Source organism: Enterobacter cloacae complex sp. I1M (assembly GCF_014982425.1).
GTDB classification, from domain to species: Bacteria; Pseudomonadota; Gammaproteobacteria; order Enterobacterales; family Enterobacteriaceae; genus Enterobacter; species Enterobacter intestinihominis.
In genome coordinates this window covers 1-56,417 of sequence record NZ_JADCLG010000020.1, presented here as the reverse complement: position 1 = coordinate 56,417, position 56,417 = coordinate 1, and the positions used below count along the sequence as shown (strand labels likewise).

General features: G+C 56.3%; 52 protein-coding genes, 1 tRNA gene, 1 pseudogene and 1 riboswitch (1 of these 55 running past the window's edge). Of the genes and pseudogenes, 24 read left to right on the top strand and 30 right to left on the bottom strand.

The window, feature by feature from the left end; genetic code table 11:
- Positions 1-746, bottom strand: the 5' portion of a protein-coding gene (ygjG, locus tag INF86_RS13010) for a putrescine aminotransferase (protein ID WP_193543595.1). Its footprint begins 634 nt before the window's first position; only the first 746 of its 1,380 coding nucleotides appear in the window; its start codon is at positions 744-746; its stop codon lies beyond the left edge, outside the window.
- A 422-nt stretch (positions 747-1,168) separates the two neighbouring features.
- Here ygjG and INF86_RS13005 point away from each other — a divergent pair, with 422 nt between their 5' ends.
- Entirely contained in the window at positions 1,169-2,689 is a 1,521-nt protein-coding gene (locus tag INF86_RS13005) for a PAS domain-containing methyl-accepting chemotaxis protein (RefSeq protein ID WP_063146541.1), read from the top strand.
- A 239-nt stretch (positions 2,690-2,928) separates the two neighbouring features.
- The gene (locus INF86_RS13000) at positions 2,929-4,488 is read left to right on the top strand and encodes a methyl-accepting chemotaxis protein (RefSeq protein ID WP_045622958.1); all 1,560 of its coding nucleotides are present in this window, start codon (positions 2,929-2,931) and stop codon (positions 4,486-4,488) included.
- Here INF86_RS13000 and INF86_RS12995 read toward each other — a convergent pair.
- On the bottom strand, positions 4,485-4,979 hold the full coding sequence (locus INF86_RS12995; protein WP_017382401.1) for a PadR family transcriptional regulator: 495 nt from the start codon (positions 4,977-4,979) through the stop codon (positions 4,485-4,487). The two genes, INF86_RS13000 and INF86_RS12995, sit on opposite strands and share 4 nt — an antisense overlap.
- Positions 4,980-5,124: 145 nt before the next feature.
- Between INF86_RS12995 and INF86_RS12990 the strand changes: the two genes are divergently transcribed.
- Positions 5,125-5,889: a siderophore-interacting protein gene (locus INF86_RS12990; protein WP_193543594.1), complete on the top strand. Its 765-nt coding sequence runs from the start codon at positions 5,125-5,127 to the stop codon at positions 5,887-5,889.
- Here the strand turns inward: INF86_RS12990 and INF86_RS12985 are convergent, their stop codons facing one another.
- Positions 5,890-7,059 (bottom strand): DNA repair protein, encoded by a 1,170-nt coding sequence (locus INF86_RS12985; protein WP_046620830.1) that lies wholly within the window; start codon positions 7,057-7,059, stop codon positions 5,890-5,892. It lies immediately after the preceding gene.
- A gap of 478 nt (positions 7,060-7,537) precedes the next feature.
- On the opposite strand from INF86_RS12985, the pseudogene INF86_RS12980 reads away from it, so the two are divergent.
- Positions 7,538-7,666, top strand: a pseudogene (locus INF86_RS12980) (porin family protein); the annotation flags it as partial.
- Positions 7,667-7,941: 275 nt separating this feature from the next.
- Here the strand turns inward: INF86_RS12980 and INF86_RS22465 are convergent.
- On the bottom strand, positions 7,942-8,388 hold the full coding sequence (locus INF86_RS22465) for a hypothetical protein (RefSeq protein WP_227414788.1): 447 nt from the start codon (positions 8,386-8,388) through the stop codon (positions 7,942-7,944).
- Between the two features lie 335 nt (positions 8,389-8,723).
- Between INF86_RS22465 and INF86_RS12970 the strand changes: the two genes are divergently transcribed.
- Positions 8,724-8,978 (top strand): hypothetical protein, encoded by a 255-nt coding sequence (locus tag INF86_RS12970; RefSeq protein WP_022649451.1) that lies wholly within the window; start codon positions 8,724-8,726, stop codon positions 8,976-8,978.
- A 192-nt stretch (positions 8,979-9,170) separates the two neighbouring features.
- On the opposite strand, the gene INF86_RS12965 is transcribed toward INF86_RS12970, so the two are convergent.
- Positions 9,171-9,246 (bottom strand) — tRNA-Ile (locus INF86_RS12965).
- Positions 9,247-9,370: 124 nt separating this feature from the next.
- Between INF86_RS12965 and mug the strand changes: the two genes are divergently transcribed.
- Positions 9,371-9,877: a G/U mismatch-specific DNA glycosylase gene (mug, locus tag INF86_RS12960; protein ID WP_023298636.1), complete on the top strand. Its 507-nt coding sequence runs from the start codon at positions 9,371-9,373 to the stop codon at positions 9,875-9,877.
- A gap of 101 nt (positions 9,878-9,978) precedes the next feature.
- Here mug and rpoD read toward each other — a convergent pair whose 3' ends face one another.
- The 3 genes from rpoD to rpsU all read right to left on the bottom strand — a co-directional run bounded on the left by rpoD (position 9,979) and on the right by rpsU (position 14,053).
- Positions 9,979-11,823 carry an RNA polymerase sigma factor RpoD gene (gene rpoD, locus INF86_RS12955; RefSeq protein ID WP_006812010.1) on the bottom strand — a complete coding sequence of 615 codons (1,845 nt, stop codon included), beginning with the start codon at positions 11,821-11,823 and terminating at the stop codon, positions 9,979-9,981.
- 153 nt (positions 11,824-11,976) lie between these two features.
- Positions 11,977-13,722 carry a DNA primase gene (dnaG, locus tag INF86_RS12950; RefSeq protein WP_003862574.1) on the bottom strand — a complete coding sequence of 582 codons (1,746 nt, stop codon included), beginning with the start codon at positions 13,720-13,722 and terminating at the stop codon, positions 11,977-11,979.
- A 115-nt stretch (positions 13,723-13,837) separates the two neighbouring features.
- Positions 13,838-14,053, bottom strand: coding sequence for a 30S ribosomal protein S21 (rpsU, locus tag INF86_RS12945; RefSeq protein ID WP_001144069.1), 216 nt, complete (start codon positions 14,051-14,053; stop codon positions 13,838-13,840).
- Between the two features lie 236 nt (positions 14,054-14,289).
- Between rpsU and tsaD the strand changes: the two genes are divergently transcribed.
- Positions 14,290-15,303, top strand: coding sequence for a tRNA (adenosine(37)-N6)-threonylcarbamoyltransferase complex transferase subunit TsaD (tsaD, locus tag INF86_RS12940; RefSeq protein WP_193543593.1), 1,014 nt, complete (start codon positions 14,290-14,292; stop codon positions 15,301-15,303).
- An 87-nt stretch (positions 15,304-15,390) separates the two neighbouring features.
- On the opposite strand, the gene ureG is transcribed toward tsaD, so the two are convergent.
- The 10 genes from ureG to plsY form a co-directional block, all read right to left on the bottom strand.
- Positions 15,391-16,008: an urease accessory protein UreG gene (gene ureG, locus INF86_RS12935; RefSeq protein ID WP_023298635.1), complete on the bottom strand. Its 618-nt coding sequence runs from the start codon at positions 16,006-16,008 to the stop codon at positions 15,391-15,393.
- A 9-nt stretch (positions 16,009-16,017) separates the two neighbouring features.
- Positions 16,018-16,692: an urease accessory protein UreF gene (locus INF86_RS12930; RefSeq protein WP_032626324.1), complete on the bottom strand. Its 675-nt coding sequence runs from the start codon at positions 16,690-16,692 to the stop codon at positions 16,018-16,020.
- Positions 16,692-17,231, bottom strand: a complete 540-nt coding sequence (locus tag INF86_RS12925) for a HupE/UreJ family protein (RefSeq protein WP_193543592.1) — start codon at positions 17,229-17,231, stop codon at positions 16,692-16,694. Before INF86_RS12925 ends, INF86_RS12930 begins: the two co-directional genes overlap by 1 nt.
- A 9-nt stretch (positions 17,232-17,240) precedes the next feature.
- Entirely contained in the window at positions 17,241-17,705 is a 465-nt protein-coding gene (ureE, locus tag INF86_RS12920) for an urease accessory protein UreE (RefSeq protein WP_045622949.1), read from the bottom strand.
- Between the two features lie 9 nt (positions 17,706-17,714).
- Positions 17,715-19,418, bottom strand: coding sequence for an urease subunit alpha (ureC, locus tag INF86_RS12915; protein WP_058646839.1), 1,704 nt, complete (start codon positions 19,416-19,418; stop codon positions 17,715-17,717).
- Positions 19,411-19,725, bottom strand: coding sequence for an urease subunit beta (locus INF86_RS12910; protein ID WP_015571906.1), 315 nt, complete (start codon positions 19,723-19,725; stop codon positions 19,411-19,413). The genes ureC and INF86_RS12910 overlap by 8 nt, the downstream gene beginning before the upstream one ends.
- Before the next feature lie 10 nt (positions 19,726-19,735).
- Positions 19,736-20,038 carry an urease subunit gamma gene (locus INF86_RS12905; RefSeq protein ID WP_003862556.1) on the bottom strand — a complete coding sequence of 101 codons (303 nt, stop codon included), beginning with the start codon at positions 20,036-20,038 and terminating at the stop codon, positions 19,736-19,738.
- A 10-nt stretch (positions 20,039-20,048) separates the two neighbouring features.
- Positions 20,049-20,876 (bottom strand): urease accessory protein UreD, encoded by an 828-nt coding sequence (locus tag INF86_RS12900; RefSeq protein ID WP_126490506.1) that lies wholly within the window; start codon positions 20,874-20,876, stop codon positions 20,049-20,051.
- A 156-nt stretch (positions 20,877-21,032) separates the two neighbouring features.
- Positions 21,033-22,499: an MFS transporter gene (locus INF86_RS12895; RefSeq protein WP_193543591.1), complete on the bottom strand. Its 1,467-nt coding sequence runs from the start codon at positions 22,497-22,499 to the stop codon at positions 21,033-21,035.
- Between the two features lie 91 nt (positions 22,500-22,590).
- The gene (gene plsY, locus INF86_RS12890; RefSeq protein ID WP_022649440.1) at positions 22,591-23,205 is read right to left on the bottom strand and encodes a glycerol-3-phosphate 1-O-acyltransferase PlsY; all 615 of its coding nucleotides are present in this window, start codon (positions 23,203-23,205) and stop codon (positions 22,591-22,593) included.
- A gap of 107 nt (positions 23,206-23,312) precedes the next feature.
- Here plsY and folB point away from each other — a divergent pair, with 107 nt between their 5' ends.
- On the top strand, positions 23,313-23,690 hold the full coding sequence (folB, locus tag INF86_RS12885; protein ID WP_023306975.1) for a bifunctional dihydroneopterin aldolase/7,8-dihydroneopterin epimerase: 378 nt from the start codon (positions 23,313-23,315) through the stop codon (positions 23,688-23,690).
- 98 nt (positions 23,691-23,788) lie between these two features.
- Positions 23,789-24,610: an undecaprenyl-diphosphate phosphatase gene (gene bacA, locus INF86_RS12880; RefSeq protein ID WP_003862545.1), complete on the top strand. Its 822-nt coding sequence runs from the start codon at positions 23,789-23,791 to the stop codon at positions 24,608-24,610.
- 13 nt (positions 24,611-24,623) lie between these two features.
- On the opposite strand, the gene INF86_RS12875 is transcribed toward bacA, so the two are convergent.
- Together INF86_RS12875 and INF86_RS12870 are read right to left on the bottom strand one after the other, a co-directional pair.
- Positions 24,624-25,865, bottom strand: coding sequence for a multifunctional CCA addition/repair protein (locus INF86_RS12875; RefSeq protein WP_023298627.1), 1,242 nt, complete (start codon positions 25,863-25,865; stop codon positions 24,624-24,626).
- A 60-nt stretch (positions 25,866-25,925) separates the two neighbouring features.
- Positions 25,926-26,546 (bottom strand): TIGR04211 family SH3 domain-containing protein, encoded by a 621-nt coding sequence (locus INF86_RS12870; RefSeq protein ID WP_001303390.1) that lies wholly within the window; start codon positions 26,544-26,546, stop codon positions 25,926-25,928.
- Positions 26,547-26,783: 237 nt separating this feature from the next.
- Between INF86_RS12870 and INF86_RS12865 the strand changes: the two genes are divergently transcribed.
- Genes INF86_RS12865 through hldE form a run of 3 tightly spaced genes read left to right on the top strand, consistent with a single transcriptional unit; the run spans position 26,784 to position 32,433 of the window.
- Positions 26,784-28,085 carry an inorganic triphosphatase gene (locus INF86_RS12865; protein WP_193543590.1) on the top strand — a complete coding sequence of 434 codons (1,302 nt, stop codon included), beginning with the start codon at positions 26,784-26,786 and terminating at the stop codon, positions 28,083-28,085.
- A 21-nt stretch (positions 28,086-28,106) separates the two neighbouring features.
- Positions 28,107-30,962 (top strand): bifunctional [glutamate--ammonia ligase]-adenylyl-L-tyrosine phosphorylase/[glutamate--ammonia-ligase] adenylyltransferase, encoded by a 2,856-nt coding sequence (gene glnE, locus INF86_RS12860; RefSeq protein WP_193543589.1) that lies wholly within the window; start codon positions 28,107-28,109, stop codon positions 30,960-30,962.
- 40 nt (positions 30,963-31,002) lie between these two features.
- On the top strand, positions 31,003-32,433 hold the full coding sequence (gene hldE, locus INF86_RS12855) for a bifunctional D-glycero-beta-D-manno-heptose-7-phosphate kinase/D-glycero-beta-D-manno-heptose 1-phosphate adenylyltransferase HldE (RefSeq protein ID WP_015571898.1): 1,431 nt from the start codon (positions 31,003-31,005) through the stop codon (positions 32,431-32,433).
- Between the two features lie 114 nt (positions 32,434-32,547).
- Here hldE and ubiK read toward each other — a convergent pair whose 3' ends face one another.
- On the bottom strand, positions 32,548-32,844 hold the full coding sequence (ubiK, locus tag INF86_RS12850; RefSeq protein WP_000566823.1) for a ubiquinone biosynthesis accessory factor UbiK: 297 nt from the start codon (positions 32,842-32,844) through the stop codon (positions 32,548-32,550).
- A gap of 120 nt (positions 32,845-32,964) precedes the next feature.
- Positions 32,965-33,115: riboswitch (FMN riboswitch) on the top strand.
- A 105-nt stretch (positions 33,116-33,220) separates the two neighbouring features.
- Here ubiK and ribB point away from each other — a divergent pair.
- Positions 33,221-33,874 (top strand): 3,4-dihydroxy-2-butanone-4-phosphate synthase, encoded by a 654-nt coding sequence (gene ribB / locus INF86_RS12845; RefSeq protein WP_003862538.1) that lies wholly within the window; start codon positions 33,221-33,223, stop codon positions 33,872-33,874.
- A gap of 44 nt (positions 33,875-33,918) precedes the next feature.
- On the opposite strand, the gene INF86_RS12840 is transcribed toward ribB, so the two are convergent.
- From INF86_RS12840 to zupT, 5 genes are all read right to left on the bottom strand, one after another.
- Positions 33,919-34,980: a type 1 fimbrial protein gene (locus tag INF86_RS12840; RefSeq protein ID WP_063149088.1), complete on the bottom strand. Its 1,062-nt coding sequence runs from the start codon at positions 34,978-34,980 to the stop codon at positions 33,919-33,921.
- A complete protein-coding gene (locus INF86_RS12835) occupies positions 34,964-35,725 on the bottom strand; it encodes a molecular chaperone (protein ID WP_022649433.1) in 762 nt (253 codons plus the stop codon). The genes INF86_RS12840 and INF86_RS12835 overlap by 17 nt, the downstream gene beginning before the upstream one ends.
- Before the next feature lie 9 nt (positions 35,726-35,734).
- Positions 35,735-38,182 (bottom strand): fimbria/pilus outer membrane usher protein, encoded by a 2,448-nt coding sequence (locus INF86_RS12830; protein ID WP_370552873.1) that lies wholly within the window; start codon positions 38,180-38,182, stop codon positions 35,735-35,737.
- Between the two features lie 73 nt (positions 38,183-38,255).
- Positions 38,256-38,816, bottom strand: coding sequence for a fimbrial protein (locus INF86_RS12825; protein ID WP_022649431.1), 561 nt, complete (start codon positions 38,814-38,816; stop codon positions 38,256-38,258).
- A 266-nt stretch (positions 38,817-39,082) separates the two neighbouring features.
- Positions 39,083-39,856, bottom strand: coding sequence for a zinc transporter ZupT (zupT, locus tag INF86_RS12820; RefSeq protein WP_022649430.1), 774 nt, complete (start codon positions 39,854-39,856; stop codon positions 39,083-39,085).
- 130 nt (positions 39,857-39,986) lie between these two features.
- On the opposite strand from zupT, the gene ygiD reads away from it, so the two are divergent.
- A complete protein-coding gene (gene ygiD, locus INF86_RS12815) occupies positions 39,987-40,775 on the top strand; it encodes a 4,5-DOPA dioxygenase extradiol (RefSeq protein WP_045307992.1) in 789 nt (262 codons plus the stop codon).
- Between the two features lie 81 nt (positions 40,776-40,856).
- On the opposite strand, the gene INF86_RS12810 is transcribed toward ygiD, so the two are convergent.
- The 3 genes from INF86_RS12810 to tolC all read right to left on the bottom strand — a co-directional run bounded on the left by INF86_RS12810 (position 40,857) and on the right by tolC (position 44,354).
- Positions 40,857-42,017, bottom strand: coding sequence for a glutathionylspermidine synthase family protein (locus INF86_RS12810; protein ID WP_193543587.1), 1,161 nt, complete (start codon positions 42,015-42,017; stop codon positions 40,857-40,859).
- A 2-nt stretch (positions 42,018-42,019) separates the two neighbouring features.
- Positions 42,020-42,685 carry a DUF1190 family protein gene (locus tag INF86_RS12805; protein WP_193543586.1) on the bottom strand — a complete coding sequence of 222 codons (666 nt, stop codon included), beginning with the start codon at positions 42,683-42,685 and terminating at the stop codon, positions 42,020-42,022.
- Between the two features lie 190 nt (positions 42,686-42,875).
- The gene (gene tolC / locus INF86_RS12800; protein ID WP_022649426.1) at positions 42,876-44,354 is read right to left on the bottom strand and encodes an outer membrane channel protein TolC; all 1,479 of its coding nucleotides are present in this window, start codon (positions 44,352-44,354) and stop codon (positions 42,876-42,878) included.
- Between the two features lie 203 nt (positions 44,355-44,557).
- Between tolC and nudF the strand changes: the two genes are divergently transcribed.
- From nudF to parE, 5 genes are read left to right on the top strand one after another with little or no spacing between them, the layout of a single operon-like run.
- A complete protein-coding gene (nudF, locus tag INF86_RS12795) occupies positions 44,558-45,190 on the top strand; it encodes an ADP-ribose diphosphatase (protein WP_022649425.1) in 633 nt (210 codons plus the stop codon).
- Positions 45,187-45,609: a DUF1249 family protein gene (locus tag INF86_RS12790; RefSeq protein ID WP_003862516.1), complete on the top strand. Its 423-nt coding sequence runs from the start codon at positions 45,187-45,189 to the stop codon at positions 45,607-45,609. Before nudF ends, INF86_RS12790 begins: the two co-directional genes overlap by 4 nt.
- Before the next feature lie 27 nt (positions 45,610-45,636).
- On the top strand, positions 45,637-46,464 hold the full coding sequence (gene cpdA / locus INF86_RS12785; RefSeq protein ID WP_023298619.1) for a 3',5'-cyclic-AMP phosphodiesterase: 828 nt from the start codon (positions 45,637-45,639) through the stop codon (positions 46,462-46,464).
- Entirely contained in the window at positions 46,464-47,045 is a 582-nt protein-coding gene (yqiA, locus tag INF86_RS12780; protein ID WP_023306967.1) for an esterase YqiA, read from the top strand. The genes cpdA and yqiA overlap by 1 nt, the downstream gene beginning before the upstream one ends.
- 28 nt (positions 47,046-47,073) lie before the next feature.
- A complete protein-coding gene (parE, locus tag INF86_RS12775) occupies positions 47,074-48,966 on the top strand; it encodes a DNA topoisomerase IV subunit B (RefSeq protein WP_022649422.1) in 1,893 nt (630 codons plus the stop codon).
- A gap of 126 nt (positions 48,967-49,092) precedes the next feature.
- Here the strand turns inward: parE and INF86_RS12770 are convergent, their stop codons facing one another.
- A complete protein-coding gene (locus tag INF86_RS12770; RefSeq protein WP_032671488.1) occupies positions 49,093-51,222 on the bottom strand; it encodes a TonB-dependent siderophore receptor in 2,130 nt (709 codons plus the stop codon).
- 384 nt (positions 51,223-51,606) lie between these two features.
- Between INF86_RS12770 and INF86_RS12765 the strand changes: the two genes are divergently transcribed.
- From INF86_RS12765 to INF86_RS12745, 5 genes are read left to right on the top strand one after another with little or no spacing between them, the layout of a single operon-like run.
- Entirely contained in the window at positions 51,607-52,419 is an 813-nt protein-coding gene (locus tag INF86_RS12765; RefSeq protein ID WP_023306964.1) for an ABC transporter ATP-binding protein, read from the top strand.
- A complete protein-coding gene (locus INF86_RS12760; RefSeq protein ID WP_193543585.1) occupies positions 52,416-53,399 on the top strand; it encodes an iron ABC transporter permease in 984 nt (327 codons plus the stop codon). Before INF86_RS12765 ends, INF86_RS12760 begins: the two co-directional genes overlap by 4 nt.
- Positions 53,396-54,436, top strand: a complete 1,041-nt coding sequence (locus INF86_RS12755) for an iron ABC transporter permease (protein WP_058646826.1) — start codon at positions 53,396-53,398, stop codon at positions 54,434-54,436. Before INF86_RS12760 ends, INF86_RS12755 begins: the two co-directional genes overlap by 4 nt.
- Positions 54,437-54,445: 9 nt before the next feature.
- Entirely contained in the window at positions 54,446-55,396 is a 951-nt protein-coding gene (locus tag INF86_RS12750; protein ID WP_023306962.1) for an iron-siderophore ABC transporter substrate-binding protein, read from the top strand.
- Complete coding sequence (locus tag INF86_RS12745; RefSeq protein WP_015571883.1) at positions 55,393-56,268, top strand: MurR/RpiR family transcriptional regulator; 876 nt, start codon at positions 55,393-55,395, stop codon at positions 56,266-56,268. The genes INF86_RS12750 and INF86_RS12745 overlap by 4 nt, the downstream gene beginning before the upstream one ends.
- Positions 56,269-56,417: the final 149 nt, after the last annotated feature.

The window sequence follows — 56,417 nt, the reverse complement described above, 5'->3', positions numbered from 1 at the left end:
GGGAGGATCACGCCTCCTTCGCCCTGAATCGGCTCCAGGATCACCGCCGCCACGTCGTCGCCGGTTTTACGGCATTCACTCAGCATGGTGCGCATGGCGTTGATGTCGCCGAACGGTACGTGGCGGAAGCCCGGCAGCAGCGGCATAAACGGTTTGCGGAAGGTGGATTTGGCGGTCGCCGACAGTGCGCCCAGGGATTTCCCGTGGAACGCGCCGCTGGTGGCGATAAAGGTGAATTTCCCGCGCGGCGACTGGTACGCTTTGGCGAGTTTAATCGCCGCTTCGACCGATTCGGTGCCGCTGTTGCTGAAGAAGCTGTATTTCAGCTTACCGGGCGTTAAGGCTGCCAGCGTTTTCGCGAGCATGGCGCGAAGCGGATCGAGCAGTTCCTGGCTATGGAGAGGTTGTTTCGCAAGTTGATTCTGTACGGCGGAAACCACAACTGGATTACGGTGCCCCACGTTGAAAATACCAAAACCACCCAGGCAATCGATAAACTCCTGTCCCTGGGTGTCGACAAGCGTATTCAGACTCCCCGCTTGCCACTCTACGGCTCCGTAATCCCCGCCGGCGGTAACAGATTTGCGATACTCCAGAAAACCAGGATTCACATGCTCTTTAAAGTAATCAATGACCTCACGGTTAAGTTGTTTCATCTCCTCATGATCAAGCGTTCGCTTTTCAATGAGATTCAGTGCGTGCGCGGTACAGGCAAGAGCCGAGGCGCTGGAAGGTAACCTGTTCAAAATATGCTCCCGGGGATCGCGTATCACATGATACTGAGTTAAGTATTGCAGGGATTACGCCACCTCAGATGCCTTAACAAAAATCGGGATAAACGCCAGGTGAAATCAAAGTTGCACAATATTTAATCATGCCATCGCGCGCCGCACGGGATAAGGGATAACGAGCCGGGGATTGGGTTTCGTCAATTGCACTGCTCCAGGGCAGGAAATGCGCCTTAAGTGTGCGCCGGAGGATCATGCTTTGTAGGTAGTTTCGTGTCGAAAGTATTTTAAATCAATAAATTAGAAAAGCGTACGAAAAGTGCGGTTTAACCGAGATTTGCGATCTCAATCATATTTAACAACTAAAGATAAATTTTTTATCGCCGAAAAAACATAAGCCACAAAATTAACATTCAAATAACCTGCAAGGGATGCTCACTATGTCCTCTCCTGACTATGTCACCCAGAATGAATATCCGCTGGACGATGACACCACGCTTATGTCGACCACCGACCTCCACAGCTACATGACCCACACTAACGACACCTTTGTGCAAGTGAGTGGCTTTACGCTTCAGGAGCTGCTCGGGCAGCCGCACAACATTGTGCGCCACCCGGATATGCCGAAAGCGGCTTTTGCCGACATGTGGTACACGCTGCAAAAGGGCGAGCCCTGGAGCGGGATTGTCAAAAACCGACGTAAAAATGGCGATCACTATTGGGTACGCGCCAATGCGGTACCAATGGTGCGTAACGGTCAGATGACGGGCTATATGTCCATTCGTACCCGCGCCACCGAGGACGAGATCGCCGCGGTGGAGCCGCTTTATAAGGCGCTCAATGAAGGACGTAGCAAAAAACGCATTCATAAAGGGCTGGTGGTGCGCAAAGGCTGGCTCGGCAAATTACCGGCGATGCCGCTGCGCTGGCGCGTGCGTAGCGTAATGGCGGTACTTTTTGCGGTGATGGCTGCAACGCTGGTTGCCAGTGCCGCAGGCTGGGCTTCGCTGGTGGCGGCAGCCGTGGTGATGCTGCTTGGCACCCTGGTGTTTGAGCAACAGATTGTCCGCCCGGTGGAAAACGTCGCAAGGCAGGCGCTCAGGGTCGCTACCGGCGAGCGTAACAGCGTGCAGCATCTTAACCGCAGCGATGAACTGGGGCTGATGCTGCGGGCCGTCGGACAACTGGGGCTGATGTGCCGCTGGCTGATCAACGACGTCTCCAGCCAGGTGGTGAGCGTGCGCGACGGCAGCGACAGGCTGGCGCAGGGCAATGAAGATCTCAACGACCGCACGCGCCAGACCGTGGCTAACGTGCAGCAGACTGTGGCAACAATGAACCAGATGGCGGCGTCGGTACAAAGTAACTCCGAGACCGCAGCCGAAGTCGACAAGCTGTCGATGGCTGCCAGCAGCGCGGCCACGCAGGGCGGCACCGTGATGCAGACCGTGGTGAAAACCATGGATGACATTGCCGACAGTACCCAGCGCATTGGCTCTATTACCTCGCTTATCAATGACATCGCCTTCCAGACCAATATTCTGGCGCTGAACGCCGCGGTTGAGGCGGCACGCGCGGGCGAACAGGGGAAAGGCTTTGCGGTGGTGGCGGGCGAAGTGCGTCATCTTGCCAGCCGCAGCGCGAACGCGGCTAACGATATTCGCAAGCTGATCGACGCCAGCGCCAGCAAAGTGCAGTCGGGCGCCGATCAGGTCCACGCCGCGGGACGTACCATGGATGATATTGTCGAGCAGGTGAAAAACGTCACGCAGCTTATCGCGCAGATCAGCCACTCCACCTCCGAGCAGGCGACAGGCCTGACAGAGCTGACCCGTGCCGTGGCAGAACTGGACAGCATTACGCAGAAAAATGCTGATCTGGTCGAAGAGAGCGCGCAGATTTCCGCGATGGTTAAGCACCGGGCCGGACGTCTTGAAGATGCGGTTACCGTGCTTCATTAAGAAATGCATGCTTCGATAAAGCCGTTTATTCCTCCAGGGTAAACGGCTTTTTTGTTTTTCAGAATAAGTTATGTTGTTAATGAAATATTAAGTAACTAAAAAAAGCACCCGATTTTTAATTGCTACGCCCCGGATTCATTGAAAGTGAGAAATAAAAAAACGATCAAAGTCATAAAGTTAGCGCGTTTCCTACCGATAACAGCGATCGTCTGAGAAATAATCACATCGATGGGGTAAATATGTTCATACATGACGTAAAGATCGGCACGAAATTATTTCTGGCGTTTGGATTATTTATTGTCCTGATGGTCGTCAGCGCAAGCTTGTCTCTGATGAGCCTGAATCGGGCAAACAATGGAATGCAAACCATTCTTACCAGCGACTATCCAACTACGGTAAAAGCGAACCAGTTAATCGACAACTTCCAGGAATTTATCAGCACGCAGCAGCTCATGCTGCTGGACGAACAGGGAACGTACACGACGCAATCAGAACAGCGTCTGAAGGCGATAAGCGAGCGCATCACCGCAATCCTGAGCGAGCTGGACAACGCTCTCAAGGATAAAAAATCCCAACAGGTGCTGGCGGACATCCACGGCGTACGCCAGCAATATCTTGACTCGCGCTACCGCATTTTGCAGTCCGTGCAGAATAACGACCGTGCGGGCGCGATAAACGAGATGATGACCAACACCCTGGACCTGCAACAGTCTTATAAAGCGAAAGTGCAGGCGCTGATTGCGATCCAGGATCATGAAATGCAGAGTGCGGGCGAGCAGGTGGAAGGCGATTTCCGCACTAATCGTCTGCTGCTGATCCTGATTACGCTTTTCAGCGTCGCGGCAGCCAGCCTGACTGGCTGGTTCATTGTGCGATCCATTACCCGCCCGCTGAACGACGCGGTGAATTTTGCGGAGGCCATCGCCGATGGCGATCTCACCGGCAGCATTACCTCGCACGGTAAAGATGAAACCGGACTGCTCCTCACCGCATTGATGGAGATGAAAACGCGCCTGCTGGAGATTGTGCAGCAGGTGCAAACCGGATCGGAAAACATCTCCAGCGCCGCCGCGCAGATTGTCGCAGGCAACCAGGATCTGGCTGCCCGCACGGAGGAGCAGGCCAGTTCCGTTGAGCAGACGGCCGCGTCGATGGAGCAGATTACCGCCACGGTGAAGAACACCGCGTCCCACACCGGAGAAGCGACGAACCTGTCTGCCGATGCGGCTGCCGTGGTCAAAAACAACGGCGAGATGATGAAGCAGGTCACCAGCAAAATGCGCCTGATTAACGAAACATCGAACAGGATGTCCGACATTATCGACCTGATCGACGCCATTGCCTTCCAGACCAACATTCTGGCGCTGAACGCGGCGGTCGAAGCGGCGCGCGCGGGTGAGCATGGCCGCGGCTTTGCGGTGGTGGCGGGTGAGGTACGCCAGCTCGCGCAGAAAAGTGCAACATCTGCGAGTGAGATCCGCCAGCTGATTGAAAGCTCCACAAGCCAGACGCAGGACGGCATGAACCTTGTGGAGAAAGCCAGCGGGCTTATCAACGGCATGGTCGGCAACGTGGAAGAGATGGACGTCATCCTGCGTGAAATTCGCCAGGCCAGCCATGAACAGACGGAAGGTATCTCGCAGATCAACAGCGCGATTGGCCTGATAGACGCCACCACCCAGCAGAACTCCGCGCTGGTGGAGGAGTCCGTTGCGGCGGCGGCATCCCTTAACGAACAGGCGATGCACCTGAAAGAGCTGGTCCGCGTGTTCCGCGTGAGCGACGGCGTGCTGGCTTAATCCAGCTGGGAGATCTCCAGTGCCGCGCGGTCAATCACGCCGATAATCTGTTTTAACTGCGCGTCGCTGAGTTCTCCCTGATTAACCTTCAGATCCAGAACCGCTTTGAAGTTATCCAGCGCCCGCTTCATCTGTGGGTTTTTGCGCAGCTGGAACCCGACGGAGCGCGCCTTGATACGCGTCTGGATCTGCTCCAGCTGTTCCCGATTGTCATCCAGCCATTGCTGCCCGGCGGCGTTAATCGCAATCCGCTTACGGCCGTTCTCTTCTTCGGTAATGGTGATCAGCGCCTGATCCTGCAAGTAATCCAGCGTCGGGTAGATCACGCCAGGGCTTGGCGTGTAATGTCCCTGCGTCAGGTTCTCGATCTCTTTAATCAGCTCATAACCATGGCTCGCGTTGCGGGTCAGGATATCCAGGATCACCAGCCGCAAATCACCATGGCCAAAAAATCGTGGCCGGCGTCCGCCGCCGTCGTGTTCGTGTCGCATGTTTCTTCCTCAATTTGATATATCTAAACTATATCTAAGATATATTCAGATGCAATCTAAAAGATCTTGATTTCTGAGTTAATAGCAATCATTATCATTAAAAATTCATTCCGATATATCGTATTCACCTGAGAAGGGCATCAACATGGCATCTACCCGTTACCCTCAACGTGTCCGCAATGACCTGCGTTTTCGTGAGCTGAACGTGATGCGCACTGAGCGAGTCAGCGCAGGATTTCAGCGCATTGTACTAGGCGGCGAGGCGCTGGAGGGCTTTAGCTCTCGCGGCTTTGACGACCATACCAAAGTCTTTTTCCCGGCACCGGGCACCCCTTTCGTGCCGCCTGTGGTGACCGATGAAGGCATCGACTGGGGCGACGGGGTGCGTCCGCAGGCGCGTGACTACACCCCGCTGTACGATGACGAAAAACACGAGCTGGCGCTCGATTTTTTCGTGCATGATGGCGGCATTGCCAGCAACTGGGCGGTAGAGGCGATGGTGGGCGACAAGCTGACCATCGGCGGTCCGCGTGGTTCGCTGGTGGTGCCGGAAGATTACGCCTGGCAGTTGTACGTGTGCGACGAGTCGGGTATGCCCGCGCTGCGCCGCCGTTTAGAAAGCATCGCAAAACTGCCTGTTCCCCCTGCGATCCACGCCATCGTCACCGTGGGCGATGCGGCGTACCAGGACTATCTGGCGCACCTGAGCGGGTTCAACATCACCTGGGTTATCGGCCACAACGAGCAGGCGGTAGCCGACCATCTTGCAGCGCTGGCCGTGCCGGAAGAGGATTACTTTATCTGGCTGACCGGAGAGGGGAAGGTGGTGAAACGCCTGAGCCGTCAGTTTGAAACCGACGCAATTGACCCACAGCTGGTACGTGCCAGTGCGTACTGGCACGCCAAATAATCAGGCTGCGGGATCCAGCTGCGCTTCGCTCACCTGATGTTCGAGCGAGGCGCATACCTCTCTCAGCGCTTTCTCCTGCTGGGCAAAGTAGGCTTCCATATTGCTGAGCGACGAGACGAGCAGCCAGGACTCTTCCTTCTCCAGCTCTGCCAGCTCGTTCACCAGGGTGTCGATTTGCTCACGCACCTGCGCCATTTTTTTGCGAATACGTTCCAGGTCGTTCAGCCTGTCGCTCGCCATCATCGGTTCAAACCCTTGTTGCAGACGGGCGACCAGCGAGCGAATGGCCTTCACGTCGCCGCGCTGTTTGGCCTGGTTGAGTTGCACCATCATCCTGTTGGCTTCCTCTTTTAAATCATCGGCAACCAGATCCGGGTGGCATAGCTTGCTCGCCTGACGCCAGAGCCGCTTCAGCTCGTTCCGATCCTCTTCAGAGAGATCCTTGCCTTTACGCAGGCGCACCTCGGCATCATGATGCTGTTCGCGATACTTTTTGTACTCTTCGTTGGCCTCATCGCGCGCCTGACGTGCTGGCTCTTCTTCACGCGTTAAACCGGTCTCCAGCTCCATCGCTTCGGCCAGTAGGTTGGCAATCAGATTACTTTGCTGCTGAAGATGCTTGCGCGCCTCTGCCGCCTGAACGGAATCCGCAGGCAGATCTCGCCAGCGCCGGGTGAGCGTTGTCAGATCCTCTACGGCCTGCGCCATATAGCCCTGGCAGCGGCGGTAATCCTCTTCCCGACGACGCGTCTCCGCCTGCTGACGACGCAGGTTAAGCTCCGCCAGCGTTTTACGCAGGGCGAGGATCTGCTGCATCAACGGCCCGAGGCGGGAGAAATAGAGATCGTTGAATTCATCAAGCTGCTGTACCCGGGCGTTACGGCGATCAATCAGATCGCGCAAGCGCTCTTCCAGAGCTTTCAGCTCCAGCTTGCTGGCCGCCAGTTGCGGGTCACGCCACGGGGTAACGGCGCGCTGGCTTTGCAGCCAGGCGGTGATAGCGCGAAGGGCTGCGGTGTAATTTTTCTGCTCAAGCGCCGCGACGATGGACAGGAGATTATCGTCAAAGGCTTCCTCTTTGAGACGTTTCAACTGGCTCCGGATGATGTCGTCATCTTCCAGCTCAATGGCATTTTTAATGATTTCTAGCCGTTTGATCGGTGTGCTCATGATGCCTTTCGCTCTGGCGCTTAAGTATTTGAGTTAAGGTTAGTTGTTGTAAAAGCTACTGGAAATAATACACACGGATGATGATCGGCGCGATGGGGGATTTCTTTAGAATTGCAGAATGTGAAGATGGGCGCGTAACAGATGAAATGAGCAGGTTGCTTTTGATGATAAGCGCTAATCCGTTGAAATAACTAGCAATCGCTTTAAAACCAAGACCAGTCCCTACTTAAAATTACCAGGTAAAACGCGTATTCCCCCGAATAGTTTGCCCTTTCGGGAGTGCTTACGCTTCGTGTCACTGACTTTTCCTGACACCGGCAGACGATGGTTCGCCGTGCGGAATGCTTTTCCAAAGGAGTGTTGATGAAGATGAAAGCTATTGTAGTCGCCCTGCCGATCGCGATGATCCTGGCTACCGTTCTGGCGGCAAACAGAAAGAGCACTTAGGCGGTGAGCGTCTGTATGTCGACCGGGGCACTATTTCGATATGGGTAAGATCGACAGTGGATATAACAACTATGCGAACATGCGTGGCTTAAAGGATGAGCAGATGAAGGCGCATATTGTCTCTAACGAATTTACGCTGGGCATGCGTTACGTGTTTTAACCTGTTGTGAATATCACTGCTTTAAAGCAAGGCCAACACCGTGGGAGTGTGGGGCTGGCTTTTTTCTTGTGCGCATGTGGCATGTGGGGTTCCTGATTTCCATCAAAACCAACGATTATGTTTTACATAAAAATAGGTAACGATGATGATCCATGTCAGGGTAAGAATACCAAAATAGTCAGGGATTAAACGCGCAAAAAAATAAGCACCAGCAACGATGAGCGCTATAGGGATATAATAAATATATGATTGCAAAAACCATAATATTGCTCGTTTCATCTTTTTAATAACTCATATAAAGCATCGCCGATTATTTCCTCATTGTTGCCACCTGATTCAATTTGATAAATTATTTTTGTCATTTGCGGTTCAATAAGAAAGTAAAGCATCTCCAGATTCTGTTGGTACAATGCCTGGTAATATGCAGGGTCCTGAAATTTGAGCTTATTAGCTGCTAGCGCCGCCACCTGTGCTTTCGAATAGATTATAGCACCGTTAACATACATTGATGATAAAGAATTAACCATTCTGATATGCGACTCGTGAAAATCGCCGCTACTGATTATCAGCTTTGCAATAGTTAAGGACAGCGCTAGTTTGCTAGATTTCTCAGCGTACTCATAAGCCTTATCGCCTAATTCCTTTTTAAGAAATGCAGCGAGATTGTTACTTTTTTGCTCTCCCAGTCTTTTGAGAGTTTTCTGAAAGTAAATCTCAACCATATCAAGAGCAACATCGTTTCGGTTATAGATTTCGGCAAGTGCTAATGTGAGACGGCGGTCTTCATTTATTAGCTCGCGACAGGTATTGCGTTAGTAATCGTCTGGTATCAGGCACGAACCATAGTTAATTATACGTTGTGTACCAAGCTTTAGATTTTCGATAGCACTCAAATTGGTAGCTTGTATTTCTCGCAATGCTTTGGTTAGCGCCAGGGCTAGATTCCTTTCTGATTGCAACTTCATTTTTGCATAGCCGTCTGCCATTGTAATTTCCCTTGTTGTAACATTACCCTGTCAATAATTGATCATCATTGTCATAGGGGGCAAGGAAGAAAATGAAAAAAAGCGGTAGAGTGGCAATTTATGTTCTAGTGGTGATTATTTTCTTTCTAACTATTCCAGAGATCGTCGTTCGTGTACTCACTCCGGAGCAGTTTGCTCGATTGGGTGATTTTACAAGCTTTGGTGGCTTGTTTAGTCATATCCTTTCTTTATTGATTTTCCTTGGCTTAGCTTCAATTCTGCTGGGCATACTCGCCATTTTTGTAACGAAAAAAATTTACCGCCATGTCACTCGATACAAAAGCTAATCTTCAAAACTGATCCACAAGGCGGCAGGTGAGGGGGGAGTTAAGTGTGTTCTGATCTGCGTCATACAATTGGGGTCTGGATCGAGATCGGGTTCAGTTAAGATGCCATGTAACGATAATGGAACACTGTCAGTTACATAGAAAAAGCCACTCGTTAGAGTGGCTTAATTATATGATTCTAAAGCTAAAATTTGGTGGCCCCTGCTGGACTTGAACCAGCGACCAAGCGATTATGAGTCGCCTGCTCTAACCACTGAGCTAAGGGGCCGTGGCGGTGAATTATAAAGTAACTCACCTCAGCAATCCAGCCATTCACACCTGCCTGCTGTTTTTATAAACAACGCATAATCAATCCTTTATACTTATCTTAAGATGCATAGACAGGAGTAGAGATGATCAATGATATTCTGGCCCCTGGCCTGCGGGTGGTGTTCTGCGGAATCAACCCGGGCAAGTCCTCGGCGCACACCGGTTTTCACTTTGCTCATCCGGGAAATCGCTTCTGGAAGGTGATCCACCAGGCCGGTTTTACCGACAAACAGCTTAAGCCGGAAGAAGAGCAGCAGCTGCTGGATACGCGCTGTGGCATCACCATGCTGGTCGAGCGTCCAACGGTGCAGGCGAGCGAAGTAAATCTGCATGAGCTGCGTACTGGCGGGCGGGAACTGGTGAAGAAGATTGAAGACTACCAGCCCGCGGCGCTGGCGATCCTCGGCAAGCAGGCCTACGAGCAGGCGTTCAGCCAGCGCGGTGCGAAGTGGGGTAAGCAGAACATTACCATTGGCGTAACGCAGGTTTGGGTGTTGCCGAATCCGAGCGGGCTGAACAGGGCGACGCTGGACAAGCTGGTGGAGGCGTATCGGGAACTTGATGAGGCGCTGGTGGTGAGGGGGCTTTAGCTCCTCTGCGGCCTGATGCCCTCACCCTGGTCCTCTCCTACAGGAAGAGGGAATAAACAAAAAAAAGCTCCCGATTGGGAGCTTTTTGCGGTTTACATGGGTTAGTCGTCCAGGAAGCTACGCAGTACTTCAGAGCGGCTCGGATGGCGCAGCTTACGCAGCGCCTTCGCTTCGATCTGACGGATACGTTCGCGGGTAACGTCAAACTGTTTACCCACTTCTTCCAGCGTGTGGTCGGTGTTCATGTCGATACCGAAACGCATACGCAGCACTTTGGCTTCACGGGCGGTCAGGCCAGCCAGCACGTCGTGCGTGGCAGCACGCAGGCTCTCGGTGGTGGCAGAGTCCAGCGGCAGCTCGAGGGTGGTATCCTCGATGAAATCACCCAGATGCGAATCTTCATCATCACCGATTGGCGTTTCCATGGAGATTGGCTCTTTAGCGATTTTCAGCACTTTACGGATCTTGTCTTCCGGCATCAGCATGCGTTCAGCCAGCTCTTCCGGCGTCGGCTCGCGGCCCATCTCCTGCAACATCTGGCGAGAGATACGGTTGAGTTTGTTGATGGTCTCAATCATATGCACCGGAATACGGATGGTGCGCGCCTGGTCTGCGATAGAGCGGGTGATCGCCTGACGGATCCACCAGGTAGCATAGGTGGAGAACTTGTAACCACGACGGTATTCAAACTTATCTACCGCTTTCATCAGACCGATGTTGCCTTCCTGAATCAGATCCAGGAACTGCAGGCCACGGTTGGTGTATTTCTTGGCGATAGAGATAACCAGACGTAAGTTCGCTTCAACCATCTCTTTCTTCGCACGGCGGGCTTTTGCTTCACCGATGGACATACGACGGTTGATGTCTTTCACCTGCTCGATGGTCAGGCCGGTCTCTTCTTCAATCTGATGCAGCTTTTGCAGGCCGCGCTGTACGTCTTCTTTCACGTCGTGCAGCTTTTCAGACCACGGCTTGTTCATCGCGATAGCGGCGTTGAACCAGGTTTCGCTGGTTTCATTGCCGGTGAAGAGGGTGATGAAATTCTTCTTCGGCATTTTGCACTGTTCAACACACAGCTTCATGATGATACGTTCCTGGGTACGTACGCGATCCATCATCACGCGCATGCTGTTCACCAGGTAGTCGAACTGTTTTGGCACCAGGCGGAACTGTTTGAACACTTCCGACAGCTTCAGGATCTCTTCCTGAGCGGCAGCATGGCTGCGGCCTTTCGCTTTGATGGTGTCACGCGTCACTTCGTACTGAGTACGCAGCTCGGCAAACTTCTCGCGCGCCAGTTCAGGGTCGATGCTGTTGTCGTCGTCGCTGCTGTCGTCGTCTTCTTCTTCATCTTCGTCTTCGTCGTCATCCATCTCTTCCTGAGACAGCTCAGAACCGACGTGAGTGGCGGTTGGCGCCATATCTTCTTCAGCGTTCGGGTCGACAAAGCCAGTGATCAGATCGGACAGACGCGCTTCTTCCGCTTCAACGCGATCGTACTGCTCCAGCAGATAGGTAATCGCTTCCGGGTATTCGGCAACAGAGCACTGAACCTGGTTGATCCCGTCTTCGATGCGTTTTGCGATGTCAATTTCGCCTTCGCGGGTCAACAGTTCAACGGTACCCATTTCACGCATGTACATGCGGACCGGGTCAGTGGTACGCCCGATTTCAGATTCCACGCTGGACAGTACCTGTGCAGCAGCTTCTTCCGCATCTTCGTCAGTGTTGTTGGAGGTTTCAGCCAGCAACAGATCATCGGCATCCGGTGCTTCTTCCATCACCTGAATGCCCATGTCATTGATCATTTGGATGATATCTTCGATCTGATCTGAATCGACGATATCTTCCGGCAGATGGTCATTGACCTCGGCATAGGTCAGATAGCCTTGCTCCTTACCGCGTTGGACAAGAAGTTTCAGCTGTGACTGCGGGTTTTGCTCCATAAGACGGTATCCACACTTAATTCGTTTGATTGGTGTCGGCGATAGGGCTGCCAACCTTTAAAGCGAGGGCGTACTTATATTTTTGCCGCTGCCTCTCAGTGCGGCTGCCGGGGGCTTCCCGATCGATATTCGGCACTTAAGCCGTTAAATTTTTTATTTCTTCGCCAGTTCCTGGTTAATCATCCAGAGCTCCCGGCGTTCTTCGCTGCTTAAGCCATGGGTGCGCTCGCGAGCTATCAACTCTTCCTGGCGCAACTCAAGCATCGAATCAAACATATGGTTGAGTGAGTCGGTGAACGTTTTTTCTGCGATATCCTTATCTGCTATATCGTCCCACATCGACAGTTTTTCAAGGGTAGCGGCCTCTTTTGTGCCGCGATAATGCTCTAAAAGTTGTCCGGTGGTCAGACCTGGCTGCGACAAACAAGTGTTGACCAATTCTGAAAATAAGCCAAGTCCGGGCAATTTTTCGTGGTTCAAACCCGCCAGTGACGGCACTTGCGGAGCAAGTTCGGGGTTTTGCACCAGCAACCCTATCAGTATACGCATGGTTGTGCGTTTTAGCTGAGGCGCGGGGCGTACCGTGCCGTTTTCAGCCTGTTTAGGCATTAAACGTTCAAGCTGGCTGTCATCCAGAATGCCGAGCTTGTTGCCTAACTCCTGACGCAGATAGATGCGCAGCGTTTCGCCGGGCACCTGGCTGATTAACGGCAGCGCCAGCGTGCTGAGCTGCGCGCGCCCGTCAGGGGTACTCAAATCCACCTGCGGCATCAGGCTGTTAAACAGAAACGTGGAGAGCGGCTGAGCCTGCTCCATCCGCGCTTCAAATGCCGCTTTACCCTCTTTACGCACCAGCGTATCCGGGTCTTCACCGTCGGGCAGGAACATAAAGCGTAGCTGACGCCCGTCGGTCATATACGGCAACGCGGTTTCCAGCGCTCGCCAGGCGGCGTCGCGTCCTGCGCGGTCACCGTCGTAACAGCAAATCACGTTGTTGGTGACGCGGAACAGCAACTGGATATGGTCCGCCGTGGTGGACGTTCCCAGCGACGCAACGGCATAGTTAATGTCGTACTGCGCCAGCGCAACAACATCCATATAGCCTTCGACGACCAGAAGACGCGGAGGTTCCGCATTATCCTGCTGTGCCTCATAAAGACCGTAAAGCTGGCGGCCCTTATGGAAAATATCGGTTTCCGGGGAGTTAAGGTATTTCGGCAGGGCATCACCCAGCACGCGACCACCAAAACCTATCACCCGGCCACGCTTGTCGCGGATCGGGAACATCACCCGTTCACGGAAGCGGTCGTAGCTTCGTCCCTGGTCGTTGGTGACCAGCATGCCTGCGTCGATGAGGGATTTACGATCTTCGCTATTGCCGCCAAAACGCTTTAACACGTTGTCCCAGCCGGGCGGGGCGTAACCAATAGCGAAACGCGCAATCACATCGTCGCTCAGTCCGCGCTTGTTCAGATACTGACGCGCAGGCTCAGCCGCAGAGTGCTTAAGAGACTGTTGGTAAAACGAATTCAGGCCATCCATCAACTGATATAGCGTTTGCCGCTGATGGCGCTCGATCTGACTTGGCCCACTGCCTGCTTCATACGGCACTTCAAGGTTATGCATCGCCGCCAGCTCTTCGACGGTTTCAACGAACTCGAGCTTATCGTAGTTCATCAAAAAATCGACGGCATTACCGTGTGCGCCACAGCCGAAGCAATGGTAGAACTGCTTTTCACCGTTTACGGTGAAAGAGGGGGTTTTTTCGTTATGGAACGGACAGCACGCATGGTAGTTCTTGCCCTGCTTTTTTAGCTTCACCCGCGCGTCGATGAGATCGACGATGTCGGTTCTGGCAAGCAGGTCATTGATGAAAACGCGTGGGATTCTTCCGGCCATATGCCCCAAAAATTTAAGCGACTTATAAACGAAAACAAGCCGCGCATTCCTTCCGGAAGCACGGCCTTACGACTACAACTCTGTCTGTCAATTGAGGGCTGTGGCCCTCAACAGATTAGTACAGACGAGTACGGCGTGCGTTTTCGCGAGCCAGTTTCTTCGCGTGACGTTTCACAGCGGAAGCTTTAGCGCGCTTACGTTCGGTCGTTGGTTTTTCATAAAACTCACGACGACGAACTTCAGCCAGAACACCTGCTTTCTCGCATGAACGTTTGAAGCGACGCAGTGCTACGTCGAACGGCTCGTTTTCACGTACTTTAATTACCGGCATGTAACTCTCACCTTTAATAAATTCGGTTTGCCGCTGGCATCAACGCCAGCTTATTTCAAAATGGTGCGGAATTTTACTGCAAATGCTGCTGCTTTGTAAAGCACCGATGCGATTTTGAAAGGGACTTTTATAAGGGGGAAGAGTATACACGAGGCTTCTTCCTGGGGCGAACAAAGTTTTACATCAACCCGCCCAGGCTCTACACTGCGCGGTATTGAAACGAGGTAAAACAAGTCATGCGTGTACTGGGTATTGAAACATCCTGCGATGAAACCGGCATCGCGATTTACGACGACGAAAAAGGGCTTCTGGCCAACCAACTGTATAGTCAGGTGAAATTGCACGCTGACTACGGCGGCGTCGTGCCTGAACTGGCCTCTCGTGACCACGTGCGTAAAACGGTTCCCCTGATTCAGGCGGCACTGAAAGAGGCCGGGTTAAGTGCAAAAGATATTGATGCCGTGGCCTATACTGCAGGACCGGGCCTGGTTGGCGCGCTGCTGGTCGGCGCAACGGTAGGGCGTTCGCTGGCCTTCGCGTGGGACGTTCCGGCCATTCCGGTTCACCATATGGAAGGACATCTTCTGGCTCCGATGCTGGAAGCCAATCCGCCAGCGTTCCCGTTTGTGGCGCTGCTGGTCTCCGGCGGTCATACGCAGCTGATTAGCGTAACGGGCATTGGCAAGTATGAGCTGCTGGGCGAATCAATCGACGACGCGGCCGGTGAAGCCTTCGACAAAACTGCCAAGCTGCTGGGCCTGGATTATCCTGGCGGCCCGATGCTGTCGAAAATGGCCGCGCAGGGAACGGAAGGGCGCTTTGTCTTCCCGCGTCCGATGACCGATCGTCCGGGGCTGGATTTTAGTTTCTCCGGTCTGAAAACCTTCGCGGCGAACACCATTCGCAATAACGACGACAGCGAGCAGACGCGTGCCGACATCGCCCGCGCGTTCGAAGATGCGGTGGTGGATACGCTGATGATCAAGTGCAAGCGTGCGCTGGATCAGACGGGCTTTAAGCGCCTGGTGATGGCCGGTGGCGTGAGCGCCAACCGTACGCTGCGCGCGAAGCTTGCCGAAATGATGCAAAAGCGTCATGGGGAAGTGTTCTACGCGCGTCCGGAATTTTGTACCGATAACGGGGCGATGATCGCCTACGCCGGGATGGTGCGCCTGAACGCTGGCGCCACGGCTGACCTGAGCGTGTCCGTGCGTCCGCGCTGGCCGCTGGCGGAGCTGCCTGAGGCGTAAGTCTTTTGCCCGGTGGCGCTGCGCTTACCGGGTCTGCAAAAATCGTAGGCCGGGTCAGGCGAAGCCGCCACCCGGCAATAAACCGCACTACATCCGCAGCATCCCTTTCTCTTCCAGAAACGCAATAATCGTCGCCAGCCCGTCACCCGCCTTCAGGTTGGTAAAGGTCCACGGACGCTCGCCGCGCATGCGATTAGTGTCGCGCTCCATTACCTCCAGCGACGCCCCCACGTACGGCGCGAGGTCGGTTTTATTGATCACCAGAAAATCGGATTTGGTGATCCCCGGCCCGCCCTTGCGCGGGATTTTTTCCCCCTCGGCCACGTCGATCACGTAGATGGTGAGGTCCGCCAGCTCCGGGCTGAAGGTCGCGCTCAGGTTATCCCCGCCGCTTTCGACGAAGATCAGATCCAGATTGCCGAACTTCTCGCTCAAGGCTTCCACCGCTGCCAGGTTCATTGAGGCATCTTCGCGGATGGCGGTGTGCGGACAGCCGCCCGTTTCCACCCCTACGATGCGCTCTGGCTCAAGCGCACCCGCCTCGGTCAGGATGCGCTGATCCTCTTTGGTGTAGATATCGTTAGTCACCACCGCAAGATGATAGGTGTCGCGCATCGCCTTGCAGAGCGCTTCCAGCAGGGCGGTTTTGCCCGACCCTACCGGGCCGCCCACGCCAACGCGCAGGGGATGTTTGTAATCAGCCATATTGACTCCTCAGGAACGGAATAGTCGTGAATATTGGGTTTCGTGGCGTGCGGAGGCGATGGCGGACAGCGGTGTAGCTGCCCCCAGCGCGTCGTCGCCACGTAAAAATGCCTGTTCAAACCCGGCGGCAAAATGGTCGCTCAGGTCGATAATCAGCTGTTGTGCGGCCTGCTGCCCAAACGGCACCAGCTTGACGCCCGCCATCACCGCGCTCTCAATCCAGCTGTAGCCGAGGCTCAGCGCCAGCTCGCGCGCGCTAATGCCCCAGCGCACGCCGAGCCACGCCATACCGCCGAGCTGGCTCTGCATCAACAGCGGCAGCCATTCTGCCGGGCAGGCGGGTTCCCAGCTTTTAACCAGGCGCGTAAAGGCCGCGCCGCGGTTGCGTTCTTCCTCGCGCAGTTCGCGCGTTTCCCGACAGGCGAGGAGGTATGCCGTCCAGCGTTTTGCTGCCGCGACGTCCTGCTGCTCGCAGGCACAGTACAGGCGGATAAACAGCGGCAGGTCGACGCAGAAAAAGCTCTGCTCCATCTGCTGGATCTGCCAGCGCCTGAAGGCCTCAGCGTCCGTGATCCACCCGGCCTCGACAGCCCACTCCAGCCCCTGTGACCAGGTATACGATCCGACCGGCAGGCTACTGCTGGAGAGCTGCATCAGGCGCAGCCGCTGGCGGGCATGCTCCATCAGCTCATCAACGCCAGCAGGGCAGAGACGATCAGCCCGCCGCCGAAGGTTTTACGCAGGCCGTCGTGACGGCGCAGCAGCAGCCCTGCCGCGAAGCTGGCGCACAGCACCGTGGCACTGGCTAACATAAATCCGCTGGTAAAGAGCCAGAAGCTGTGGCCGGACATCTCCACGCCGTGCGCCCAGCCGTGGAACATCACCAGGGCTGGCACTGCCAGCAGCAGGCGATTTTCAGTCTTAAACATCATCACGCCGCAGACCGCCAGCGAGGCGATAATCAGCATCTCCATGCCGCTAAAGCCGCCGAGCAGGCTGCCCGCAACGGCGCCAGCAAGCATCATGCCGAGCGTTGCTAACGGCAGCAGCAGCTTGCGGCCGCTCAGGGCGGACAGCACGCCAGCCCCCGTCAGCATCAGCAGGTGATCCAGCCCGGTCAGCGGATGGAGAAAACCTGCCTGAAAGCTGTCGGTCCCGTGACCGGGATGGGCAAGCGCCGGAACGGAAAAGGCCAGCAGAAACAACGGCAAATACTTACGCATGATGAGTCCTTAATGTGAATGAGCGTGGGAGTGGTCATGGCTGTGGGCATCGCTGGTGTAAGCGCCCGCTTCCGGTTCAAAGGGCAGGCTGGCGAAGGTCACCTCCAGCCCGAACTGACGTAGCATGTCGTCGAGAACGTGATCGTGGTGGTAGCGCAGTTCGCCGGGCATGATTTGCAGCGGCACGTGGCGGTTGCCCAGGTGATAACAGGCGCGGGCGAGCAGGAACGGGTCGGCGCAGCGCACCACGGAAACCGACTCCGGGGCGGCGATCACTTCGATCACTTCGCTGCCGTCGTCGGTAGTCAGCAGGTCGCCCCCGCGCAGCAGCAGGCCGCGCGGCAGCATTAGCCCGGCTTCGCGGCCGTCGTTCAGCGCCACGCGGGCGCGGCTTTTTACCCGCACGTCAATCGGCAGCGTAACGCTGGCGGTGACGGGGTGCGCGTGGTCCAGGCGTTGGGTTAAATAAATCATCATCACTCCTCAAAACAGAAAATAGCGTTGCGCCATCGGCAAAACTTCTGCCGGTTCGCTGGTGATCAATTCGCCGTCGACGCGAACCTCATAGGTTTGCGAGTCAACGGTGATATTCGGCTGTAAATCGTTGTGGATCATGTCGGCCTTTTTCACCGTCCGGCAGCCTTTCACCACCGCAGTGGCGCTTTGCAATCCGAGCCGCTGCGGAATGCCGCTGGCATCAGCGGCCTGCGAGACAAACGTCAGCCGCGTGGCGTGGCGTGCGGCACCAAGTGCACCAAACATCGGGCGGTAATGCACCGGCTGCGGCGTGGGGATCGAGGCGTTGATGTCGCCCATCGGCGCGCAGGCGATCATCCCGCCTTTGACGATGGTGGCCGGTTTGACGCCAAAGAAAGCGGGGGACCAGACCACCAGATCCGCCAGCTTGCCCGCCTCAATAGAACCGACCTCATGGGCGATGCCGTGGGTAAGAGCCGGATTAATGGTGTATTTGGCGACATAGCGCTTCACGCGGAAGTTGTCGTTCTCGCCGGTCTCTTCCGGCAGTGCGCCGCGCTGCACCTTCATGCGGTGCGCCACCTGCCAGGTGCGGATAATCACTTCCCCCACGCGGCCCATGGCCTGTGAATCTGACGAGGTGAGCGAGAACGCGCCGATATCGTGCAGCACGTCTTCGGCGGCGATGGTTTCCCGACGAATACGGGATTCCGCAAACGCCACGTCCTCGGCGATATCCGGGTCGAGATGGTGACAGACCATCAGCATGTCCAGGTGCTCGTCGATGGTATTCACCGTGTAGGGCAGCGTCGGGTTGGTGGAGGAGGGCAAAATATTCGGGTGCGCGCAGGCGGTGATGATATCCGGCGCATGGCCGCCGCCCGCCCCTTCGGTGTGGAAGGTGTGGATGGTGCGCCCGGCGATGGCAGCCAGCGTGTCTTCGACAAAACCGGACTCGTTCAGCGTGTCGCTGTGTAGCGCCACCTGAATATCCATCTCTTCAGCGACCTCCAGCGAGCAGTTGATTGCCGCAGGCGTCGCGCCCCAGTCTTCGTGGATCTTAAGCCCGATGGCGCCAGCCGCGATCTGCTCGCGCAGCGCGTCCGGGTTTGAACCGTTCCCTTTGCCCAGCAGGCCAATATTCACCGGCAGCGTATCGGCGGCCTGCAACATGCGGGCGATATACCACGGCCCCGGCGTGCAGGTGGTGGCGTTTGTACCTGCCGCAGGGCCGGTGCCGCCGCCGATCATGGTGGTGACGCCGGAGACCAGCGCCTCTTCCGCCTGCTGCGGACAGATCCAGTGGATGTGGGTGTCGATCCCGCCAGCGGTGACGATCTTCCCTTCGGCGGCGATCACTTCCGTTGCCGCGCCAATCGGGATCGTCACGCCGGGCTGAATGTCCGGGTTTCCGGCTTTGCCGACGGCGAAGATCCGCCCATCTTTTATGCCGATATCCGCTTTCACAATCCCCCAGTGATCGACAATCAGCGCGTTGGTGAGCACCAGATCCACGCAGTCGTCGGCGGTCATCTGCCCCTGTCCCATGCCGTCGCGGATCACTTTTCCGCCGCCGAATTTAACCTCTTCGCCGTAGATCGTGAGATCGTCCTCCACTTCGATCCACAGCTCGCTGTCGGCCAGCCGCACTTTATCCCCGGTAGTGGGGCCGAACATATCGGCATACGCCTGGCGTGAAATCTCAGCCATGTTTCACCTCGCCCATGACCTCGCCGCGAAAACCGAAAATGCGCTGCGCGCCCGTCACCTGCACCAGCGTCACTTCCCGCTTCTGGCCGGGTTCGAAGCGCACGGCAGTGCCGGCCGGGATGTTGAGTCGGTAGCCTCGGGTGGCTTCGCGATCGAATTTCAACGCCGGGTTGACCTCGTAAAAGTGGTAATGCGAGCCGACCTGGATCGGCCTGTCGCCGTGGTTTTCCACGATCACACTTCGGGTTTCGCGCCCGACGTTGAGCGCAATGTTGCCGGACTGGATCCGGTATTCGCCTGGGATCATCACGCGCTCCTTACACGATCGGATTGTGGACGGTGACGAGCTTGGATCCATCCGGGAAGGTGGCTTCCACCTGGATATCCGGGATCATCTCCGGCACGCCCTCCATCACCTGATCGCGCGTCAGGACGTGGCGGCCGGCTTCCATCAGCGAGGCGACGGTTTCGCCATCGCGCGCGCCTTCCATAATAAAGGCGCTGATCAGCGCGACCGATTCCGGGTAGTTGAGCTTTACCCCGCGCGCGAGGCGGCGTTCGGCAACCAGCGCGGCGGTGAACAGCAACAGCTTGTCTTTTTCTCTGGGAGTCAGTTCCATAGCGTTTCTCTTATGTCTGCCAGATACGCGGCGAACAGGCGGTTTTGGGGGTTAAAAGCGGGCGAAGCGACTGCCAGATATCGCGCATCACCCGCTGGCAAATGAGGTTGTCGTGGGAGAGAAAACGCACCGACAGCAGGTCGTCGGTGAGCGTCGCCCCGCCAAAGTTTTCCAGCGGGGCGAGCCGCTCGCGCACTTTATCAAGATGAGCTTCCCGGGCCGGGTAGAACAGCAGCGTGCCGACCCACGGATGGCCTGCGACGGGCGACAGATCGCCATCGTTAAGATGCAGTCGCTCAATCAAACGCGGCTCGCCATCCACCCACACCTCAAGGCGGCTCTCCAGCGTGCCGTGGCTGAAGGATTCGTTTATCACCGGACGGCCCAGACAGTACAGCTCCCACGCCAGCAGCGTGCTGGTGGCCTTAAGATGGAAGACGGAACGCAGCGCGGCGTTAGCGCCGGGGAAAATTATGGTGTCCTGCGGCAGCCACTCCAGCGTGGCCTCTTCGTCGAGGTAAAAATGCTGATTCAGACAGGCCAGCGGGCCGCTGCTGCGATAGAACTTGCTGGCGCCGGGCATGGTGATGAGGGCATGGCTTTTGGCGTCGAGCCGCACGGAAATATCCAGCGTATCCCCGCCCACAATCCCGCCTGGCGGATGCAGCAGGTAAAGGTGACAGGTTTCCCCTTCGGGATAAAACGGGCGCTGAACGGTGAGCGGCCCGGTGTGACGCGCGAAATGGAGGAGGGTTTTCTCAGGGGTATAACAAAACTGGAGGGCAAGCGTGGCCTGCCAGCCTTTGTATGAATTATCAGTGACCTGAGTTGCTAACATGGTGCTTCCATTTCCACACTATCGGGGTACGTTTCAGTATGCCCTGGCGGAAATGAAGGCTGTCATATGAGTCGCTTATGGATAAAAAAACCGGTTCATGTGAGCCGGTTTCAGTAATGTAGGCCGGGTAAGCGCAGCGTCACCCGGCAAGAAAGGTTAACGATAATCCTCTGCATCCACATCATACCCCGACGGCTCCCAACGGATCGCCAGCAGCGATACCAGGCCGATAAACGGCGCCAGCGCAATCACCCAGAACACGGCGGTATCCAGCGACGCGACCAGCAGCGGGAACAGAAACAGTGACAGCGTTGAACTGCTGCGCATCAGCGTCTGGTTAAGCCCCACGCCCACGCCGCGCAGCGAGGTCGGGTAGCTCAAGGAGGCAAACGTCATGGTATGCGCACCCGGACCAAAACCCTGGCCAAACAGGAACAGCGCCAGCATCGCGACGGCGACCACGCCTTCCGTGGCCCCGTCAGGGCGGCCAATCAGCGCCAGACCGAGCAGCGCCGTAAGCTGGCACGCATAACCCGCCAGAGACATCCGCCATGCGCCGAAGCGCGGAACATAGCGCACCGCCAGCAGCCCGCCGACAAACGCAAACAGCAGGTTAAGCGCCAGCGAGATCAGAATGGTGGTCAGCATCGACTGCACAAAGAAGCTGGAGATGATCACCGGCAGGCCAAAGGCTACGGCGTTATAGGCGAACGAGGAGACGACCGACAGCAGCGTGGCGAGCGTGGTACGCCGCAGATAGATACCGCGGAACAGGTTCAGGTAGTTCGACCATTTTGCCTTATTGACCACCGGCGCGGGCTGGTCAAGCGCATCCTGTGGCACGTGGGCATTAATGTTGTACGACTGCCGCAGGATGGACGCCGCCTCTTTCAGATTGCCCTGATTCGCCGCCCAGACCGGGGATTCGCTCATATAACGGCTGCGGATGGCGATAATCACCAGCGCGGGCACCGCGCCGAAGCCAAGGATCAGACGCCAGAGCCAGTCGCTGTGGCCTTCCGGCAGCACGGCGTAGAAGAAGAGCACCAGAAGATAAGAGATGCTGATGGCCGCATACCAGGTGGGGCACCACATTGCCACGCTGGAGGCTTTATTCCCCGGGCCTTTCAGCCTGGCGAACTCGCTGAGAAACGCCATCGCCACGGGAAGGTCGATCCCGACGCCAAGACCCATCACAAAGCGCGCGCCCGCCAGCACATATTCGTTCGGAGCCAGCGCACAGGCGATGGCGGCGACGACAAAGAACACCATGTCGGCCATAAAGACGCGGTAGCGCCCGATTTTATCCGTAAGATAGCCGCCGAGCAGCGCCCCGACAATGGCACCAAAGGTAATGGCTGAAGCCACCATGCCGGTACCAGCGGGCGTCAGGTTAAATTCGCGGGTGATGTCTTTGATGCCAAATGCCAGCGCGCCGAGATCGTAGGCATCGAGAAAAATTCCCCCGAGCGCGATGCCGACCACGATGCGGGCATTGGCCCGGCCCTGAGAGCCGTCATTAACGAGACGTGAAACGTCCGATGCGCTGCGTACCCACTTGATGTCGCCATCCGGGGTGTTTCCTGCCGTTGGGAGGGGAGTTGTGTCTGTGATTTCTGCCATTTTCTTTTATGTGGTTGTGTTGTGTACCTAACAGTTACCACAGGCAGAAGGGGACAAAAATCACATTTGGTTATAAGGCATAACGAACGGTTTACTGAGCGTCTTTCTTTTTACGCTTGAGCTTCGTCCAGATTTTGGTTTCCTGACGACGCCACAGGCGCTGAATGTTGTCATGATGACGCAGCAGGATCAGGCACGAGAGCATCGATACCGGGAAGGTAAACTGCGGTTTGAACCACCAGACATAAAACGGAGCGATCAGCGCGCTGACGATGGCGCCCAGCGATGAATAGCCGCTCAGCAGGATGGTCAGCAGCCAGGTGCCCGCCATCACGCCAGTGAGATCCCAGCCGATCGGCGCAATCGCGCCAAACGCGGTTGCAACGCCTTTACCGCCTTTAAAACCAAAGAAAACGGGCCAGATATGGCCGACGCAGGCGGCGATAGCAATCAGCCCCAGCCAGAAGGGTGTGACGCCCAGCGCATACGCACCCCAGACGGGGAGCATTCCTTTCAGAACATCAAAAATCAAAACCGCTACGGCTGCTCCCTTGCCGCCAATTCGTAGTACATTGGTCGCCCCCGGATTCCCGGAACCACTTTCACGCGGGTCAGGCAACCCGGCGATGCGGCAGACCAGAATGGCGCTGGAGATTGAGCCGCAAAGGTAGGCGAGGATAATCATTCCAGGCGCGATTGCACTCATAACGCTGTTCCGTTTTGAAAATGTATCTGTATTCTCAGCATCTGTGGATAATACGCATAATTCGCCGGAAGTGGTATCCGGTTTAGCCAAAAAGCAGGCAGGTCGTGATGGATATTGTATTTATAGAGCAACTTTCGGTAATCACCACAATTGGTGTTTACGACTGGGAACAGACCATCGAGCAGAAACTGGTGTTCGATATCGAAATGGGCTGGGATAACCGCAAGTCAGCAAAAAGCGATGATGTGAATGACTGTCTGAGCTACGCCGACATCAGTGAAGCGGTCATCGGCCACGTGGAAGGACAACGTTTTGCGCTGGTGGAACGCGTGGCGGAAGAGGTAGCGGACCTGCTACTGAGCAAATTTAACTCCCCGTGGGTGCGCATCAAACTAAGCAAGCCGGGCGCGGTGGCGCGCGCCGCCAACGTGGGCGTCATCATTGAGCGTGGCACAAATCTGAAAGGAAAAGATTTAACGTCATAATAGCTAAACCATTTTAGGTTATATCGGTCTTAAAGCTGTATCTTTCACGGTTGTCCGCGTGGGACACCGTTTTTTTATATCTTTTTAGGGGTTTATAGATGAGCGATATGCACTCGCTGCTGGTGGCGGCAATTCTGGGTGTGGTCGAAGGATTGACGGAGTTTTTGCCGGTGTCCAGTACGGGCCATATGATTATCGTTGGCCATCTCCTGGGCTTTGAAGGCGATACCGCAAAGACGTTTGAGGTGGTGATTCAGCTGGGCTCTATTCTGGCGGTGGTCGTCATGTTCTGGCGTCGTCTGTTTGGTCTGATCGGCATCCACTTCGGGCGTTTACCGCAGCGTGAAGGAGAGGGCAAGGGGCGCCTGACGCTGATTCATATTCTGCTGGGGATGATCCCGGCGGTGGTGCTGGGGCTGGTGTTCCACGACACCATAAAATCGCTTTTCAACCCGATTAACGTGATGTACGCGCTGGTTGTCGGCGGCTTCCTGCTGATTGCCGCCGAAGTGCTGAAGCCAAAAACCCCGCGTGCAGAAGGTCTGGACGATATGACGTATCGCCAGGCGTTTATGATTGGCTGCTTCCAGTGTCTGGCGCTGTGGCCGGGCTTCTCCCGTTCAGGGGCAACCATTTCCGGCGGGATGCTGATGGGCGTGAGCCGTTACGCGGCGTCTGAGTTCTCGTTCCTGCTGGCGGTACCGATGATGATGGGCGCCACCGCACTGGATCTCTACAAAAGCATCGGCTTCCTGACCGTAGGCGACATTCCGATGTTCGCCGTGGGCTTTATCACCGCCTTTATCGTGGCGCTGATTGCCATCAAAACCTTCCTGCAACTGATTAAGCGTATCTCGTTTATTCCGTTCGCGATCTACCGCTTTATCGTCGCGGCTGCCGTGTACGTGGTCTTCTTCTGATGACCGACCGCCCTCAGTCTTTCGGCTGAGGGCAACGTTTTTCCTTCCACGCCGCAACCGCATCAATCCGCCGTTTCGTCAGCTCTTCGCGGATCTCCGGGCCTTTAAACCCTGCCTCCACCACCTCTTTCGTTGGCACCGCTTTTGCGATTTCCCACGCCTCACGCAGCAAACGACCCTGCGGATAATCGGACGCTTCAAACCCGGTACGGCCGCGCACGTCCGCTTCGCTGGTCAGCGCAATTTGCTCCACGCGCTGCGGCTTGCGCCAGGCGTCGATGTTATCGAACAGCCTGACGATGGTGGCGGGTTTCAGGATCGGAAAGGTGTGGATCAGGTCGTGGAACTCGGCGACCAGTTTTGCCAGATCGCGAATGTCATTCGGCACGCGCAGGCGCTGGCAAAGCCCTTCAACCAGCTTTACGCCAGCCGGACCGTGCCCGTGGTGGCGTGGCCACAACTCCTTTGGCGTTAACCCTTTGCCGAGGTCATGGCAGAGGGTGGAAAAGCGCACGTCCACTTCAGGGCTGAGCATAGCGGCCATGCTAAGCGTCATCAGGGTGTGAATGCCGGTATCAATTTCCGGGTGCCATTTCGCCGGGGCGGGCACGCCAAACAGCGCGTCTATTTCCGGGAACAGCACTTTCAGCGCCCCGCAGTCGCGCAGAACCTGGAAAAAGACCTGTGGGTTGCGGGTGGTCAGGGCGTTTTCGGTCTCTTTCCAGACGCGTTCTGGCGTCAGGTGTTCCAGCTCGCCCGCGTCGGTCATGGCCGTCATCAGCGCCATCGTCTCGTCGGCGATACGGAAGCTCAGATGGGCATAACGGGCGGCAAAACGCGCCACGCGCAGTACGCGAAGCGGATCTTCAGAAAAGGCGGGGGAAATATGGCGTAAAAGACGATCGCGCAGATCGTTCTGGCCGCCGTAGGCGTCGATGATATGTCCGTTTTCGTCCTGCGCCAGGGCGTTAATGGTGAGATCGCGGCGCAGTAAGTCCTGCTCCAGCGTGACATCCGGCGCGGCATAGCAGGTGAAGCCGGTATAACCGGAACCCGATTTCCGTTCGGTACGCGCCAGGGCGTACTCTTCGCGGCTTTTCGGATGGAGGAACACAGGAAAATCGCGGCCTACCTGCTGGTAGCCCGCGTCAATCATCGCTTCGGGCGTGGCACCGACCACGACCCAATCTTTATCTTTGACCGGCAGACCTAATAACGCATCACGTACCGCACCACCGACCAGATAACTCTTCACGCCAACACTCCCGTTTTCTCTTTTCGCAAGATGATACGTAAGTGTGGCAGAGAAGACGAGTTAGTTCATCCAGCGGTCTTTACGTTTACGGCTTGGGATAAGGTGAGGAAGCACCAGACCCAGCACCAGACCGACGCCCAGTACGCCGCCGCCATACATAAACCACTGCATGATGATGGTGCGTTGTTTGTCATCCAGCTGTAGATTAGCGGCGTTTACTTTCTTCTGTGCGACGATCAGCTCGTTTTTCAGCTTCTGATTTTCGTCTTTCAGACCGGCGATCACGCTGTCGCTTTGCGCCACTTTCTGCTGCATCTCTGCGGTGCGCTGGTTCCAGGTACCGTCAATGTTGTTCAGCTTATCGGTCAGGGTTTTCACCTGATTTTCCAGATCCGGCACGCGGGTGCGCAGGCTTGGCACTGTGCTTAGCTCTTTCAGCGGGATCCATGAGGTGCGGCCAGAGCTGTCACGAACCTGACCGTAATTGGTGTCTGCGTTAGTTTGCAGCAGAGTCACTTCCTCGCCGGCATTTACCGTACCCACGAGGCGATAATTGTCTCCAGGGCCGCTGCGTACCCAGGTATTCAGTTCATCAGAAACGTAACGTTTCTCTTCAGCGTGGACCGCGGTTGCGGCGCTAAAAGCGAGTAAAGTAAGTCCAATCAGGCGTAATTTAAGCATATCAGTCGTTATTTTCATAAAAAGTGGAACGATAGTAGTGGTATCAGTGTCGCTACGCAAAGGATTCATCATCAATCGGAATCATCTGTGTCATGATTTCCACCGCTTTAAACTTTTACGCCCGTCAAATTGCTCATTGCGTGGCAATTTGGCGCAAAATACTATGTACTGACAAACAAATGGCGAGGAAGTTCGCCTTCATCGACGCGTCTGTGACGCACGCAAAAGTACAAGGCTATGGCACAAGAGATCGAATTAAAGTTTATCGTCGAAAAAGACAGCGCTGACGCGCTCCGCCAGCATCTGAATACGCTGTCCGGCGAGCACCATGAACCCGTACAGCTGCTCAACATCTATTACGAAAAGCCGGACAACTGGCTGCGCAACCACGATATGGGCCTGCGCATCCGTGGTGCGAACGGGCGCTACGAGATGACGATGAAAATCGCCGGTCGCGTGGTGGGCGGTTTGCACCAGCGTCCGGAATACAATATCGACATCAGTAAGCCAGAACTTGAGCTGGATCGTTTTCCGGCGGAAGTGTGGCCGGAAGGGACGCTGCCCGCAACGCTGTCGGCAGAGGCGCAACCGCTGTTCAGCACCGATTTCTGGCGCGAGAAATGGCTGGTGACGGAAGGCAAGAGCCGTATTGAGATCGCGTTTGATCGGGGTGAAATTAAGGCTGGTGAAGAGCAGGAGCCGATCTGCGAGCTGGAGCTTGAACTGCTGGAAGGCGACGCGAGCGACGTGCTGAAGCTGGCGCGCAAGCTGGTAAACCAGCCTGGCCTGCGTCAGGGCAGCCTGAGTAAAGCGGCGCGCGGCTATCACCTGGCCGCCGGGAATGCGCCGCGCGTGCTGCGAGAAACCCCGATTTTGCGCGTTGTGCCGAAAGCCTCCGTTGAGCAGGGCATGGAAGCGGCGCTGGAGCTGGCGCTCTCTCAGTGGCAGTACCACGAGGAGCTGTGGGCGCGTAACGTGAAAAATGCCAAAAAACAGGTGCTCGCTGCTATGGGGCTGGTGCGTCACACCCTGGCGCTGTTCGGCGGTATTGTACCGCGTAAAGCCAGTGCTCACTTACGTGATCTGCTCACTCAAACCGAAACGCTGATGCTTTCTGACGTGTCGGCACAAACGGCGATCTACAGCTCGCAAAACGCCAGCGCGAAACTGGCGTTGACCGAATTTCTGGTGACGCGCGGCTGGCGCATTTTCCTCGATGCGAAAGGGCAGACTAAAATCGCGGAAAACTTCAAACGTTTTGCGGATATCCACCTCTCCCGTCACGCGGCCGAGCTGCGAACCACCTTCGCGCATCCGCTGGGCGATCAGTATGGCGATCAGCTTCCCCGCCTGGCGCGTAACATCGACAGCATGTTGCTGCTGTCAGGTGCGTATGAGGGCGTGAAGGCGCAGGCCTGGCTGGAGAACTGGCAGGGGCTTAAGCATGCCATCGAGACCCGTCAGCAGATTGAGATCGAGCATTTCCGCAACGAGGCCATTTCGCAGGATCCGTACTGGCTGCACAGCGGAAAACGTTAATTCTGGCAAGGAACCCCTGATATGCCGCTTTCTTCGCAGTTACAGCAGCACTGGCAGACCGTTTGTGAACGCCTGCCTGAGTCGTTACCCGCGTCATCGTTAAGCGAGCAGGCGAAAAGCGTGCTCACGTTCAGTGATTTTGTGCAGGAGAGCGTCAGCGCTTACCCGGACTGGCTGGCAGCGCTGGAAAGCGCGCCGCCGCAGGCTGACGAGTGGCGGCATTATGCTGGCTGGCTGCAAACCGCGCTGGCAGAGGTGGCAGATGAACCCACGCTGATGCGCGTTCTGCGTCAGTTCCGCCGCCGGGTGATGGTACGCATTGCCTGGGCGCAGGCGCTGGAGCTGGTGAGTGAAGAGAGCACCTTGCAGCAGTTGAGCGAGCTGGCGCAGACGCTGATCGTCGCCGCGCGGGACTGGCTCTACGCCGCCTGCTGTAAAGAGTGGGGCACGCCGTGCAGCGAAGACGGGGTTCCGCAACCGCTGTTGATACTGGGGATGGGCAAGCTGGGCGGCTGCGAGCTCAATTTCTCCTCAGACATCGATCTGATTTTTGCCTGGCCGGAAAACGGCTCCACGCGCGGCGGTCGTCGCGAGCTGGACAACGCCCAGTTCTTTACCCGCCTCGGCCAGCGGCTGATTAAGGCGCTGGATCAGCCCACCCAGGATGGTTTTGTCTACCGCGTGGACATGCGTCTGCGTCCTTTTGGCGACAGCGGGCCACTGGTGCTGAGCTTTGCCGCGCTGGAAGATTATTACCAGGAGCAGGGGCGCGACTGGGAGCGTTACGCGATGGTCAAAGCGCGGATCATGGGCGACAGCGACGATGCCTACGCCAACGAGCTGCGCGCCATGCTGCGCCCGTTCGTGTTCCGCCGCTACATCGACTTTAGCGTGATCCAGTCCCTGCGAAATATGAAAGGGATGATTGCCCGCGAGGTGCGTCGCCGTGGCCTGAAAGACAACATCAAGCTCGGCGCGGGCGGTATTCGTGAGATCGAATTTATCGTCCAGGTCTTCCAGCTAATACGCGGCGGGCGTGAACCTTCTCTGCAATCCCGCTCGCTGCTGCCGACGCTGAGCGCTATCGAGCAGCTGCATCTGCTGCCGGAAGGCGATGCGCAAACGCTGCGTGACGCTTATCTCTTCCTGCGTCGTCTGGAAAATTTGCTGCAAAGTATCAACGACGAACAGACCCAGACGTTACCGGGCGATGAGCTGAACCGGGCGCGTCTGGCCTGGGGGATGCGGGTGGATGACTGGGCAGCGCTGACGGAACGGCTGGAAGCGCATATGGCGGGCGTGCGCCGCATCTTTAACGATCTGATCGGCGACGACGAAAGTGAATCGCAGGACGATGCGCTCTCCGAGCACTGGCGCGAACTGTGGCAGGACGCGCTTCAGGAAGATGACACCACGCCGGTGCTGGCGCACTTAAGCGACGATGCCCGCCATCGCGTGGTGGCGTTGATTGCTGATTTCCGTCTCGAACTGAACAAACGCGCCATTGGCCCGCGCGGTCGGCAGGTGCTGGATCATCTGATGCCGCATCTGCTGAGCGATGTCTGCTCCCGCGAGGATGCGCCGGTGCCGCTGTCGCGCATGATGCCGCTCCTGAGCGGGATCGTCACGCGTACCACCTACCTTGAACTGTTAAGTGAGTTTCCCGGCGCGCTGAAGCATCTGATTTCCCTTTGCGCCGCCTCCCCGATGGTGGCGAACAAGCTGGCGCGTTATCCGCTGCTGCTCGACGAACTGCTCGACCCGAATACGCTCTATCAGCCGACGGCGACGGATGCTTACCGCGACGAGCTGCGTCAGTATCTGCTGCGCGTACCGGAAGAGGACGAAGAGCAACAGCTTGAGGCGCTTCGTCAGTTTAAGCAGGCGCAGATGCTGCGCGTGGCGGCGGCAGATATCGCCGGCACCCTGCCGGTAATGAAAGTGAGCGATCACTTAACCTGGCTGGCGGAAGCGATCATCGACGCGGTTGTCCATCAGGCGTGGGTGCAGATGGTGGCCCGCTACGGGCAGCCGAAACACCTTGCAGAGCGCGAAGGCCGCGGTTTTGCGGTGGTGGGTTACGGCAAGCTGGGCGGCTGGGAGCTGGGCTACAGCTCCGATCTGGATCTGATTTTCCTCCACGACTGTCCGGTTGACGTGATGACCGACGGCGAGCGCGAAATCGACGGGCGGCAGTTCTACCTGCGCCTGGCCCAGCGCATCATGCACCTGTTCAGCACTCGCACCTCATCCGGCATTCTGTATGAAGTGGATGCGCGTCTGCGCCCGTCCGGCGCGGCAGGCATGCTGGTTACCTCCACGGAGGCTTTTGCCGACTATCAGAAGAACGAAGCCTGGACGTGGGAGCATCAGGCGCTGGTGCGCGCCCGCGTGGTGTACGGCGATCCGCAGCTCAAAACGCAGTTCGATGCGATCCGCAAGGCGGTCATGACGACCCCGCGCGAAGGCTGTACGCTGCAAACCGAAGTGCGGGAAATGCGTGAGAAAATGCGCGCGCACCTTGGCAACAAACATCGCGATCGCTTTGATATCAAAGCTGATGAGGGCGGGATTACCGATATTGAGTTTATCACTCAGTATCTGGTGCTGTTGCACGCGCACGATAAGCCGAAGCTGACCCGCTGGTCGGATAACGTGCGCATACTGGAACTGCTGGCGCAGAACGACATTATGGATGAGCAGGAGGCGCAGGCATTAACCCGCGCCTACACCACGCTGCGTGACGAGCTGCACCATCTGGCCTTACAGGAACAGCCGGGCCATGTGGCGCTGGACGGTTTCACCGATGAACGCGCGCAGGTGACCGCAAGCTGGCAGAAGTGGCTGGTGGAACCGTGCGTAACAAAACAAGTGTGATATTATCGCGCGCAAATTGTGAATCTTTCTGGAGTCAGGAATGAAAGTAACACTGCCAGAGTTTGAACGTGCTGGAGTTATGGTTGTCGGGGATGTGATGCTGGATCGCTACTGGTATGGGCCGACCAGCCGTATCTCTCCGGAAGCGCCGGTGCCGGTAGTTAAGGTCGACACCATTGAAGAACGTCCAGGCGGCGCGGCAAACGTGGCGATGAACATAGCCTCGCTGGGCGCGCATTCGCGTCTGGTGGGCCTGACCGGCATTGACGATGCGGCGCGTGCGCTGAGCCAGTCGCTGGCGGACGTGAACGTGAAGTGCGACTTCGTTTCTGTTCCGACCCACCCAACCATCACCAAGCTGCGCGTGCTGTCGCGTAACCAGCAGCTGATCCGCCTCGACTTTGAAGAAGGGTTCGAAGGCGTTGATCCTGAGCCGCTGCATGAGCGCATTAGCCAGGCGCTGGGCAATATCGGCGCGCTGGTGCTGTCTGATTATGCCAAAGGTGCGCTGGCGAGCGTGCAGACCATGATCCAGCTGGCGCGCAAAGCCAGCGTTCCGGTGCTGATCGACCCGAAAGGCACCGATTTTGAGCGCTATCGCGGCGCAACCCTCCTGACGCCCAACCTCTCTGAGTTTGAAGCGGTGGCGGGCAAGTGCAAAACTGAAGAAGAGCTGGTTGAGCGCGGCATGAAAATCATCGCTGATTTCGAGCTGTCTGCGCTGCTGGTGACCCGTTCCGAACAGGGCATGACGCTGCTGCAACCGGGCAAGGCGCCGCTGCATATGCCAACCCAGGCGCAGGAAGTGTACGACGTGACCGGTGCCGGTGATACGGTGATTGGCGTGCTGGCGGCGACGCTGGCGGCGGGGAACTCCCTGGAAGAAGCGTGCTACTTCGCGAACGCCGCGGCGGGCGTGGTCGTCGGTAAACTCGGAACCTCCACCGTTTCGCCAATCGAGCTGGAAAATGCGGTGCGTGGGCGTGCGGATACCGGCTTTGGCGTCATGACCGAAGACGAGCTGAAAGTGGCCGTTGCCGCCGCGCGCAAACGCGGTGAAAAAGTGGTGATGACGAACGGCGTGTTCGACATCCTGCATGCGGGTCATGTCTCGTATCTGGCGAATGCGCGCAAGCTCGGCGACCGCCTGATTGTGGCGGTCAACAGCGATGCCTCAACCAAACGTCTGAAGGGTGAAACGCGTCCGGTGAACCCGCTGGAGCAGCGCATGATAGTGCTCGGCGCGCTGGAAGCGGTGGACTGGGTGGTCTCATTTGAAGAAGACACCCCGCAGCGCCTGATTGCCGGAATTCTGCCTGACCTGCTGGTGAAGGGCGGTGATTACAAGCCAGAGCAAATCGCAGGTAGCGAAGAGGTCTGGGCGAATGGCGGTGAAGTGATGGTGCTCAACTTTGAGGACGGGTGTTCAACCACCAACATCATTAAGAAGATCCAGAAAGACAGTCAGTAAAAAACGGGCCAGTTGGCCCGTTTTTTTATGTCGGGTGGCGGCTGCGCCTTACCCGACCTACGCGTTCATGTAGGCCCGGTAAGGCGTAGCCGCCACCGGGCACAACAGACCGCACTATGCCTGGTCATCCACCGGTGGAATAGCTGGCGCTGGCTTCACCTCTTCCGGCGCATTGCGGCTCTCCAGCTCGCTCAGACGCTGTTCCAGCAGCGCCAGCTTCTCGCGGGTGCGCAGCAGCACCTGCGTCTGCACGTCAAACTCTTCGCGGCTGACTAAATCAAGGCGAACCAACTGTGCCTGCAACGTCTGGCGAATTTTCTTCTCAACGTCATCACCAAACTCACGAATACCTTTCGGCATGGACTCATGAACCTGACGCGCGATCTGCTCAATTTTCTTTGGGTCAATCATTGTCGTTTCCCTTGATGAAAAGGTGTTAGTGCCTATTGTAGCGCGTCATGCCGCGGGTTAAACAAAATTGTTTGAAGCTTATGCATTGCCCAGGGTAATCATTAGCGTTATAGTTATCTCGCTTATTCTCAGGGCGGGGCGAAATTCCCCACCGGCGGTAAATCAGCTTAACGCTGAAAGCCCGCGAGCGCTTTGGGTGAATTCTCAAAGGTCAGCAGATCCGGTGTAATTCCGGGGCCGACGGTTAGAGTCCGGATGGGAGAGAGTAACGATCCAGTCGGGCAAGGCCCGCTCACGTTATTTTTTTGCCGCTTGTACGGCGCTCCTAAGACTGCCCTGATTCTGGTAACCATAAAGTTAATGAGGTTTTTTTACCATGAATCAGACGCTACTTTCCTCTTTTGGCACTTCAACTCAACGTGTTGAACATGCACTGGATGCACTGCGCGAAGGCCGCGGTGTGATGGTGCTTGACGATGAAAACCGTGAAAACGAAGGCGACATGATTTTTGCCGCCGAGAACATGACCGTTGAGCAGATGGCGCTGACCATCCGTCACGGTAGCGGCATCGTATGCCTGTGCATCACCGAAGACCGTCGCCAGCAGCTTGATCTGCCGATGATGGTTGAAAACAACACTAGCGCCTTTGGTACCGGCTTCACCGTGACCATTGAAGCGGCACATGGCGTCACCACCGGGGTGTCGGCGGCTGACCGCCTGACTACCGTGCGTGCAGCGATTGCTGATGGTGCAAAACCCTCCGATCTGCACCGCCCTGGTCATGTCTTCCCGCTGCGCGCGCAGCCGGGCGGCGTGCTGACCCGTGGTGGTCATACCGAAGCGACCATCGATCTAGTGACGCTGGCTGGCTTCAAACCCGCAGGCGTGCTGTGCGAACTGACCAACGATGATGGCACCATGGCGCGCGCGCCGGAGTGCATCACCTTTGCGCGTCTGCACAATATGCCAGTGGTGACGATTGAAGACCTGGTTGAATACCGCCGGGCGCATGAGCGTAAAGCCAGCTGAACATGCTGATGTGAAAAAGCCGGGGAAACCCGGCTTTTTTGTTTCTAGTGGTAGTTAATTTTGAACAGTACCACGGTTTCAAACGGCCCGGACTGAATCGCTTTTCCTTCATCCCGCGAAAGTTCAGCCGTGTAGTTTTGCTCAAGATTCATCATATCGCCCGTAAAATCGGCGTATTCCTTGTACTGGTTGAATGTGTAAGGCTCCGTTCCGTTAAGAATACGCAGCTTTAACCCATTCCCTATCAGTACCGCGGTGTCGTCTGCGCTGAGCGTTTCGGTTGTGTAAAATGACGAGTCCATCTTAAATCCGTCCGAGCACTGGGCATCCTGCACTTTGGTGGTTCGAATTGAAAACGTGCGAATACGCTTCTGCTGATTCACAATGTCGCGCGCACTGAAGGTGCCGAAGTCGATCTCCTGATTCTCAGGGTAAATGCTAAACGTCGCCCCGCAATCAAGGACCGTAATGTTTTGCAGCCCGTTGATGTGATACTTCAGGTTCTTCGCGTCGGCCATCTGATTAACGCCACCCTTACCGTCAAATTGCACAACGATGTAATCGCTGAGCGAACTGACATAGCCATGCGGCGGCACAGCCTTTATTCTCACGAAAAGTCGTAATCGGGCGACGAACGTGCGCGAAATATGGATATCATCCGGATTACCAGAGCAAATGCGATTCTCCCACCCCATCTGGCGGATTTGAGCAGGGGTGTAAATAGTGATGTTATTGTTGTCCAGACACTGGCGGGTATCCACGCCGTTGGGCTGACCTGTAGCATCGTAATCTATACCTTCATAGGTGACGCCCAGCTCATAATAGGGATCGGTTGCGGCAGGATAAGGATTTACCCAGGCAAAGACATCTTCCGGCTTAAAATTGCTCGAGACGTTGTTATCACACGTCACCGGAATCTTAATGTCATCAGACTCCCATATTTTTTGGCCAATTTGGGCGTTGCTGGGTATGGCAAAGGGGGAGATCGTTTTTGTCTCCTCGACGGAACCGCCAGAGCCACCCAGATAACAGTTAAGCGCCATCGCATCTTCCAAAGGTAGCGCTGAAAGCAGCAATGTAAGCAGGACACTAGCGAGCTTTCGCATCTTTATCGATTTTCCGTTCGGTAAGTTTACATTGCGCCGTTCCGGTGCACTGCACGTCGACTTTTTTCAGGGCACCGTAATCGTCGATATAGCCGATGCTGTAATAACTACCGTGGTAATCGCCGGTAGACGCGGTTGCCGTGGCGAAAGGCGCAATCATCAGACTGTCAAAACCCGGCAGCATGGTTTTAGCATTTTTGCTCAGCCACGCCAGCGTGATGTAGTACGGCGTAGGGTTGTGGACCGTGAGCCCATCCGCGTTGGCGGAAATTTCCATTCGCATTTCAGTCAGTTCGCCGGATTTTTTGCTAATCGCTTCTGGACGCCAGAACAGCTTAATTCGGCTCTGCATTGCTACCTGCATCACGCTGCGCTCCTCGCTGGCGCTGGTGTTTTTTGGCGGTACTTCACGCAGGTTGAAATAAAACAGCGATTCCCTGTCTCCTGGCAGCTGGCGAGTAGCGGCTTGTTTAACAATCCTTATCTGCGACGAGGTGCCCGCTTCGATACGTTGAATGGGGGGAAGCGCCATAAAGTGCGTATCTTCTTTTTGTCCCTTTTCATCTTCAATCCAGGAGAGCGCCAGATAAGGCAGCACCTTGCTCTGATTGTCCACTTTCAGGCTGCTGGCCTTGTCGCTTTCTGGAAAAACAATGCGCGTGCGGTCCAGATTAATGGCTGCGTGGGTAGCAAATGCTGTGCTGGTTAGCATCAGGCACAGGCTTTTAAACGGCGTTAATTTCATGATGATTTCTTACTGACACGGCAGTATCAACTGCATACTGTTTTCTAAGTGAGAAGGTAACGAGAAGCGACACTGTTGGTTGTCGCCCCATGTCACGCGAAACTGCTGTTCTGGCTCAACGGCGGCCAGCCAGACGCGGCCTTCATCGGCCACCATCCCAACCTGCAAATTGCTTGCTTCCAGGCGAACAATCGCCCCGAGAGGTGGCGCTCCTGATGACATTCGCAGAACGCCTGTCACGTCCTTACCTGCGCGCGTGGCAATCTGACGATAACCAATGGCTCCCTCAGTCCAGGTTGAGGTCACGACGCGGTTGTCTACGTCCACGCCATCAGGGAGGTCGTTCAGATTGACCTGCACGCTGGAGGGGGAATAGCTGGAGAATGACGGTAAAACGCCGATGCCAAAACGGTTGGTCTCATCTCGCGACATGTTCAGCGGGATATTGCCTACCCCGTCGGTGCTGACCATCACACGAGGTTCATTACCGTAGCTGCGCCGGTGCAGCGCGGCGCCTTTCGCCGTTGAGGTGAAGGAACCACTCCAGCTCGCGCTGAGGGAGTTATATTCGTCAGCTTTATAGCTGCCTGAGAGATTGAGATCGCCGTACGTAGAATAATGCTGATAATTCCCGCTGACCTGCGCGCCGGAATCTGGCTTCCCGCTCTCCGCGCCTGCGGAAACGCCCCAGGTATTATTGCGATCCGACGTGTCATACCACGACACGTTATGACTCAGCGCTTCGCTGTTACGCAGGTCATAGTTAAGACGATGATCGGGATCGAGCGGTACGCTGAGCGAGAGATAGAACTGAGTATCGTCACTTTCGTCTTCCTCATCGTAATGCGTTTTACTCCAGGACAGGGTTACGCCGAGGTTCTTCCAGCGGCCCATATCAAAGTTGTAGCCCGCCGTGATGCTGCCGGTCGTGGAAGGTGAATCATTCCACCATGTCTGACGCAGCATGTTGACGTACAGGTTCAGGGATAACGCTGAAATGTACTGGCTTGCCGTCACGCTCAGGGTTTGTTTCTCCGACTGGCGGTCACCGTCGTCATAATCAAGGTAGCGGGCGTAGCTCAAAAACTGGGGGTCTGAGTAGCGGTAGCTGGCAAGCGTAAGCTGACTGCCGGTGGTATCGAAACGCTTGCTGTAGTTAATGCGATAGCTGTAACCCGTCTGACTGCGCTGGTGTGGCAGCTGGCTGGTGGCCTGCGTGACGTCAAAAGAGAGCGCCCCCAGCCAGGCCATATTCTGGCCGATCCCGGCAGCGACGGAACGATAACCGTCGCCATCAGTCAGCGTGCCGCCATACAGGGAGGTGTGTGACAGCATGCCCCAGGAAAATTCGCCGCTCATGAAGGCGTTATCTTCAACGTCATGGGAGGCACCCTGGCGCGCTTTACCCGCCGCGAACTTGTAGCGAACCTGACCCTTGCGCGTTAAAAACGGCACGGACTCGGCAGAGACCTGGAAGGTGCTGACGCGGCCGTCCTCTTCCGTGACTTTGACGTCCAGCGTGCCCTGAACCGACTGGTTAAGATCCTGAATAACAAACGGGCCTGGTGGCACTTTACTTTGGTAAATCACGCGATCGGCAAGGCTTACGGTCACCGTGGCGTTGGTTTGCGCTATCCCGGTAATCTGCGGGGCATAGCCGCGCAGCGACCATGGCAGCATACGTTCTTCGCTGATTAGCGATGCGCCGGTATAGGTAAAGGCGTCAAAAATTGCGGACTGGAAATCCGTTTCACCCAGCGTCAGTTTCGCTCCGATTGAGGGCAGAGGGCGGAACATATATACGCGTGAAAAACGGCCATCCTGCTCTGAGCCTGTTTCAGTATCGCTTCGCGTGTACTGGTAATCGCTTCGCAGGCGCCACGCGCCCATGTTCGCACCGACGGTGCCATAGGTATTGGCGTTATTATTGCTGCTGCCGCTATTGGGCTGATAATGGCTGGCAAAAAGATTGTAATCCAGCAGTACGCCCGGCACGCCGTTGTCCCAGGTGGATGGCGGCATCCAGTCCACCGCACGGTATTGCAGCCATGCCTGGGGGATCGTCACATTCAGGGATTGGCTATCTTGCTCAAACGTAAATCTGATGTCTGGTCTGGCGGCGAAATCAACGCATCCCTCTTTTTCTGGCAAAGCGTGACGAACCTCATCCTGTAACGCAAATGTATCGGCCAGTTCGGGAGGAATACACACTTGAACTGCATTATTTATTTCTCTCCAGCGAAGGAGCCAGCCATTTGCCAGCGGAATATCATTAACTGAAACGGTAACGAAATAGCTTCCCGGCGTAACCGATATTTGATCTTTAAAACGTGATAAATCGACGCTGCCGCGCTGATCTTTATCAATGGCGTTTATATTAAATTCAGTGGCAGAGGTAAGTCTCGTCATTAACAGGGATGCAATGATGATTATCCATTGTAATTTGTATGTCATCATCCTGTTACTCGAATATATAAAGGATGCCGACCGGTATGAATTACCAGTCGGCTAATACTGTTACGTAACAGAACTATTTGTACAACAGGACGTAGTTAGCCGTGGCTTCAACCTGGCCTGCCGTCGCAGTTTTACCCGTGGGGACTTCCATAACCGCTTTGAAATGCAGCGTCTGGGTGGTTGATCCTGCCAGCAACTCAACCTCGTTGGATTCTCCCAGCGTGATAGCAGCCTCCGCATTATCCAGCAGACGTACACCCACGTTCTGCGCACCACTTGCATAGGTGTTACTCATCAGGCTGGTGTCTGTCGCGTCTGTCGCTGCGCTGGTGAAGGTCACATCCACTTTGGTAATTGGCGTGTCGGTTTCGTCTGCCGGATCGTCAAGCTGGCAGTTTTCCAGATTGATATCGACCGGAACCGGCGTGGATTTTTTGTTGGCGTTGATAACGGCCGTAGTCACTTCACCCAGATCGACTTCTTTATCAACGCTGTCTGGTGCGATGCTGCACGGTGCGTCAATAACAACACCTTTGAATTTGATTTTGCCAGAGCCTTGATCTTCAGCAAAAGCAGAACCCGACACAATGCCAGCCATAGCCGCTGCTAACAGTAATTTCTTACCCATATACATGGAAATATCCTTTTTCAGAGTGATTCATAATGTGAATATTAATTTCAGAATACTTGCAAAGTATACGGATTGGGGTGGGAATACGCGATTAACGTGACTTAAATATATTTGTAGGTGCTTTTAATTAATATTTTCAGGCTATCTTAAGAGACGCCTTTTTTTGAAATTCTAATGGGTTTATATTTGGTGAGTTATTATAGGATAAATATATAGGATTGTTATTTTGAATAGTATAATGCCTCCGTATGAAACGGAGGCATTAATTCTTAACCAATACCTGCCGTTTGTAGCAGAACCAGACTCATCCCCATCACTGACATTCCACACAGCACGCCGTAGCTTGGGTTATTGTTGGGATCGATCTCTTTTGCCAGCGGCATCAGCTCATCGACAGATAGCGCGACCATAATCCCGGCCACGGCAGCCATAATTGCAGCCATTACAACCGGGGATACGAGGCTACCGAGGATCAGCCACGCCAGCACGCCGCCGAGAATTTCAGCCATCCCGGAGATACCCGCCCAAAAGACAGCTGTACGTTTTGAACCCGTGGCGGCATAAACGGGCCCGGCAACGGCAAGTCCTTCAGGAATATTGTGCAAAGCAACGGCCAGCGCGACACCAAAACCCATTTCCAGGTTGCTGCTGGCCGTGACATAGGTGGCGATACCTTCCGGAAAGTTATGCAGGCTGATACCCAGCGTCAGCAGAATGGCCGTGCGTTTGATATTGCCAGGGATGGGGGCAACGCTTTTTTGCATTAGATCCTGCGGGTGCGCGTGAGGAAGGATACGGTCGAGTGCAAAATAACCCAGCAGGCCAATGATAAACATGCCATAGCCCAGAACAGGCGACATCCCTTCGGCGTGAAGCGCGGCGGGCAGCATCTCCATCAGCGAGATAAGCAGCATGATCCCGGCGGCGAAACCCAGCGAGAAGGCCAGCAGGCGATTAGAGGGTTTTTGACCGAGTACCCCAAGGAACGCACCGATAAAGGTCGCGGCGCCAGCAAGTAAGGTCAAAATCAAAGGTACTGACATGCATTCTCCTTAAGCGATATCTGGCATTCAAATTTCCTGATGATGATCTTCACGGTTATCTACGTTCATCTTCACCTGAATGCGCGTAATGTAGGCTCATCACTTTGTCACTTCCTCTAAGGATATCACCATGTCTCCTTCTCGTATGCCAGCACTGTTTTTAGGCCATGGCAGCCCCATGAACGTTCTGGAAGATAACGTCTATACCCGCGCCTGGTGTCAACTGGGTAAGACGTTACCGCGTCCGAAGGCAATTGTGGTGGTCTCTGCGCACTGGTTTACCCGGGGTACCGGCGTGACGGCCATGGAAGCGCCAAAAACGATCCATGATTTTGGCGGTTTTCCGCAGGCGCTGTACGATACGCATTATCCGGCCCCCGGTTCGCCTGAGCTGGCGCAAACGCTGGTGGATTTGCTGGCACCTTTCCCGGTCACCCTGGATAAAGAGGCCTGGGGCTTTGACCATGGCTCGTGGGGCGTGCTGATTAAGATGTATCCTGATGCGGATATCCCGATGGTGCAACTGAGTATCGACAGCACCAAACCGGCTGCCTGGCATATGGAGATAGGGCGTAAGCTGGCTTCGCTTCGTGATGAGGGCATCATGCTGATTGCCAGTGGCAACGTGGTACACAATCTGCGTACGGTACGCTGGCACGGTGAAAATACGCCGTACCCTTGGGCAACAGCCTTTAATGACTATGTAAAAGACAACCTGACCTGGCAAGGGCCGGTCGAACGGCACCCTTTGGTGAACTATCTGGATCACGACGGCGGTTCGCTCTCTAACCCGACGCCGGAACACTTCTTGCCATTGCTGTATGTATTAGGCGCATGGGACGGTCAGGAGGTTATTACAACACCGGTCGACGGTATTGAGATGGGGAGCTTGAGTATGCTGTCGGTGCAGGTGGGGTAAAACATGCCCGGTGGCGCTGCGCTTACCGGGCCTACGCTCGACATGTAGGCCGGGTAAGGCGAAGCCGCCACCCGGCAAGTCTTATTCAATAAAAATATGCGGGTAGAAACGCGAAAGATCCTGCGTAATCAGCGCGCGATCTTCGCGAATACCAATCCCGGCAGGCTGATCGTTAATAAGCCAGCTGCCGATCAGCGTATAGCTGTCGCCAAACTTCGGCAGTTGATAAAACGCCTGGACGATCATCCCTTCCTCACCGTACGGCCCTTCAACCGTTTCCAGCGTTTTACCGTTTTCGATAATCGAGACGTTCGCGCCTTCACGGGAGAAGATTGGCTTAACGACGTATTTCTCCATCGGCGGGAAATCATCTTCGGCAAAGTAAGCAGGCAGCAGGTTCGGGTGGTTCGGGAACATCTCCCACAGCATCGGCAGCAGGGCTTTATTGGAGATAATGCTCTTCCAGGCTGGTTCCAGCCAGCGCACACCGGCGTCTTCCAGCTTGGTAGAAAACATTTCGCGCAGCATGTATTCCCACGGGTAGAGCTTGAACAGGTTGCTGATCACCTGATCCTGCGTGTCCGTAAACTGACCTTTTTCACCTAAACCGATCTCTTCGATATAGAGGAATTCCGTCGCCACTTCCGCTTCGGCTGCGCAGTCCTGCAAATACTGAACCGTACCGCGATCTTCTTCGGTATCGCGACAGCAGGAGAGGTGCAACAGGTTGAAACCGTGCTGTTCTCGCAGTTCGGCGAAACGCTCAATCAGTTTTTCCTGAAGGCTGTTGAACTGGTCGCTGCCTTCCGGCAAGTTTCCGGCATTCGCCTGATCTTCCAGCCAGATCCACTGGAAGAACGCGGCTTCGTACAGGGAGGTTGGCGTATCTGCGTTGTTTTCTAAAAGCTTCGGTTCACCCACGCCATCCCATGCCAAATCGAGGCGAGAGTAGAGCGAAGGCTGGTTCGTTTTCCAGGACTGACGAACAAAGCTCCAGGTGTGCTTCGGAATGCGGAATTTTGTCATCAGTTCATCGCTGTCGATGACTTTCTCTACCACCTTCAGGCACATCTGGTGCAGTTCTGCGGTCACCTCTTCAAGCTTTTCGACCTGCGCGAGCGTGAGCTTATAGTAAGCGTCTTCACACCAGTACGGCTCGCCGTACATGGTGTGAAAGTTGAAACCGTATTCGGTGGCTTTTTCGCGCCAGTCCGGGCGCTCGACAATACTGACTCGTTCCATGATCAGCCGCCCATTGAGCGAGTCGAAGAGCCGGTCGCACTACGCTGCATGGTGGTTTGTTTCGCCACAGACTCACCGAAGCCGCCACGGGTAATGGTGCTGGTAGTGGCTGGTTTCGGTGCCATCGCGGTTTTCGGTACGGTCATCGTACGGCCAGGCGTTACAGCACCGTAACCCTTGCCGGTGGCATCGGTGTATTTACCGTACGCCGGGCTGTTTGGGTTTTTAGAACTAAACAGCGGTTGCTGCTGGTAGCCCGCGCCGCCGCTCATCAGACGGCCCATCATATAACCCGCCATCAGAGGCATCCAGAAGCTACCGCTGGACTGTGCCTGCGCCTGGTTTTCCGGCGCCATACCTGCCTGAGCAGGAGCCTGCTGGCACTGGCCTTCGCCGAATTCGGCTACACAGTCTTCGCGTGAGGCATATTTCGGCGCGGTACGTTCTGCCTCTTTCAGGGCGTTGTTATAGGCCGTCGTACACTCGGCGGCTTTACCGGTTGCGCTCGCACAATCGTCAGCGTTTTGATATAGCGACACCGTTTCGTCGCTTTGCTCACAGCCTGCCAGCATAAAGACGGCGGTGACCGCCAGCGCGACAGGTGTCAGGTGGCGTGCGTTCCAGCTTTTGCGGAACGACGCGTGATTCATCGTTTTTGTCCGTTTCATATTTGTCTTCCAGGACCCAGGGGTATTAACGCTCAGGATAGAGGATGAGTGGTTGAAAATGAAGCGAAGAGGGGCGAAATCCGGGGGATCTTTACGTTGGCTTACGTTCGGGGGGGATTAATGTGCTCCCTCTCCCTGTGGGAGAGGGCTGGGGTGAGGGCATCAGGCCGCACTGGGCCTGATGACACACTTAGTTACGGAACGGATTCGTGCCGCTGCTGGCAGGTGAGGTGCTGCGTGCTGCCGCTGGCTGTGCAACCGGGGCGCTGCCGTTAGCGTTGAAGTTATCAACCGCGGCATCCTGCTCTGGATTTTCCGGCGCCACGCTGTCAGGCGACGTGGATACCGGTTTACCCAGCGTACTGTTCAGCATTTGCAGATCCTGCTCGTTCAGCGTACCCAGCGCCTGCTTGATGTTCAACTGGTTAATCAGGTACTGGTAACGTGCGCTGGAGAGCTGCTGTTTCGCGTTATACAGCGTGGTCGTTGCGTCTAACACGTCAACGATGGTACGCGTACCGACGGAGTAGCCTGCTTCCATCGCGTCCAGAGAGCTTTGCGCAGAGACAACGGCCTGTTTGTAAGCGTTGATGCTACTGATAGAGGCATTGACGTTGTTAAAGGAAGAACGCACGGTCTGCACCACGTTACGGTGCGCGCTTTCCAGCTGCTCGCTGGCACCCACAAAGTTGTACTGCGCCTGTTTCACCTGAGAGTTAACCATCCCGCCCTGGTACAGCGGCAGAGAGAAGCTGAGGCCCACTTTGTTCTGGCCAACGTTGCTGTCGTCATAGGCCTGAGACGTCGTTTTAGACCCGCTGTAGCTGGTATCCGATACGCCGGTAGAGGCGCTCAGGCTCAGGGTTGGCAGGTGACCATCCTGTGCAAGGCGGATCTGCTCGCGTGCCAGATCCTGGCTCAGGCGCGCCTGCAATAAGGTCAGGTTACGGTTTTCCGCTTCTTTCAGCAGAGCATTAACCGCCTGCGGTTTGTCCGTTTTGAAACTGTCCACGTTCAGAGAGGCCAGCTCAGGATAGTAGTTACCGGTGACCTGACGCAGTGCTTCCAGTGCGTTGTCGAGGTTGTTACGTGCGGTCACTTCGTTAGCCAGTACGGTATCGTACTGTGAACGGGCGTTCTGCACGTCCGTGATCGCGACCAGGCCTACGTTAAAACGCTGGGTGGTTTGATCTAACTGGCGGTAAATCGCCTGTTTCTGCGCTTCGGTATAGGAGAGCGCGTCAATCGCGCTCAGCACCTGGAAATAGGCGGTCGCGGTATTCAGGATCAGCGTTTGCTGATCGGTCTGATAGGTGACATCCTGAATGCCTGCGCTCTTTTCCTGCAAACTCAGTTCACGCCATTTGGACATGTCGAACAGGGTCTGTGTAAGCTGTAAAGAGGCGCTGGTGGCATTCGAGTCGATGCCATTGTTATCGCGAAAACCGTTAGTGTAGGTATAATCTGCACCTAAGCCTAACTGCGGCAGCAGTGGACTACGTGCTTCGTTAATCTTTTCAAACGCAGCATCACGATCGGCCGCTGATTTACGTAAATCAGGGTTGCCCAGACGTGCCTGCTGGTAGACCTGTAACAGGTTCTCTGCCTGGCTCATTGCACTGAAGCCCGTCAGGCTCAGGCCGATAAGGATGGGGAGCAATTTCTTCATTTGCATTCCTTGTTGTGAAGCAGTATTAGCGCTGATCTAATTAAAAATAATTGCCGATTCTAACAGAATCATCCACACCAAAAGGTTGGCGTAACGTGCCATCTGGCGGTAATTTGCTCCAATCTACCATATAGCCATACAAACGGCAGCCAAACAGCCTTGAAATTCACAATTTCATCACCATTGCTACCAGGACTCGACCGATGCAAAAACCAGAAAACGTGCCTGTCACCTTCGCCAAAAACGATGTAGAAATTATTGCACGAGAAACGCTTTATAGCGGTTTTTTTTCAATGGAACTTTACCGTTTCAGGCATCGCCTGTTTAACGGTGAAATGAGCGGTGAAATCAAACGCGAAATTTTTGAGCGCGGGCATGCGGCAGTCTTGCTACCCTTTGACCCAGTGCGTGATGAAGTCGTGCTGGTCGAGCAGGTCCGTATTGCGGCGTATGATACCAGCGAAACGCCGTGGTTGCTGGAGATGGTGGCCGGGATGATCGAGGAGGGTGAGTCGGTCGAAGACGTCGCTCGCCGCGAGGCGCTGGAAGAGGCAGGCCTGGCGATCGGTCGGACGAAACCGGTGTTGAGCTACCTGGCAAGTCCGGGGGGAACAACGGAACGCTCATCTATTATGGTGGGCGAAGTGGACGCCACGACAGCGAAAGGGATCCACGGTCTGGCAGATGAAAACGAAGATATTCGGGTTCATGTGGTGAGTCGGGAGCAGGCTTACCAATGGGTAGAAGAGGGTTTAATCGACAACGCAGCGTCTGTCATCGCCTTGCAATGGCTGCAACTGCATCATCAGAATTTACGAAACGAGTGGAAAAAATGAAGCGCTATACACCTGACTTCCCAGAAATGATGCGCCTGTGCGAAACCAATTTCGCCCAGCTGCGCCGCCTGCTGCCGCGAAACGACGCGCCCGGCGAAACGGTAAGCTATCAGGTGAGCAACGCGCAGTATCGGTTAACGATAACAGAATCAACGCGCTACACTACGCTGGTGGAGATTGAGCAAACGGCGCCGAGCATCAGCTACTGGAGCCTGCCGTCAATGACGGTACGTCTTTATCATGATGCGATGGTCGCTGAAGTGTGTTCAAGCCAGCAGATCTTTCGCTTCAAAGCGCGGTATGATTATCCGAATAAAAAGTTGCATCAACGCGACGAAAAGCATCAAATTAACCAGTTTTTAGCCGACTGGCTAAGATATTGTTTAGCACATGGAGCAATGGCGATTCCGGTTTGTTAGCGTCATAAACCTACCTAAGGACACCATTTGGAAAGCCTGTTGAACCTGACTGTTGCTGGTGGGGCGCCAGTCAGGATATTACAAATCACCGACACCCACCTTTTTGCCGAAAAGCATGAGACGCTTCTGGGCGTGAACACCTGGGAGAGTTATCAGGCGGTTCTTGACGCGATCCATGCTGAAAAGCGGCCATGCGATCTGATCGTCGCGACAGGCGATCTGGCGCAGGATCAATCCTCCGCAGCCTATCAGCATTTCGCCGAAGGAATTGCGAGCTTTAGTGTGCCTTGCGTCTGGCTACCGGGCAATCACGATTTTCAGCCCGCCATGTACAGTTCGCTTCAGGAGGCGGGGATTTCGCCGGCAAAATGTGTCTTTACGGGGGACCAGTGGCAAATTCTGCTCCTCGACAGTCAGGTGTTTGGCGTTCCGCACGGTGAGTTGAGCGACTATCAGCTTGACTGGCTGGAGACAAAACTGGCCGCCGAACCGAATCGTAATACGCTGCTGTTACTGCATCATCATCCGCTGCCGGCGGGCTGTAGCTGGCTTGATCAGCACAGCTTACGCAACTCTGCGGCGCTGGATAGCGTGCTGGCGAAATTCCCGCGCGTGAAAAATTTGCTGTGTGGGCACATTCACCAGGAACAGGATCTCGACTGGAACGGTCGCCGCCTGCTCGCGACGCCGTCCACCTGCGTGCAGTTCAAGCCCCATTGCGCTAACTTCACGCTGGACACCATCGCACCGGGCTGGCGCTGGCTGGACCTGCATGCCGACGGCTCGCTGACCACCGAAGTGTGCCGTCTGGCTGGCGCGCAGTTCCGCCCGGATACCGCTTCAGAAGGCTATTGATGTCGACGCTCCTCTATCTGCACGGGTTCAACAGTTCTCCGCGTTCCGCAAAGGCGACGCAGTTTCGCCAGTGGCTGAGCGAACATCATCCGCACGTGGAGATGATTATTCCGCAGCTGCCCCCTTATCCGGCGGATGCGGCAGAAATGCTGGAATCGATTGTGCTTGAACACGGCGGCGAATCGTTTGGCGTTGTCGGCTCGTCCCTCGGCGGCTACTACGCCACCTGGCTGTCGCAATGCTTTATGTTGCCCGCTGTCGTCGTTAACCCGGCGGTCCGGCCATTTGAGCTGTTAAGGGACTTTCTTGGCGAAAACGAGAACCCCTACACCGGCCAACAATATGTGCTAGAGTCACGCCATATTTACGATCTCAAAGTTATGCAGGTCGACCCGCTTGAAGCGCCCGATCTTATCTGGCTGCTGCAACAGACGGGAGATGAAGTGCTGGATTACCGCCAGGCAGTGGCGTATTACGCATCCTGCCGCCAGACTGTAGAAGAGGGCGGAAACCATGCTTTCACGGGCTTTGAAGATCATTTCACCCAGATTGTCGATTTTCTTGGACTGCACAGCCACTGACAATCAATGCGAATTGCTAGCTTAAATCATGACGCAAACCTATAACGCTGATGCCATTGAGGTACTCACCGGGCTTGAGCCGGTTCGCCGCCGCCCGGGGATGTACACCGATACGACGCGCCCAAACCACCTGGGCCAGGAAGTAATTGATAACAGTGTGGACGAAGCGCTGGCAGGTCATGCCAAACGCGTGGACGTTATCCTGCACGCCGATCAGTCGCTGGAAGTCATCGACGATGGCCGCGGCATGCCGGTGGATATTCACCCGGAAGAGGGGGTTCCTGCCGTTGAGCTGATCCTCTGCCGTCTGCATGCGGGCGGTAAGTTCTCCAACAAAAACTACCAGTTCTCTGGCGGCTTGCACGGCGTGGGGATCTCTGTGGTTAACGCCCTGTCAAAGCGCGTGGAAGTGAACGTCCGTCGCGACGGCCAGGTGTATAACATCGCGTTTGAAAACGGCGAAAAAGTGCAGGATTTGCAGGTCGTCGGGACGTGCGGTAAACGCAACACCGGCACCAGCGTCCATTTCTGGCCTGACGAAAGCTTCTTCGACAGCCCACGCTTTTCTGTTTCCCGCCTGACGCACCTGCTGAAAGCCAAAGCGGTGCTGTGCCCAGGCGTAGAAATCACCTTTAAAGATCACGTTAACAACACCGAACAGAGCTGGCGCTACGAAAAGGGTCTGAACGATTACCTGTGCGAAGCGGTTAACGGCCTGCCGACCCTGCCGGAAAAACCGTTCGTCGGGAATTTCGAAGGTGATACCGAGGCGGTGGACTGGGCGCTGCTGTGGCTACCTGAAGGCGGTGAGCTGCTGACGGAAAGCTACGTCAACCTGATCCCAACGCTGCTCGGTGGGACGCACGTCAACGGCCTGCGTCAGGGTCTGCTGGATGCGATGCGCGAGTTCTGCGAATACCGCAACATTCTGCCGCGCGGCGTGAAGCTTTCCGCAGAAGATATCTGGGACCGCTGCGCCTACGTGCTTTCCGTGAAAATGCAGGATCCGCAGTTTGCCGGTCAGACTAAAGAGCGCCTGTCGTCACGCCAGTGTGCGGCGTTTGTTTCCGGCGTGGTGAAAGATGCGTTTACCCTGTGGCTGAACCAGAACGTTCAGGCCGCAGAAATGCTGGCTGAAATGGCGATCTCCAGCGCCCAGCGTCGTCTGCGCGCGGCGAAGAAAGTGGTGCGTAAAAAACTGACCAGCGGCCCCGCGCTGCCGGGCAAGCTGGCGGACTGTACCGCCCAGGATCTCAACCGCACCGAGCTTTTCCTGGTGGAAGGAGATTCGGCGGGCGGATCGGCCAAGCAGGCGCGCGATCGTGAGTATCAGGCGATCATGCCGCTCAAGGGTAAGATCCTTAACACCTGGGAAGTCTCGTCTGATGAAGTGCTGGCCTCGCAGGAAGTACACGATATCTCGGTGGCGATCGGCATCGATCCGGACAGCGACGATCTGAGCCAGCTGCGCTACGGCAAGATCTGCATTCTCGCGGATGCGGACTCCGATGGCCTGCACATCGCCACGCTGCTGTGCGCGCTGTTCGTGAAGCACTTCCGCGCGCTGGTGAAAAACGGTCACGTCCACGTGGCGCTGCCGCCGCTGTACCGTATCGACCTTGGCAAAGAAGTCTACTATGCGCTGACGGAAGAAGAAAAAGCGGGCGTGCTGGAACAGCTGAAGCGCAAGAAGGGCAAACCGAACGTGCAGCGCTTTAAAGGGCTGGGCGAGATGAACCCGATGCAGCTTCGCGAAACGACGTTGGATCCGAACACGCGCCGTCTGGTGCAGCTGACGATCAGCGACGAAGACGAACAGCAAACCAACGCCATGATGGATATGCTCCTTGCCAAGAAACGTTCTGAAGACCGACGTAACTGGCTGCAGGAGAAAGGCGATATGGCGGATATTGAGGCCTGATGCTGAAAAAGCCCTGCGATGCAGGGCTTTTTTTTGCCCGGTGGCGCTGCGCTTACCGGGCCTACGATCGATCCCCTCGCCCCTCTGGGGAGAGGGTTAGGGTGAGGGGAACGCCTCGCACTGACGTCAAAACTCCATCTTCACCGTAAACTGCACTTCACGCGGGTCGCCAATCTGGTTGCCCAGGTTATTGGTCGCAATCGACGACGTGTAGTAGGTCTTATCAAACAGGTTTTTCACGTTCACCTGTAGCGTCACCGGATATTGCAGCTTCATTTTGTACGCCGCAAATGCATCCGCCACGAAATAGCCCGGCAGATAATAATCCGCACCGTTAGTCGCTGAACGACGGCTCACGCCGTGCCCGCCGCCGCCAATTGTCAGCGTATTCCCGGCAAACGCATTGTGAATATCGTACGTCAGGAACAGGGAGCCGGTATGGCGCGGCACGTTCGGCAGCGGTTTGCCCGCGTAGTCCGGGTCTTCCAGCACCTTCGCATCGGTATAGCCGTAGCTGGCGATAATGTTGGTGTTCTCGGTCAGCGATCCGGCGAGATCCACTTCGACACCCTGCGAGCGCACGCGGCCCGCGGTTTTGGCGACGGTTTCATCACCGATGCTCTCGGTGTACAGCACGTTGCGCTTGTGGATATCAAACAGCGCGATGTTGGCAGTAATGCCGTCGAACAGGTCGAATTTAGCGCCTATTTCATACGCGTTCGACGTTTCCGGCGGCAGGTCGCCGATGTAGCTCGCAATGGACGACTGCGGCATAAACGTCTGGGAATAGTTAGCAAACAGGGAGACTGCCGGCGTGAGCTTGTATACCAGGCCCAGCTTCGGCGTCCACTGGTCGTCGCGGCTGTCGGTGTTGACGTTAAACGGACGGCCTTTGCCCGCGTACTGGGTGTAATACTGGTAGCGCAGTCCGGCAACGGCGATCCATTTATCGGTCAGGTACAGCGCGTCCTGCGCGTAAGCGGAGTAGCTCTCCTGCTTGATGGTTTGATCGCTGTCGGATGCCGAGACGGTGGTGCACTTGCCGAGGCTGCCATAGCTCGGGTTGTAAATATTGAAATCCTTAACGTTCTTACAACGGATCATGTCCGTACGCAGCAGATCGTAATTCTCATACGACACGCCGGTCAGGATCTCATTGTAAAAGCCCGCGATGTCCACGTTCCCCTGCAAATCTGCCCGCGTTGTGTGCATACGCTGGGTCGAACCCTGGGTCGCATCCACGCGGCGGGTCAGGTTGCCGGTTTTTGAATCGTAGGCCATCACGCGAGCCTGGTTATCGCTGTACTTATCCTGGCTGTAGCTGTAGTCGAACTTCGCGGTCCACTGGCTGTTAAGGCGATACTCCGCGTTAAGCTGAGCGAGGTCGGACTGACCGTCGGTCACGTTAAATGGCTCATCAAAGCGGGTTTTGCGATCGACGTCGACGGCCTTTTTGGTGTTGAGATCGAAGATCGTTCCGCGATCGAACGGCGTTTTATAGTCGCGATGCGAATAGAGCACGGTCACGGTGGCATCATCGCCGAACCAGGTCAAAGACGGGGCGATAAAGGTGCTGCGTTCGGTGCCGAAATTACGCCAGTAATCCTCGTCCTGATACTCCCCCGTCAGGCGATAGGCCAGACGCGTACCTTCAATCGGACCGGTGACGTCAAACTGTCCGGTACCGCCGCCAAAGCTGGTTGATGTGGCAGAAATCGAGCCGCCGAAGGTTTTCTCCGGGCGTTTGGTCACCACGTTAATCAGGCCGCCGGGGTCGAGAATACCGTAAAGGGTCGAGGCCGGGCCTTTTAGCACCTCCACGCGCTCGGTTGCGGCATTGAAGCTGCGCGGCAGCACGGTGCGCAGGCCGTTGGTCATGATCGAGCCATCGCGGTTTGCGCCGAAGCCACGGCGCACGAAGGCATCCTGCGTGCCGCCCAGGGTGTTGGTCTGCACCACGTTGCTGACGTTATACAGCGCCTCGTCGAGCGTGGTCGCGTTTTGGTCTTCCAGCACTTTATCGCTGACGGTATTGACCACCTGCGGGATGTCCAGCATCGGCATGTTGGTCAGCGTGGCGGTGGAGGTGTTCAGGGGCTGATAGCCGCTGGTGGCGTCGGTGGAAGCGTAAGGGTCGGCAGTGACGGTAAGCGTCTCACCGTCTTTTGCTGCTGCGTGCACCAGAGGCGCCATGAACAGGAGTGAAAAGAGCGCGCGCCCTTTTACCCCGGCGAATGAAGGTGTGAACTTAGCCATTACATCTGTTTTCCCAAAATATCCTGCGATGAAATGCTCGCGGAAGAATGTGTGAGTCATTGCCCTTACGGTCTGTCCGTTAGCCTCTACGGCATCGGACTTGTAATTGAGAATCATTCAAGCATGAGGGAATGTAGTAGTAAATGGAATAAATAAAAATTTCGCTACAGAGGTTTCTCTCTGGCTAATACGCGTTGATTTCCTGTTTAAGGCATTGAAAATAATTGATAAAAAGGAATTTTGATTTGTGAAACGATGCTCAGTTATCCCTGGGGTTTACAGGGTATATCTTCGCTTGACTACTACATGGCGCGGCGGCAAACTCACAAAAGAGAATGAGTTTTATTTTTATTTGTTGGTTTTTTTTCTTACGTTGGCGTTCACGTGGCTCACTACATCAAAAAGCCGGGACTGGTTCTTGAGAACCTCTCCGCGGGTTACCAGAAAAAAATCATCGTTGATGATATCTCCCTTGCGATCCCCCAGCAGAAAATGACTGTTCTGGTGGGCGCAAACGGCTGCGGAAAATCGACGCTGTTAAGTACCCTCGCGCGACTGCTTCAGCCGCTCGGCGGCAGCGCGGTGCTGGACGGCAAAGCCATCCACTCGCAGCCAACCAAAGCGGTCGCCCGCCAGCTCGGGATCCTGCCGCAGTCTCCGCTGCTTCCAGAAGGGTTAACCGTATTTGAGCTGGTCTCGCGTGGACGTTTCCCCTGGCAGAACGTGATGCGCCAGTGGAGCGAGGAAGACGAGCGGGCCGTGGAAGAGGCGTTACGCCTGACCGGAACGGCAGAGTTTGCCCATCATCTGGTTGAAAGCCTTTCCGGCGGCCAGCGCCAGCGCTGCTGGATCGCCATGGTACTGGCGCAGCAAACGCCCTATATCCTGCTGGATGAACCCACGACGTACCTCGATCTTCGCTACCAGGTGGAGATCCTCGAACTGCTGCACACGCTGACGCGCCGGCACGGGCGCACCGTGGTGGTGGTTCTGCACGATCTCAACTTCGCCGTGAACTACGGTGATTCGCTGGTCTTTTTACGTCAGGGAAAGGTTGAGGGGGTACTGCATGAGGGCGACGCCTGCACGCCGGAGCTGATCAAAGCGGTGTTTGATGTCGACGTGCATATGTCGGTTAACCCGCTGACCGGCAAGCCGTTCTTTATGCCGTTCCGTCAGGCTGTCGACAAACCATGATGCGCATGTCTGTGGCCTTTATTCTCTTTACGCTGCTGCTTCTGGCAGGCGCGATTGCGCACCTGAGCATCGGGGCGCGCGTTATCGCCCCCCGGACGGTAGTAGACGCATTTTTCCACTTCGACCCGCGCAATTTTGAGCATAGCGTGATCGTCAGGCTGCGTTTGATGCGACTGTGCGCCGCCCTGGTGACGGGCGCGGCGCTCGGCGTCGCGGGCGTGCTGCTGCAGTCAGTGATCCGCAACCCGCTCGGCGATCCGCATATCCTGGGGCTAAATGCAGGGGCGGCGCTGGCGGTGGTGCTGACGAGTGCCCTCGGGCTGTCGCTGCCGTTTGGCCGCCCTCTGATAGCCGCAGCCGGCGCCGCCGCGCTCTTTTTGCTGGTGCTAACGTTCTCCTCATCCGGGCGTACCGGTCTCACGCCGATGAAAGTCACGCTGTGCGGCGTGGCGATGTCGGCATTTGCCTCATCGATAACCGCCACGGTGTTGATTCTGGATGAACAGACGCTGCTGGCCATGCGGACCTGGCTTGCGGGGGATGTGGCGGGAGTCATCGGCGAGACGACCGCTAGCGCCGCGGGGGCCGCTGCCGTGGGTTTTGCGCTGGCGCTCTGGCTGTCGCCGTCGCTGAACATGCTGGCGCTGGGGGACAGAATGGCGCAGGGGCTTGGCGTGTCGCTGCTGAAAACGCGCCTGCTCGCGCTGCTGGCCATCGCCCTGCTGTGCGGCGCGGCGGTTTCAGTTGCCGGACCGATCGGGTTTATCGGACTCGTTGTGCCGCAGCTGATTCGCCGTCTGGTATCGGTGGACCTGCGCGTGATGGTGCCGCTCTCAGCCCTCTGCGGGGCGCTGGTTCTGCTGATGGCGGATATCGCCGCCCGCACGCTGTTTACGCCGTATGAGCTGGCAACCGGCGTGATGACTGCGCTGGTCGGCGCGCCGGTCTTTATCCTTATGGCGTCAAGGATGTTCAAATGAACCGGGCTGGATTGAGGGCAGTACGATTTTCCTCCTTCTCGGCGCTGGTTCGCCCGAGGGCGCTGCTGTATCTGACCGTTTTAACCCTTGCCGTTTTACTGCTGCTAAGTTTTGGCCTGACGCACGGCTCGCTGCCCATTCCTGCTTCCGCCATCGGACGTGCGCTGTTTTATCCTGAACGTCTGACGGCGGATGCGCATTACATTGTGATGGATATCCGCCTGCCGCGCCTGCTGATGGCGGTGCTGTGCGGCGCGATGCTCGGCATGGCGGGGGCGGCCATGCAGTCCATTACCCGCAACGGCCTTGCTGACCCCGGACTTATCGGCGTGAAAGAGGGCTGTAGCGCGGCGGTGCTGCTGCTGATTTTTCAGTTTCCGGGATTGGGGCCGTACTGGCGTCCACTTATCGGCATGGCCGGTGGGCTGCTGACCGCGCTGCTGGTAGTGGCGCTGGCGCGTGATATCTCGCGCCCGCGATTCATCCTGATCGGCATCGGCGTGTCATGGGCGTTTGCCGCCGCGATGGGGGTCTTTATGACGACCGCCGACGTGCGCGACGTCCAGACGGCGATGCTGTGGCTGGCGGGGAGTCTGCATGCGGCAAGCTGGACGCTGGTCAGCATCGCTGCTGCCTGGACAGTGCCGGCGTTTGCGCTGCTGCTCTTTACCGCGCGCGCCGCAGACGTAGCCTTGCTCGGCAACCACACTGCGACGGGGCTGGGCGTGCGGACTTCACACCTCGCGCTGCTGCGCGTGTTTGCCCCCGTGGTGCTCACCGCGGCCTGCGTCTCCTGCGTGGGGAGTATCGGCTTTGTCGGGCTGATTGCCCCGCACATGGCGCGCCTGCTGCTGCGCGGAGGGCAAACGGCACTGCTGACGGGAAGTGCCGTACTGGGCGCGCTGCTGGTGCTGCTGGCGGATAACGTCGGGCGGCTGGCATTTCTCCCGTTGCAGCTGCCGGCGGGAATTGTCATTTCACTGATTGGCGGACCGTTTTTCCTGCTGCTGCTCTGGCAGCGTCGGGATCGATTTTAGGGGATAGAAATGCGCGTATTTTTTGCAATGCTGGTGCTGGTGGGTTTTGCTGCAGGAGCCGCAGAGCCAACGCAGACGTTTACTGACGACCTGAACCGCAAAGTGGTGGTGCCGGTTAACCCGAAGCGGATTGTGTCCCTGCACGACCTGGATATCACCATTCCGCTGATCGAGCTTGGCGTACCGCCGGTTGCCAGCCATGGCCGCACCCGACCGGACGGCAGCCATTTTCTGCGCTCCAGCGGCATGCTGACGGGCATCGATTTTGATAATTCCGACATCACATTCATCGGCACCGCCGATATCGATATTGAAGCCATCGCCGCGGCGAAGCCGGATCTTATCATCACCGAGCCGACCCGCAACACGCCGGTCGAACAGCTGGAAAAAATTGCCCCGACGGTGAGTATCGATCACCTCGACGGCGGCGCGCCGGAGATCTACCGCAAGCTGGCGCAGCTTACCGGGACAGAGGCGCGGCTGAAGATTCTGGAGCGTCGCTATCAGGAGCAGATCGAGGCGCTAAAGGCGACCATCGATACGAGCAAACTGACCGTCTCGGTGATTCAGGCCAATCAGGGCAAAATCAACGCCATGCACAGCTACCACTCGCTTGGGCGCGTGCTGCGCGACGCAGGGTTCAGGTTCCCGCCGCTGATTGAGAGCATCCCGGAGGGCGGGCGCATCGACGTCAGCGCCGAGCGTCTGCCGGAGCTGGATGCTGATTTTGTCTTTGCAACCTGGCGCGGGGACACCGGCGGAAAACCGCAGGACGAGCTGGCGGCGATGGATGCGGTGATGCCGGGCTGGTGTCAGTTTCTCAACGCCTGCCGAACCGGGCATTACGTGCTCATCTCCCGCGAGGAAGCGATCTCAAATTCATTTGCCTCGCTGGGGCTGATGGCCGCGCAGGTGCAGTCGCAGATAGCGGGCCGTCCGCTGCCGGAGGCCGCTCGATGATCCGAAAAATTGATGTCTACGGCGACCGCCTCCGCTCGCGGGCGCACCAGCTGACGCCGCGCCTGCTGCAGGTGGCGAGCTATATCAATGAAAATCGTGAAGCGGTTATGGAGCAGACGGCAATGGAGATTGCCGCTGTGCTACACACCTCGGACGCCACCGTGGTGCGTGCCATTCAGGCGCTTGGGTTTGGCGGGCTGCGGGATCTCAAGCAGACCCTGGAGCAGTGGTTTGGCCCGGTGGTCACCTCCAGCGAGAAGATGTCCACGACGGTAAACACGCTTACCAGCGACGTCGACGCGAGCATCGATTTTGTGCTGGAAGGCCATCAACACACCTGCGCGGTGTTGTCCGAACCGGGCAACCGCTACGCGATGGCGCAGGCGGTGTCGCTGCTGGCGCAGGCGAGACAGGTCGCTATTTTTGGCATTGGCGCATCCGGCATTCTGGCTGAGTACACCTCGCGACTGTTTAGCCGTATAGGCCTGCCTGCGATCCCGCTCAACCGCACCGGTATTGGCCTCGCCGAACAGCTGATTGCCCTACAGCGCGGTGACGTGCTGGTAATGATGGCGCAAAAATCCGCGCACCGGGAGGGACAGACCACGCTGCGCGAAGCGAAGCGCCTGGGTATTCCCACCATTTTGCTGACCAACGCCACTGACTCGCGCTTTAGCAAAGAGGCAAGCGTAGTGATCCACGTCCCGCGCGGCGGCGAGAAGGGCAAAATCCCGCTGCACGGCACGGTGCTGCTGTGCCTGGAGATGATTATTCTGTCCGTCGCCTCCACCGAGCCGCAGCGCACCATCAAGTCGATGAAGCGCATCAACGAGTTACACCGCGGATTAAAGCCGGGCAAGAAGAGCGGTTGATTTTCCCCCTCTCCCCGTGGGCTGAGGGATCCCCAGTAATTTTTTTATGCAGAAGCAATAAAGTTGCTTTCTAAATGACTGAGGGCTGTCAGCGATGCCCTGGTCCGGCTGTAAATCGCTGAGGCGTTTGCCTTCCGGCCGGGGCGAGG

Excerpts from the sequence above, each read along its gene's own strand:
- INF86_RS13005 (WP_063146541.1), top strand. The coding sequence starts at position 1,169 with ATGTCCTCTCCTGACTATGTCACCCAGAATGAATATCCGCTGGACGAT.
- INF86_RS13000 (WP_045622958.1), top strand. The coding sequence starts at position 2,929 with ATGTTCATACATGACGTAAAGATCGGCACGAAATTATTTCTGGCGTTT.
- INF86_RS12995 (WP_017382401.1), bottom strand. The coding sequence starts at position 4,979 with ATGCGACACGAACACGACGGCGGCGGACGCCGGCCACGATTTTTTGGC.
- INF86_RS12990 (WP_193543594.1), top strand. The coding sequence starts at position 5,125 with ATGGCATCTACCCGTTACCCTCAACGTGTCCGCAATGACCTGCGTTTT.
- INF86_RS12985 (WP_046620830.1), bottom strand. The coding sequence starts at position 7,059 with ATGAGCACACCGATCAAACGGCTAGAAATCATTAAAAATGCCATTGAG.
- INF86_RS22465 (WP_227414788.1), bottom strand. The coding sequence starts at position 8,388 with ATGGTTGAGATTTACTTTCAGAAAACTCTCAAAAGACTGGGAGAGCAA.
- INF86_RS12970 (WP_022649451.1), top strand. The coding sequence starts at position 8,724 with ATGAAAAAAAGCGGTAGAGTGGCAATTTATGTTCTAGTGGTGATTATT.
- mug (WP_023298636.1), top strand. The coding sequence starts at position 9,371 with ATGATCAATGATATTCTGGCCCCTGGCCTGCGGGTGGTGTTCTGCGGA.
- rpoD (WP_006812010.1), bottom strand. The coding sequence starts at position 11,823 with ATGGAGCAAAACCCGCAGTCACAGCTGAAACTTCTTGTCCAACGCGGT.
- dnaG (WP_003862574.1), bottom strand. The coding sequence starts at position 13,722 with ATGGCCGGAAGAATCCCACGCGTTTTCATCAATGACCTGCTTGCCAGA.
- rpsU (WP_001144069.1), bottom strand. The coding sequence starts at position 14,053 with ATGCCGGTAATTAAAGTACGTGAAAACGAGCCGTTCGACGTAGCACTG.
- tsaD (WP_193543593.1), top strand. The coding sequence starts at position 14,290 with ATGCGTGTACTGGGTATTGAAACATCCTGCGATGAAACCGGCATCGCG.
- ureG (WP_023298635.1), bottom strand. The coding sequence starts at position 16,008 with ATGGCTGATTACAAACATCCCCTGCGCGTTGGCGTGGGCGGCCCGGTA.
- INF86_RS12930 (WP_032626324.1), bottom strand. The coding sequence starts at position 16,692 with ATGGAGCATGCCCGCCAGCGGCTGCGCCTGATGCAGCTCTCCAGCAGT.
- INF86_RS12925 (WP_193543592.1), bottom strand. The coding sequence starts at position 17,231 with ATGCGTAAGTATTTGCCGTTGTTTCTGCTGGCCTTTTCCGTTCCGGCG.
- ureE (WP_045622949.1), bottom strand. The coding sequence starts at position 17,705 with ATGATTTATTTAACCCAACGCCTGGACCACGCGCACCCCGTCACCGCC.
- ureC (WP_058646839.1), bottom strand. The coding sequence starts at position 19,418 with ATGGCTGAGATTTCACGCCAGGCGTATGCCGATATGTTCGGCCCCACT.
- INF86_RS12910 (WP_015571906.1), bottom strand. The coding sequence starts at position 19,725 with ATGATCCCAGGCGAATACCGGATCCAGTCCGGCAACATTGCGCTCAAC.
- INF86_RS12905 (WP_003862556.1), bottom strand. The coding sequence starts at position 20,038 with ATGGAACTGACTCCCAGAGAAAAAGACAAGCTGTTGCTGTTCACCGCC.
- INF86_RS12900 (WP_126490506.1), bottom strand. The coding sequence starts at position 20,876 with ATGTTAGCAACTCAGGTCACTGATAATTCATACAAAGGCTGGCAGGCC.
- INF86_RS12895 (WP_193543591.1), bottom strand. The coding sequence starts at position 22,499 with ATGGCAGAAATCACAGACACAACTCCCCTCCCAACGGCAGGAAACACC.
- plsY (WP_022649440.1), bottom strand. The coding sequence starts at position 23,205 with ATGAGTGCAATCGCGCCTGGAATGATTATCCTCGCCTACCTTTGCGGC.
- folB (WP_023306975.1), top strand. The coding sequence starts at position 23,313 with ATGGATATTGTATTTATAGAGCAACTTTCGGTAATCACCACAATTGGT.
- bacA (WP_003862545.1), top strand. The coding sequence starts at position 23,789 with ATGAGCGATATGCACTCGCTGCTGGTGGCGGCAATTCTGGGTGTGGTC.
- INF86_RS12870 (WP_001303390.1), bottom strand. The coding sequence starts at position 26,546 with ATGCTTAAATTACGCCTGATTGGACTTACTTTACTCGCTTTTAGCGCC.
- INF86_RS12865 (WP_193543590.1), top strand. The coding sequence starts at position 26,784 with ATGGCACAAGAGATCGAATTAAAGTTTATCGTCGAAAAAGACAGCGCT.
- glnE (WP_193543589.1), top strand. The coding sequence starts at position 28,107 with ATGCCGCTTTCTTCGCAGTTACAGCAGCACTGGCAGACCGTTTGTGAA.
- hldE (WP_015571898.1), top strand. The coding sequence starts at position 31,003 with ATGAAAGTAACACTGCCAGAGTTTGAACGTGCTGGAGTTATGGTTGTC.
- ubiK (WP_000566823.1), bottom strand. The coding sequence starts at position 32,844 with ATGATTGACCCAAAGAAAATTGAGCAGATCGCGCGTCAGGTTCATGAG.
- ribB (WP_003862538.1), top strand. The coding sequence starts at position 33,221 with ATGAATCAGACGCTACTTTCCTCTTTTGGCACTTCAACTCAACGTGTT.
- INF86_RS12840 (WP_063149088.1), bottom strand. The coding sequence starts at position 34,980 with ATGCGAAAGCTCGCTAGTGTCCTGCTTACATTGCTGCTTTCAGCGCTA.
- INF86_RS12835 (WP_022649433.1), bottom strand. The coding sequence starts at position 35,725 with ATGAAATTAACGCCGTTTAAAAGCCTGTGCCTGATGCTAACCAGCACA.
- INF86_RS12830 (WP_370552873.1), bottom strand. The coding sequence starts at position 38,182 with ATGATGACATACAAATTACAATGGATAATCATCATTGCATCCCTGTTA.
- INF86_RS12825 (WP_022649431.1), bottom strand. The coding sequence starts at position 38,816 with ATGTATATGGGTAAGAAATTACTGTTAGCAGCGGCTATGGCTGGCATT.
- zupT (WP_022649430.1), bottom strand. The coding sequence starts at position 39,856 with ATGTCAGTACCTTTGATTTTGACCTTACTTGCTGGCGCCGCGACCTTT.
- ygiD (WP_045307992.1), top strand. The coding sequence starts at position 39,987 with ATGTCTCCTTCTCGTATGCCAGCACTGTTTTTAGGCCATGGCAGCCCC.
- INF86_RS12810 (WP_193543587.1), bottom strand. The coding sequence starts at position 42,017 with ATGGAACGAGTCAGTATTGTCGAGCGCCCGGACTGGCGCGAAAAAGCC.
- INF86_RS12805 (WP_193543586.1), bottom strand. The coding sequence starts at position 42,685 with ATGAAACGGACAAAAACGATGAATCACGCGTCGTTCCGCAAAAGCTGG.
- tolC (WP_022649426.1), bottom strand. The coding sequence starts at position 44,354 with ATGAAGAAATTGCTCCCCATCCTTATCGGCCTGAGCCTGACGGGCTTC.
- nudF (WP_022649425.1), top strand. The coding sequence starts at position 44,558 with ATGCAAAAACCAGAAAACGTGCCTGTCACCTTCGCCAAAAACGATGTA.
- INF86_RS12790 (WP_003862516.1), top strand. The coding sequence starts at position 45,187 with ATGAAGCGCTATACACCTGACTTCCCAGAAATGATGCGCCTGTGCGAA.
- yqiA (WP_023306967.1), top strand. The coding sequence starts at position 46,464 with ATGTCGACGCTCCTCTATCTGCACGGGTTCAACAGTTCTCCGCGTTCC.
- parE (WP_022649422.1), top strand. The coding sequence starts at position 47,074 with ATGACGCAAACCTATAACGCTGATGCCATTGAGGTACTCACCGGGCTT.
- INF86_RS12770 (WP_032671488.1), bottom strand. The coding sequence starts at position 51,222 with ATGGCTAAGTTCACACCTTCATTCGCCGGGGTAAAAGGGCGCGCGCTC.
- INF86_RS12760 (WP_193543585.1), top strand. The coding sequence starts at position 52,416 with ATGATGCGCATGTCTGTGGCCTTTATTCTCTTTACGCTGCTGCTTCTG.
- INF86_RS12755 (WP_058646826.1), top strand. The coding sequence starts at position 53,396 with ATGAACCGGGCTGGATTGAGGGCAGTACGATTTTCCTCCTTCTCGGCG.
- INF86_RS12750 (WP_023306962.1), top strand. The coding sequence starts at position 54,446 with ATGCGCGTATTTTTTGCAATGCTGGTGCTGGTGGGTTTTGCTGCAGGA.
- INF86_RS12745 (WP_015571883.1), top strand. The coding sequence starts at position 55,393 with ATGATCCGAAAAATTGATGTCTACGGCGACCGCCTCCGCTCGCGGGCG.